Origin of the sequence: Lysinibacillus sphaericus, from assembly GCF_001629735.1 — a bacterium.
GTDB lineage: Bacteria > Bacillota > Bacilli > Bacillales_A > Planococcaceae > Lysinibacillus > Lysinibacillus pinottii.
Genome location: NZ_CP015224.1, coordinates 807,401 through 865,071, shown reverse-complemented (window position 1 = coordinate 865,071; position 57,671 = coordinate 807,401). Strand labels below are relative to the sequence as shown.

The window sequence follows — 57,671 nt, the reverse complement described above, 5'->3', positions numbered from 1 at the left end:
TTGAAGGAAATCTGAAAACAGTTCGTTTTCTTTCGTTAAAGCAATGTGCTTTTCATCATCATCTATAAGATGAGAAATCATATTTTTCTCAATTTAAAAAGCACCAATACAAGTGAAAACTACAAATGTATTGGTGCTTCTATACTGTCACTTTTACTTTTATTCCCTAAATGTCAGATTGCCTGTTGGCTAACAATGGATAGTTTCTCTGTTTTTAAGGTTTATTGAAAGCTACTTTACAGGTTTACTCGCTGGACCACTCACTTTATTTTTATCTTCCTTAATGCCTAGCGCTGCATCAAGTTGCTTCATGCCTTCTTCTTTCGTTAGTGTGCCTGCCTCTACTTGGTCAATAATAGCTTGCACTTTTTCTTTTGAGATTTCATCAAAGTTCGAAGGTTTAATTACAGCTTTTTTATCTCCTTTTATGCCTAGCGCTGCATCAAGTTGCTTCATGCCTTCTTCTTTCGTTAGTGTGCCTGCTTCTACTTGGTCAAAAATAGCCTGCACCTTTTCTTTTGAGATTTCATCAGCATTCGCTGGTTTAGTTACAGCTTTTTTATCTCCTTTTATACCTAGCGCTGCATCAAGTTGCTTCATGCCTTCTTCTTTCGTTAGTGTGCCTGCTTCTACTTGGTCAAAAATAGCCTGCACCTTTTCTTTTGAGATTTCATCAGCATTCGCTGGTTTAGTTACAGCTTTTTTATCTCCTTTTATACCTAGCGCTGCATCAAGTTGCTTCATGCCTTCTTCTTTCGTTAGTGTGCCTGCTTCTACTTGGTCAAAAATAGCCTGCACCTTTTCTTTTGAGATTTCATCAGCATTCGCTGGTTTAGTTACAGCTTTTTTATCTCCTTTTATACCTAGCGCTGCATCAAGTTGCTTCATGCCTTCTTCTTTCGTTAGTGTGCCTGCCTCTACTTGGTCAAAAATAGCCTGCACCTTTTCTTTTGAAATTTCATCAAAGTTCGCTGGTTTAGTTGCTTGCCCTACCACATATTCACTACTCACACTCACTTGAGTCGGAACTTCTGCTGCGAATGCAGACCCCAAAGTGGATAGTGCAAATACAGCACCTAAAGTAGTAGCAGCCAATCTCTTTTTCTTTTTCATGTTTTTATTCTCCTTTTAAAATGTATTTTGTCTTACAGGTTTTATAATAAAGGCATTATCTGTAGTTCATATGGGAACAGTATGGAGATTTTCTAGAGATTTTCTAGAGATTTCCTGAAGATAATCTGGAGTTCCCTTCTTTCTTATTCATACCTTCACCTTTTCTTGGTTTTATGAAGCAAAAAACGCAACCCCTTTCTAACATTAAGGGTATTGCGTTTTTTTATGGTATTTTTTATGTAAAAATCCCTTTTATTCTATAGAGGTTGCTTTACTTTCCTTACACTAAAAATGATCTCAATAGCCTAACTATTCTCACATATAAATTTTGTCAATTCATTTATTGTTAGAGGTTTCGATATGTAATAGCCTTGTATGGAATCATATTGGGCTTTCGATAAGGAATTAAGCTGTTCAACATTGTCGACGCCTTTTATGATTACTTCTAGACCCATAGCTTTGATAAATTTTGTCAGTAGCTCCATTACTTTTTTATTTGATTTCCCACTTATAAATAGCCTATCTAGTTTCACCCCATCCAGGGGGAACAAGGTCATATATTGAAAATTCGAGTTTCCAGTACCAAAATCATCAATAAATATACTATGACCTCGATCATGAATAATTTTTAGATTGGCTCTTGCTTCTATTCCCATTATAGTTTCTTCGGTTATTTCAAAAGCAATTCGATGATTGTTATTAAAACTAATTTCATCTAAATGTTGAATTAGCCAAGTAATATCCTTGATTAATGGCGCTGATAAATGAATCGAAACATAAATAATTTCATTATATCTACTCAATAATTCAACAGCCTTATTTATAATGTTCTTGGTTAATTCTATCAAATTCTCTATATGTAAAATTGGAATACATATACCCGTAGACATAGAGCCCATATCTTCCGACTGCCATCTACTTAGTGCTTCAAAGGATATTTGTCTATTATTGTGTAATATCGGTTGGAAAACTATTTCAAACTCTTCCGTTGCTAAATCTTTCTGTGACATGCACTCTTTTATCTCACTACTTTTCGTGTTTTGCGAATAGACTTGTCTAACGTAATTTAACGCTGGAAGTTTTCTATCTTGGACATAAAGATACTGTATCTTCAAAAATTCAATATTCGATAATTCTTGCATAATCAACTGTGCTTGTGACTGAGCATGGCAGATTAAAATATATTCCTTATCAAATACTCTATACCATTCCACTTCTTGTTGATACAAAGTTAGCTTCCTTTCAACCACGTCTATGTGTTTAGAAGTATTCAAGTCATGCCAACTTATAATCGTAATATATACTAATGCAAAAGTTTTTTTACGTTCAATACTTTTTAATACAGATTTACGATTTGATTTAAATATCCCCGTCTCCATCCTAATTCCTCCAATAGGGTCGTTTCAACCTCCATCTTTTATTAAAAAATTACTATTTTATTGTTTTATAAAGCATATCTGTAGTTAGTATAGATGCTGTATGAAGTTTATATGAAGCATCAACAAAAGATACCATTCCGAAGCTATAAAAAAGCTAACAAATTTATGTGTTCATCATTTTGCTAGCTCTATATTCTTCGTAGCTTCGATGAGAGTATGTTTCTATTTTATAATTCTAATCAAAACGCAATTATTCATTCGTTGGTTTTAAAGTTTGATACTAGATTTTGAAGCTCCTGCGACATCTCTGCTAAAGAACGAGAAGCAAATGTCATCTCAGTCATCGTAGCAGACTGTTCTTCCGCTGCTGAAACAACTTGTTGTGTGTACCTCGATGACTGATCGGTAACTTCTTTGGTTTTCAGTATTTCATTTACTAGAATCTCTGTATTCGTATTAATTTCTTGAATTTCAGTTGAGACAGATGAAAGTTTATGGTTAATCATGTCTACATCGGCTGCTATTTCTTCAAAAGTTTTTCCAGCGTTTGCCACATAACCTATACCCGTTTCAACGACACTTTTCCCTTCATTGACCATTTGTGCTGTATGCTGTGTATTAAGTTGAATTTCACCTATGAGTGAAGAAATATTGTTTGCTGCATTACCCGATTCCTCCGCTAGTTTTCTAACCTCATCCGCTACAACAGCAAAACCTTTACCTTGTTCTCCTGCACGCGCTGCTTCAATCGCTGCATTTAAAGCAAGTAAATTTGTTTGTGCTGCAATGTTAGTAATGACCGTAATAATCTCACCAATCTCTTGTGATTTACTTTCAAGCAATCGCATTGCTTCAGTTGTCACTATGTTTTGGTTATTAATGTGATTCATTTGTTCAACAGACTGATTAATAACTTCATTACCATAAAGAGAGACTTTAGAGGTTTCAACGGAAAGGTCATTTAATTCTTTAATATTTTTAGTAATGGCAGTAATGCTCGATGATATCTGCAAAACAGAATGATTTGCTTCTTCCATTCCAACTAGTTGCTTTTCTTGTCCTATAGAAATTTCCTGAATAGCCCTCGTAATTTCATCTGAAGCGGTGCTTGTCTGTTCACTACTCGCAGTGAGTTGTTCGGATGTAGCAGCAACATGTTCGGCTGAGTTCGAAACGGATTCAATAATACCTCGTAAATTTGTCGTCATCGTATTTATGCCTGTCGCTAAAATGCCTAACTCATCCTTATTTTTAACGTTTAAATATGTAAAGGTTAAATTTTGATTAGCAATGTTTTCAACACTTTCAGTAACCATTTGAACAGGAACGGCTAAGTGTCTGGAAAATAAAAATATAACGATTAAACCTATTAAAATACTAATGCCCAAGGTAATCATAATCGTATATTGGATTAAATGAATTCCATGATTAAATGATGTCATTAAGCTACTAGCGCTTACTACCCAACCCCAGTTCGGATCTAAAGCAGAGTAGGCTATTTTGTCTTCTTCGGAATCAGGGTCTTGAGGCATGGCTCTAGCATAATAGGTAAAATCCCCGCCATTTTGTGCTGCGGTTATCATATTTTGCACCATATAAACGCCATGGCTATCTACATTTTCCCAAGCATTTTCTCCTTCCGAGAAAGGATGAGCTACCCTATCTCCACTCGTTCCATAAATAGCAAAATAGCCATCTTCACCTAAATCAACGTGTGTCGTTATTTTACGGGTGCCATCACTTTGTAAATCCCCAATTAATTTTTGTTTTACTTTTTCTTGGGCTTCCTCCAAAGATATTTCTCCAGTTTGAACCGCATAATTCATTGAATCAATTAATTGCAGTGCCATTTCAACATTATTTTTTAACATCTTCTCTCCCAAATCATCCAAGTGCTCTTTAGCAGAGTGATAACTGCTAACCCCTATAATCAAACCTGGAATTAATAATAGGCTCAAAGAAATAATAATTAACTTTGTTCTTATCTTCATTTTCAGTCAATCTCCTATCTAATATAAGACTCAATAAATCTAAATTGATTATTGAGTCGTCTGTGTATTCGGTTGTAGCCTTCAAAAAACTCAATCTTTAAAGCATTTATTTACTTTTAGGAAATGTAACTAAAAATTGAATGCCATTCTCAACATTATTCACAGAATAATGAATAGAGAGTGATATAAATATTTGCTTAACGATATATAAGCCTAATCCACTCCCACCAGTATTTCTATTCCTTGATTTTTCGATTCTATAAAAAGGTTGGAATAATTGTTGTAGTTCCTCTGCTTTAATTTGTACACCCGTATTCATGACTTGAATTTGAATCTGATTTTCTTTTGAATCCTTCGTCAACCCTAAATATACTGTTTCTCCTTGTGGTGAATACATAATTGCATTATGGATAATATTTTTAAATGCTTTTTCTAGTAAAACATTTTCTGTAAATACGTACAGATTTGGGGGAATTTTATTAATAATCGTAATATCCTTTTGAGATGCAAAAAAAACGAGGTCTTTCGTTATAGTCTCAATTAAATCTGAGAGATTTGTTTCTTTCATTTGGATTTTGAATATATGTTGCTCTAGTTGGGACATACTCAAAATTTCACGAACAAGTTGTTCCATTCTTTCTATAATTTTATGGTTTTTTTCTAAATAGAAGTCACGATTTTCATAAGGTCCAATATTATAAATCATTCCTTCTATATACCCTTTCATTACAGTGAGTGGCGTTTTTAATTCATGAGCAACTGTAGCAAAAAATTCCCTCCGTTTTGTTTCGACTTTTCTTTCTCTTTCAATATCATCTTTTAATTGTTCATTTGCTATTCGTAAATCATTCATTGTCTTTTGCAAATTATTCGACATCTCATTTAAACTATTCGATAATTCCTCTAACTCATCATTAGAACGAACGATTATATTTTCTGAAAAATCGAGGTTAGCCATCTTTTGCGCTCGCTCATTTATATAAAGGAGTGGTTTTGTAATAAACCTTGAATATAAATAGGCACTTCCTAGGCTAATACATACAACAATGATGCTAATATAAGGAAGAAAACGTACTAAGACCTGTGAAGCTTCATCGATTGGTTGAAATGTCGCAAATACAGTAACTATTAAATGGTGTCCATTCAGAAATTGTATGGGCAAAGATTGATTAAATGCATTAACAGTGTCTTCATTTTGTGTTGGTGATGATGCTTTTCCAGTAATCGTCGGTGATTGTGTATTTCCCTGAAAATTAAAAGAAGGAGAGTATAAAATATGTCCGTTCTTTTCTTGTAGATAAATGATTGCATTATTTTCTAAGGAGTACTCATCCAAAAGCTCCTTCGCTTCTTTTAATGTTAAATTCTTAGATTTATCAATTATTTCCGTTATGCCAGATTGGAGCTGATTTGTTTTATATTGCTCGTAGAATGTTGGAAGGAAGAAGTATAAAGTTAAATAAATTAATACCGCAAACGATAGCAATATAAGAGAAGTAATCATAAAGAGCTTATAGGTTATTTTTTTCATCTTTAAGATGTTGACAATCCTATTCATCGATTTTGTATCCGATACCCTTTACTGTTTTAATATAGGGTAAATTTAATTTTTTTCGTAAGTTTTTTATATGAGTATCAATCATCCGTGTTTCTCCCGAATAATCATATCCCCAAACCTTTTCTACAATGATCTCTCTAGTAAGCACTTTTTTTTCATTATGGAGTAGTAGTTGTAGAATTTCGAATTCCTTTGTAGTTAATGGTATTTCTTCCTTATTTACATATGCTTTATATCCGTCGCAGTCGACATTCAGTTCATTAAAATTCAAATGATTTCCCCAACTTTTATGATTACTTCTTCTAAGAACCGCTTGCACTCGTCTGATCAACACATGAAATGAAAACGGCTTAGTTATATAATCATCAATACCAAGATCAAAGCCTTTCATTTGATCTTGTTCTTCTTCTAACGCAGTTAAAAAGATAATGGGTATATTAGAATGATTTCGTAGCATTTTGGCCACTTCAAATCCATTGAGATTGGGCATCATAACATCAAGGAGAATTAAATCAAATGATTGCGTGTTTAATCTCTTTATTCCCTCTACTCCATCAGATGCCACCTCTATATTATAATTTTGTGTCATCAAAAACTGCTTAATTAATTCTTGAATTTCTAAATCGTCTTCTACTACTAAAATATTATAGTTCATTAAGATATCCCCCCTAGTTAGCCATTATAACCACGCAATCTGTAGTTTATGTGAAGATACCTACATTATTCCTAAAAAATTTTATATGACCCTTACGATCAAAGTCTTACATTCATTTCATAAGAAAAGGGTAATCTTCAAGTAAAAAACCCTCAAAGATCCATAGTTAGATTTACAGATCTTTGGGGGTGTTATAGTATTTTTCACTATAGTTATGAAAGAAAATTAATATGGAGATGTAGAACCCTGAATACTTTCTTCTGAATTAGATGTGGACGAATCCCATTGCTCAGGCATTTGTCCACCAGTGAATTCCTCCCATTGTTCTGGGGTCAGCTCACCTCTCGGATTTGGAGATTCCCAATCACGCTGAGTTGGATTCCTTTCATCTAAATACGAATTATAATCCTGATACATATTGCCTTCAGTGTCACCTAAGTCTCGATTGAAATCCACTAAGTTAGTAAACATACCTATTGCTATTCCAAGAGAGACTAAACCTAATGAGGTCGCTATTTTTGTCCACATTATATACCACTCCCATTTTTTTATTCCATCACATTGCACATACATTGTCAGTTAAAATAGCCTCGTTTATTTACTCAGATTTTCACAAACTAAATGGCGTTTTTTAAGATAAACTATCTGATCAGATTGTTTGGCTACTTCTTGTGAATGCGTCACAACAATGATACATTTATTTTCTTGATGAGCTAATTCCTGAAATAGTTCAACGATTTCAGCTGAGGTTTTCTCATCTAGATTACCCGTCGGCTCATCCGCAATTAATAAATCGACATTACTAGATAATGCACGAGCAATAGCGACACGTTGTTGTTGGCCACCACTAAGCTGTAAAACCTTTCTTTTTGCTTCTATTTCTGTCAAACCTACCATTCCTAATAATTCAAGCGCTCGTTTCTTTTTATCTTTTGCTTTAACTCCTGTAATTTCCATAGCCGTTACTACATTTTGTAGGGCTGTCATATAAGTAATCAGATTATAGGATTGAAAAATAATTGAAACAAATTTATTTCTATATTTATCCAATCCAATTTTTTTTATATCTTTTCCTTTATAGAGCACATGTCCTTCTTTGGGGTTATCTAAGCCACTTGCCAAACTCAGTGCTGTTGTTTTTCCTGAACCTGAAGGACCTAAAATGCTATAGAAACAGCCTTTCTCAAAGGTAAAATTAACATTCTCTAGTAAAGTATTCTTCCTGTTATTATTTACATAATAATAATATAGGTTTTTAAATTGTAATATAGTGTCCATGTATGACTCCCCCTACTCATCTTTTAAAAGTATTTCTTTTGGATTTAAGCGAAGAATTGATAGTGCTGGAAGAAGTGTCGATAAAATGGCAATTAACAGTCCTAATCCACCTAATTTCAACACATCTTGTGAAGTTATACTTACATCAATATCATCAATAGGCTTCACGTCATGATCTTGCTTATTCATCATTCCAAATGAGAATCCTAAATTATTTGATTCTTCTTGATTTTCTTGAGAGGCTATAACTTCTTGCTGTAATAAGCTATCTCCCATTTTTTGAGACACTGTTTCACCCGTAATTGTAGAAATACCAAATGCTAGTACCGCTATACACAATACTTCTACTAATAATTGACCAATTAATTTTCTCTTTTTCTCACCGATTGCTAAGAGTATGCCTAACTCTTTACGTCGCTCTTTTATTGTTAACATAATAATAAGAGCTAAAATAATAGATCCTGTAATGGATACTAAATAGACCATCCATTTTGAAGTAGCAGCAATATTCTCAATGGGACCCACCATTTTCTGATATAAAGCATCATGTGCATCTAACTTGAACAAATCAAAATCAATATTGCTTTTCTTTGCCTCCGTTTTGAAGTTTTCAATATTTTCTGGGTCGTCTAAGTAGTATATAGCTTCATTAATGACTGAACCCTCTTCATCACTATCTTTCGTCGCGTCATAATTTGTGTATAGCTTGTTAGATGGATGCATCATAGCTGGTAAATTTCCCTCGAAGTCAGTAATACTTGAGTTTTTATATATCCCTATGATTTCTAACTCTACTTCAGATGTCCCTTCCATTGATTGAACCTTTAACATATCACCAACTTGAAGCTCGTTTTGCTCTGCTAATCGTTTTTCAACTAGCGCTACTTTCTTATTTTTATCCTCAGGTGTAATTGAACGACCTTCCATTATTTCATGCGTTCCATCGGTAAATTCCTGCAATAATTCAGAACTTCTCACGCCTTGAAGAAACGTATTAGGCATTTTCATATTTCCAGAATTACTACTGCCTACCGCACCGCTTACTCCATCATCACCTTCAGCATCGTTAATAGGTGTGTAATCATCTGCTACAACCATGTCACTTTTAAGATAGTTGTAGTCTATTACATAAGGTGATTTAGCTAACAAATCTGCATCTTCTGTAAAAAGTTCAGGGTGTTGTATTTCCCCATTTGGATTTTCTTGTCGCTGCTTTGCCACGTTTTCCATAAGCTTTTCTTCGTCCATTCGAAGACTTACGTCTACACCCAATGTTTGTCTAGCATGATCATTTGCCTTTTGTGACACATTTTGTATGGCAAATCCGGCTAATACTAGATTAGAAACTACTAAAAATACAGTAAATAATATAATCGATTTCCCTTTCCTCGCTTTCACACTTAAAAATGCACGTTTGATAAAATTCATTTCCTTACCTCCTTCGTAGTTCAAATATATTTGACCTATCTGGAGTTAATATGAAGTGAGTGAAAACTTTATCTAGAGATATAAGGGAGTTTACGTGAGTCATATTCTAAAATTTCCAACATGAGCTACCACAAACGCAGTTGAAACAAAAGAAGGTCGACATAAATTGGGATTTATGACTAGGAGGATTTTCAAAAATGTTATTCCATTTTTTTCAGCATCAAACCTGTTGGAAGTAGTGAACTGACGAACATCAAGAAATATGTAAAGTGAAGACCTAAGCCATTTTTAACAAAGCAAATGTTGAGACACTTAAAGTGAAATATAAAGGAGTACTCACCTAAGACATGAACGGCTAAAAAAGATTTGGCCAATATGTAGAGAAATATGGTACCTTCTCTTCCAATAAAGTAATTCCAGTGAATGCAAAAAGGAATGTAGCAGATGATTTATACACATATATCGGAAGCCCAACGATTGAAAAAGAGAATTAAGTTTAATTCTTGTCTATAGACAATACGATTCTAGTAGTATAAAAAAGCACCTTTACGTTGATGGGCTATGGTTCATCAACGAAAGGTGTTTTTTATGTTAACGAATGCTAAACATTGCGATAAAGCTTATGCTAAATTTTCATTTTCATTAAAGTAATTCTTCATTTTTTCGCGATCGAAACGGCCTTCCCATTTTGCCATCACTAATGACGCTAATGAGTTACCAATTACGTTAACAACTGTACGTCCCATGTCAAGGATACGGTCAATACCAGCAATAAATGCTAGTCCTTCTAATGGAATGCCAACAGTACCTAAAGTGGCTAGCAGTACGACGAAGGATACCCCCGGAACACCTGCAATCCCTTTCGAAGTAACCATCAATACAAGCATTAACGTAATTTGTTCACCAATGCTAAGGTGAATACCGTACATTTGCGCAATAAATAATGCTGCAATCGCTTGATATAGCGTTGATCCGTCTAAGTTAAAGGAGTAACCGGTAGGTATAACAAAGGATACAATATCCTTCGGAGCCCCTAATTTCTCCATTTTTAACATAATACGCGGTAATACAGCTTCAGAACTTGCGGTTGAGAATGCTAAAATAAGCTCATCTTTTAATACTTTAATTAAGAACAATATATTAACACCCGCGAATTTTGCAACAAGTGCAAGTATGACAAATATAAAAAATAGCATGGTTGCGTAAACAAGGATAGCCAATTTAGCTAATGGTATGAGAGAGGCAAAACCATATTTGGAAACGGTTACACCAATTAAACCAAATACCCCAAGTGGTGCAAATTTCATCACAAGGTTAGTTACCCAGAACATCGCATCGGCAACTCCTTGGAAGAAGTCTAAGACTGGTTTACCTCGATCACCAATAGCCGCAACACCTAAACCAAAAATAACAGCGAAGAATATGATTGCAAGCATGTCGCCTTCACCCATTGACTGAATGATATTGGTTGGTACTATGCCTACAATAATATCAAACGGTCCTTCATGCTGTACTTCTTCTGTAGTTGTCACGTATTTCGAAATATCCCCTTGAGATAATTCGTTCATGTTTATTCCAGCACCAGGCTGGAAAATATTCGCGGAAAGTAATCCAACTACGATAGCTACTGTTGTAATAATTTCAAAATAAATAATGGATTTCCCGCCTAATCGCCCAAGCTGCTTCATGTCTCCAGTACCAGCAACACCAACGATTAATGTCGAAATAATAATGGGAACAACAATCATCTTAATTAGATGCAGGAAAATATCACCTAAAGGTTGTAAATAGGTTTCAATTTTGGGGTTTCCGTAAAAAATACCCCCAACAATAATCCCTAAAATCAAACCAATTAAAATTTGACTGGCTAAACTAATTTTAAACTTCTTTTTCAATCCTTCGTACCTCCTACTATTATTTTTTGGGACTTGCCTAATAATAAGAGATACTTATAAAATCCGACAAAATCCGATGAAAAAAACTTTTTATTTTTCGAAAAGTCTGAATACAAGACCTATCCGCTTCTTACTATTAATTGCATTCTACCTAGATATATCAGCCTATCACCACCATTGAAGACACGCCAATGCGCTAATAAATCTTTTAACTAATCACATAAGGCTGCTGGTGTGATTACTTCCATATGGCCACATGATAATGGCCAAGTGTTGACAATTTGTCAACAACATTATACACTTCTGTTCAACAGTTATTTTAATGAAGAAGGGAGAATCGAATATGACGGAAAGAAAAGAAAATGTGACTCTCGGTTTATTGTTGAAAGAGCTATTGAAAGAGCGTTCGTTATCCATGCGGAAGTTTAGTGAACTGACAGGAATTGATACGGCTACGATTTCACGGATAATTAATAATAAACGAAAAGCTACACCACAACATGTAGAAAAATTTGCTGACTGCCTTGGTGTTCCATTCATTCAGCTATTTGAAGCAGCGGGATATCCAATGGAACAAAGACAGGAAGATTTACAATCTGATATTCATACCTCTGTTGATGCCATACAAACCTTTCTTAAGGCATCTAATGTGTACAACAACCAGTTTTCAGTGCAGGATGTTGAAAAGAAATTAGACGATTATGGTTTATTTTCTCAAACGGAAGAAGGCAAACATACCATTCATAAGAGTTTTAACGAAAAGATTCAAAAAGTAGGTAGTGTCGGACCATTTATCAATAAGTTAAAAGAGTTATATGAAAAATTTACTTCAGATAAAGGTACATTATTTGAATTAACAATAATTGGAAGCACATTATTATATTTTATTATTCCTGTAGATGTAATTCCGGACTATGTATTCCCTATTGGTTATTTAGATGATGCAATAGCAGTACAACTTACCGGAAAATCTTTGTTGAAAAATAACGGATAGGTGGATTTATTAATTTATGGAAAGTAGTAAAACAAGCCGTAGATGGCTAAAAAATTCATGTTTCATATTCGCATTGATGATTGTATTGGGGATTGTTTACTGGTTTTATCAGTACAATAGTGGATTGGCCATGGCAGAAGACGACAGTAACAATGAAGCTGAAGCTGTGGAAACTTTTGAGCCATTCCAAGGCGCAGACCTACAATTTGGTGAGATTAATGTCCTATTGATAGGTAGTGATACTAGAGGTGATGAAGGTAGATCGGATGCGTTAATGATTGGTCACTATAATCAAACGACGAACCAAGTAAAAATTGTTTCCATTATGAGAGATACGTATGTGGATATCCCAGATTACGGAAAGAATAAAATAAACGCTGCGTTTGCTTTTGGAGGTCCCGAACTTGTTAGAAAAACGATTAAGCAAAACTTTAATATTGATGTTAATTACTATGCGATCGTTGATTTTGAAGGATTCCCTAAAATTGTAGATCTTTTAGCTCCCAATGGAATTGATGTGGACATCCCGTATGAAATGTCCTATGGCATTGGCATGACATTATTTCCTGGAGAACAAACGTTACATGGTGACCAGTTACTAGCATATGCTCGATTCCGTCACGATCGTTTAAGCGATTTCGGACGAGTGGCACGACAGCAGGAAATTCTGACAAAGGTTAAAGAACAAATTAGTTTTCACAGCTTAATGAATTTACCAAAAATATTAGGTGTTGCAGAGGCATACATCGATACTAATGTTGACAAAAAAACAATTCTGGCGATTGGGAAAGGTTTAATGGATGGACACTCTAATGGGGTAGATACTTTACGGATTCCTGTTGCCAGTTCTTTTGAAAACAAACATGTAAATGTAGGCGCAGTTCTAGATATTGATTTGGAAAAAAATAAAAGTGAATTAGAAAAGTTTTTATCCACCGAGGATGATATACAAATGTCTAAACTAGAAGGAGTTTCCTCTTAAAGAAAACATGACAATAGACTATCAACTTTTTAAACTACTCAACCAATTTGCTGGACAATACTCTACTTTAGATCAAGTTGTCCTCTTGTTTTCAAAATATGGCCCTATCCTATTTGGATTAATATTGATATGGCTATGGTTTTCAAACGCTCAAAATCAGCATGAAAATAGAAAAATAGTCATATATGCCGTAACGATCGCTTTTCTTACACTTGGTATCGATAAAATGATAGAAATGATATATTTTCGACCACGGCCATTCGTCAATCATAGCGTCATATTATTACTTGAAAAATCAAATTTAGACCCATCTTTTCCAAGTAATCATGCGGCAGGGGCATTTGCTTTAGCATTTGCTTTGCTTTGGAAGCGAAAAAAAATCGGAGCTGTACTCCTAGTAATGGCCTGCCTCATGGCACTTTCGAGAATTTTTATCGGTGTACACTACCCTCTAGATGTGTTAGCAGGTGCTTGTATCGGATTAGGGGTAACCTACATAGTGATGTGGCTAATTCATCTTGTTGAAAACTCTAGGCATCACAGGAAAATGTATGTAAAATAATAAAGCTCTTCCAATCAAAAAAGTTCGCCATTTATGCGAACTTTTTTATGTTTCAATTGGGTATGCATGAAATCATCTACTTTATTGTTAATGTAGTTGCTGTCTAAGCGCAGCAATCTTTTTAGCAAAGTCCAAGGCATGTGGACCATCTCCATGAATACATAAGGTGTGTGCTACTATTTTTATTTTTTGAGACTGTACAGACAATACTTCTTTTACCGTTAAAATACCTTTTACATGCTTAAGCATTTCTTCTTCAGTTTGAATTAAAGCATTCGGTTCCTGTCTGCTCACTAATGTGCCATCAGAATGATAACGGCGATCTGAAAAAACCTCCTCATATACTTGAAGACCCTTATCCCTTGCGATTTCCGCCATTTGGCTTCCTGCTAAACAATATAAAATAAGCTGAGGATGGAGATCATACACCGCCTGAACAATGGCTGAAGCCTTTTCCTGATCATTCGCGCTTTGATTATAGAGTGCTCCGTGTGGCTTGACATGATGTAGGGTCCCCTTTTCGACACGGACAAATGCTTGCAGTGCCCCTACCTGATAGACCATCATATCGTAAATTTCTGCTGGACTAAACACCATATTTTTTCGTCCGAATCCTTCACGATCAGGATACCCAGGGTGTGCACCAATATGAACATGTTTACGAATCGCATTACGTACCGTTTGGTGCATAATGGAATGATCGCCCGCATGGTAGCCACACGCAATATTGATTGATGTCACATAATCTAGTATCTCTTCGTCTCTTCCCGTCAAAAAAGCTTCATAGCTTTCTCCTAGATCACAATTAATATCCATTCGTATCACATTTCCTCCAGTGTAAAATGTATTGTGTTAAACATACGCATTTGGGCTACTTTATGTAAATCATCTTCATGTACAGTTGCCATAATAGGATAGCCTCCTACTGTTTGAGCATCGGCCATTAAGATAATTGGATTCCCATTCTGAGGTACTTGAATGGAGCCAAACTGGGTTGCTTCAGATAGAATCTCCTTCATTTCTTTTAGCTGTAACACAGAGCCTTTTAAATAATAGCCCATTCGATTTCCACCGCTAAACTGGAAAGGATTTTGCATAAATTGTTGCTGACTCTCTTCCGTAAATAAATGAAAATGAGGGCCCTTGAAAATTCTAACAGTAATAGCACTGTCAAAAGTCGGACGATACGGAGCATAAAGACCTCTATTAGCTTGTAACGGAGAGGCTGTCTGTCCATATAAAATACTTCCTTTTGTCATCTCCGTACCTAGATTCCCCTGTGAGAGGTATGAGCTACTGCCCAGCTCCAATTTTGAAGTAAACCCTCCAAGCGGTGTTAAGTAAATGATAGAGCCTTGACTCACGCTCTTAATCGTCAACCTATCTCCCTTTGTTAGGTGGAATGTTTTCCACATTTCAATGGCTGCATGATTAACCATGCATACACCATGCCCCCCTGTTAAAACATAGACCCCATCAGCCAATGCCTCAAATTCAAAGCCACCCATGAACATTTCGAAAGACGTTTGATTAGGATGATTTTGTAAAATCAGTTGGGCTGCTTGAAACGATACTTGATCCATTGGTCCAGATAACGGAATACCAAATGCCCGATAGCCAAACCTGCCTTTATCTTGTAAGCTACCATAAACCCCTAGTTTTGTTATGAGCAGAAGTGGCTTCAATCGCTACACTCCTTTGCTTTTCATTTCCCAATATTGTTGCTTAGTTATTTCATAAAACTGAACTTCATCACCCAGTTCAAATAGAAAGGGCTCTTTACCATTGACATTAAATAGTTTTAATGGCGTCTTTCCAATAATATTCCAGCCACCAGGTGAATCGACAGGATAGATTCCTGTTTGTCCGCCTCCAACCCCAACAGAACTCGCAGACACAGATGCCCTCGGCTTCTCTAAACGTGGCATAAATAACTTAGAATCAAGTTCCCCAAGATAAGGAAAGCCTGGCAAAAAGCCAATTAAATAAACATAATAGCTTTTTGACATATGTAGCATTTTAATGTCCTCAAATGATAGACCCGTATAGTCCATCACTCGTTGCCTATCTAAGGCGAATTCTTCATCATAGCAAACCGGGATTTTTAATCGTCTATTTGTTCTGTCATCAACGGCTGCTGATGCTTGAATAGCAAGCCATTGCATTCTTAAAAGATCGACATCTATTCGTTGTTTCACATAGGCTGTAACTGTATGATAGCTTGCAACACTTTCGACAAGATGGTGTCGTAGCTGTTTTTTCAGAAATCGAGTAAATGTTTGTACTGCATAAAAGTTTGTGTCGGATATTTCTTCCTTAAAGGAAAAGCGAATAGTATGTTTGCTAATCCACATTGAATGAGGAAATTCAATGATTACCTGCACGTACTGTCTCCTCAATGCAAAGCTTTACAGCAGCAATTAAATCACGAATATGCCAACCTGGAATTTTGCCATGTTGAATGGCTAATTCAAAAGAAGCAGGTATATGAATAAAACCAGCACGTACCCCTTCATGTTGCTGTGCATATACAAGCCCTTCATACATAATGTTATTACACAAATAAGTACCTGCTGTGTTAGAGATTTCAGCCGGATAGCCCTCTTCTTGCAAGCGATTAATCATATGGCGAATGGGTAAATTCGTCAGATAAGCATCTGCCCCCTCCTCTTGAATGCTCTCATCAACGGGTGAGTAGCCGTTATTATCAGGCTCCCCATCTTTAATATTAATAGCAATTCGCTCAGGTGTTATTTTAAAACGCCCTCCTGCCAGTCCTAAGGAAATAATGATTTGCGGTTCTATTTCTTCTATATGTCGCTTTAGCTGCTCGGCAGATTGTTGAAAGTCGACAGATAAAATTCTTCCAATAATATGATAGTTTTCTATCTTTTCACCATCTAAATTTTCTACAATTTGCATAGTTGGATTGAGCTTGTAATCAAGAAATGGCTCAAATCCCGTTAATAAAATTTTTGTCATGTGTTCGTCACCTAATTTCTATCGGACGTTTTTTTATGTAACGTCCAGATTGTTTATATTTATTTACTGGAGTAGCTATTGCAGCTTCTAAAATTGCCCGATTAAATAATTTATGTGCTGCCATACACGAAATTAATTCTTCACCATAAACAATTTCATCTGCAACTTCGGAAATTATATCTAAAGCGATCCACTGTGGATAACGTAAAATACTAACTGATGAATACGATGGAGTTACTTCCATACTTCGATAAAAGTTAATATTCCCCATCTCCTCAATGGGGTATTTATCTGGATCCCACTTTGTTCCATATTTATAATATCGATCGCGCCAATAGTCATTTTCTTGAGCAAACGTCGATCCTTCAAACAGCCTATTAACTCTTTCGGCTACTAGCTCCAAGTTTCGGGCTTGAATTTCTTTCGTAGCATCATCATCTGCATATCGACCAATCCCATAAATCTTGGCACTCGGAAGCGTATAAGAAACTGGGAAAATCGGTGGGCAGGCGTAACCTGCGAACGGTTGAACCCATTCACGAGCAGGTATTCCATGGTCATCTACAACAATATCTGGGGCCCATTTCTTTAAGATAAGTGGTAATACATTTGCCTCACCGAACGCACTTTTCAAGAATTTCACATGCGCAAATTCTAATCCCACCGCATTAAATCGTGCCGCATGATGCTTCCACTTCGGATGTTCCTTTGTCAAATATTCCATTATTTCATAACCATCAGGGTTGGCTAAAGGGATTATAATAACATTCATTTTTTGTAATATTTCTGGATGATGACCAATAATATCCTCTATTAGCTCCAATATAGCAGGCGTGCTAGACACTTCATTTGGATGATGACCAGCTTCAAAAACAATCGTATGTTTTTCATCTGTTTTTTTTAGCCCTGAATAATATTCACTCGTAATCGGTTCAGTCACTTCAATAAAGGGAATGACATGACCCTTATAAGATATATCTCCATAATTTAATTTGACCTCTGAGTATTGTTTAAAACGCTCTAACAATGGAAAAATATTTTTCATGTTGTGCTTTAAATAGATTTTTGCCTCAGTTACCTTCAGTTCATTACCTATAGACATTTCTACAGTGTCAAACTGCCCTTCTTGATTAAACAAGATTCGCTTTGTAATGGGATCAGTCATTCGTTTGTCATTCCACTGGTAAACCTTGATGACACCTTTGATAGGCTTATACAGATCTTGTTCTATATGAATATAAGGAATAACGCCACCCGGAGCTTTGTATGGCTGATTTACTAACTGACGGCCAAGCTCATGAAAATAGTCTAATGTATTAAAATATAAATCCTCGTATAGCGCCTCAAACGATGAATTCGCTTCTTGCTGAACACCGATTTCTTCTTCAATTCCAGAAGAAGTAAAATCAATTTCTATTCGATCAAACAATGGAAATAGCTGACCTTGATTAACATTATGGGTATCTATTTTTAACAATTTCACCATTTGTGGCAAAAATTCTTTCACATAAAATTTATAGAACCGTTCACGATCTGAAAATATGATATTCTCTTGCACTCTCTCCGTCTTGTTCAATAATCGATATCCAGCGGTAGTCGGATAAGCTTTTTTCTGACCGTCCACATAATCCACTTCACTCATAAGGGGATTGAGCTCAGCAATTAGTTGATCATTAACAAATACTCTATACACATGTTGTTGCGTGCTTGAAAGCTCAAATTGCACATGCTCTTTAGGTAAGCCATATTGCATTTCGATCATCTCATCTACTGGGTATAGCTCCATAATCCAGCGATTATGTTGCTCTAAACCGTCTTCACTTACCCCATCCTTACAAACTATTTTGATATTTTCAAAGCGCCCCTCGACAGATGGGAGTACTTCCTCTAATATCCAGTATAACCCTGTTTTAAAGGCAGAGCGAACTTTAATGGTTGTTAAATTAGAAAATTTTTCATATACATCTAACCTGAATTGGTCACGAATTTTTTTATCGGCTGTCATATAAATTTCAGCCTCTAACGCTGTATCTGGTTCTTCTTCCAGTGCTTTTATGATGTAAGAAGCTTCCGATTCATCAGTCCACTTTTCTTCCATTAAAATAGCCGCTTCATTCACTTGTTTTTCGTTTAACTCCCAAACTCCAAGCAGTCCACCCTCTGACACATGCTTTGCTGTTACAATCGAATGGACAACGGCTGGTAGGCTTTCTTTCGTACCACAAATTTGAATGGTGTTTTTGGCGGTCAACTCCATATAACTTTCGAGTTCTTGCTTGAAGGAAATAGATAAATGTCGCTCTTCTGTTGTTATAGCTGGTAATGAAATAGATGTCGCATATAAACCTAAACGCAATGCAAGATAGCAAGCCTCTTTTAACAGAGCACTTGTCTTCAATTCTTCTTGTATATCCATTTTCAAACCTACATGTTGCTGGGGATGGGCCTCATCCTTTTCACCCGTGCCATAGGCTGTCCAAAGATGACTTAAATTCTCATAATACGTGAATGAGCTGACTGTTTGGGTTTCGACTATGCCATCACTGGCTATAGTACTTAACAATGTAGAAAGTGCTGATTCACTCTCATAATAAATAATCCATGTTGACTTATTTTCTGAAATAAATGTGCTAGTATGTGGTAAAAACTTCATTGTATAGGACTGATTGGCTCGCTGAAATAAATCAAAGTCTATTTCATTTGATTCAAAGCCTAAGCGTAAACAAAAATCAATTAATCCTAATGGAATTAAATCTTTAGGTAAATCGATAAATAAAGAAGGTTTTTTTTTCGTTTCGTTCTTTTGAAATAAACTAGAAAAAATTATAGAGTTCATCATATCACCTAAACTTTCATATTTGGATCTAAGCGATCTCGCAACCAATCTCCCAATAAATTAAAGCCTAAAACCGTTAACATAATGGCAACGCCTGGGAAAACAGATATCCACCAAGCAGAGGTCATATAATTTCGACTATCCGCTAACATTCCTCCCCACGAAGGTACTGTAGGCTCCACGCCTAGCCCTAAAAATGTTAAAGAGGCCTCCAATAAAATAAACTCTGCAATACACATCGTTGCTAACACTAGAATAGAGGAAGCAACATTAGGAAGTATATGCTTCATGATTATTTTGAAATGTGTCCCACCAATTGCCTTTGCTGCTTGGATATACTCTTGTTCCTTTAAAGCTAAAATCTCTCCTCGAATTAATCGCGCAAAACTAACCCAATATGTAAGTCCAAGGATAATAATAATTTTTTCAATACCTGTTCCAAAAACACTCATAATTACGATGGCTAGTAAAATAAACGGTAACCCCATTTGAACTTCGGCTAGCCGCATAATTAAATCATCCATCCATTTCCCAAAGTAACCTGAAATAATGCCTAGAAATGTACCAAGCACTAATGAAATGATGACGCCACAAATCCCGACTAATAGAGATATACGTGCTCCGTAAATAATTCTACTTAGCAAATCACGCCCAACCTGATCTCCTCCGAGAACGTATTGAGATTTACCTGTATCATCTAGCCATTTGGGTAGGTCAAGTCGATGTCCTAAGCTAGCCGCCCCCGGATCATAGGGAGCAATATAAGGCGCGAATATAGCACACAGTATCGTAGTGACAACCAATAATAAGCCTATTATGCCTGTTGGATTATTCTTCACGAATTTAAGAACGGTTACGATTTTATTGGCTTTTTTTATTTCGATTGCTTCTGTTTCCATTATTTGAGTCATTATTGCTCACCTCTTCCAGTTCTTATTTTTGGGTTAATTAATGAGTAGCATAAATCAACAATTAGATTTACTAAAATCATCATAAGTGCTAAAAGGATGATTCCTCCCTGGACTACTGGATAGTCTCGTTGATTAATAGAATCAACAATTAACCTTCCAATTCCAGGCCAAGAAAAGACTTGCTCGACAATAACTGCACCTCCTAATAGCCCTCCAAACTGTAAACCAACAAATGTTACAGTTGGCAATAAGGCATTGCGGAAAGCATGTCGAATGATAACTAGCCATTCTCTTATGCCTTTAGCCCGTGCCGTTGTGACATATTGCATTTTAAGTACTTCCAGCATAGACGTACGAATTAATCGAACTAAAATACCAGATAGGATGAGCCCTAAGGCAACGGATGGCAAAATTAATGAGCTAAACCCATCAAATCCGGATACTGGCAGCCACTTTAGTTGAACAGCAAAAATTAAAATTAGCATAAACGCCAACCAAAAATTAGGGAAAGAAATGCCTAACAAAGAAAAAATACGACTAAACACATCAATGGATTTTCCTTTATAAATAGCTGATAGAATACCTAGCGGAACAGCTATAAACAATGCCACTGCCATTCCACCTAAAGCAAGTGCAATTGTCGGCCACGCTCGTTCGAGTAACATCTCTAAAACTGGGCTATTGGAACGATAGGAAGTACCAAAATCAAGTGTTACTAAATCCTTCATAAATATGAAGTATTGCTCCCAAACAGGCTTATCCAAACCGAGTTTGGCTGTCAGTTCTTCTATTGCCTGCTGTGAAGGTTCACCAGCCCCAAACATGATACTTACGGGGTCACCTGTTAAACGAATGGAGAAAAATATAATTAATGAAACCGCAATAATCACGAGCACGGTATGCGACAAACGTCGTAGAATATAGGAAAGCATAATTCCATCCTCCTAATGTGAAATGAAAGAGATAGTATGCTAGCATACTATCTCATAATTTTTTACTTACTCGACAGTGACACCTACAAAATTAAAGCGGCCATCATGTGGTGGTTGGAAACCTTTTATTCGTTTATTCACTGCGTATATTTCAACTTCCGAATATAAGTTGACTTCAGTTGCATCTTCATATAATACTTCTGTAAGCTCTTTAAAAACCTTTTGTCTTTCGTCATTATCAATAGTGGCACGCTCTGCTGCTAATAATTGTTCCACTTTTTCATTTTTATAGGATGGGTTCCAGAATTCTCCCTCGTGATACATTAAATAAGCTGTATTATCAAAGTCCAGCGTCCATCCGCCCCAGCCATTTTTATACATATGTCCCGCTTTTCCTTGAGGGATTAACTCTGATTGGAATGTCGTATTTTCCACACTATTAATAGATACTTTTAAGCCAACTTCCTCTAAGTAAAACGCTACTGCTTGAGCAATCTCTTTAAATGTTCCGTCAGTACCTGGAATATAGAAATCTAATGTAGTACCTTCTGGAACATTCGCTTCAGCCAATAATTCTTTTGCCTTCTCAGGATCATATGGATATGGCTCTAAATCGTTGTTATAGCCAAATGATAAATCACTTTGGAATGAGCTTATAAGATTCCCATAGCCACCTAAAATTTCTTTGACAATCGTTTCTTTATCGATAGCATAGTTAATAGCTTGACGAACACGTACATCATCAACTGGCTTTTGCGCCGTATCAAAACGAATTGAATAAGCTGTAGGTGTAGATACTTCCATTAATTCAATAAAGTCAGTTGCTTCTGCTGTTGCAGCTTGGGAAACTTCCAAACGTGTCATAATATCAATATTGCCAGTTTGTAACTCTGCAAGTGCTGTTGCTGTTTCTGGGATTACTTTAAATGTAACTTTATCTAGTTTAATAGCATCTTTATTCCAATAATCTGCATAACGTTCAATCACAACTTGTTTATCTCGTTGATAATCTGTCATTTTAAACGGACCTGTACCAACAGGTTTCATATCAAAATTCTCTGCACCCTGTTCTTGAATATATTTAGGTGGCACGATTACAGCACCATACCCTGATAGTTTTGTGAGTAATACCGGATCAATAGAATTTAAGTGCATAGTTACTTCATATTCACCCGTTACTTCCACATGATCAATAGAAGTGTAATTGGAATATTGAGGACCTTTTTGACCTTCATCTCCTAGCAAACGATCAAAAGTAAATTTCACCGCTTCCGCATTAAATGGTTCACCATTATGGAAGGTAACGCCTTGGCGTAATTGAAAGACAATTGTTTTGTCATCTTTATATTCCCAAGATTCCGCTAATCCAGGTTGAATTTCTAAATCTAAAGAACGACTAACTAATCCTTCAAAGACCGATGTTGCTACCGTACTCCAAGAAAGTAAAAACGTATCAATGGGATCCCAGTTTTGAGGATCTCCTGCCACACGGATAACTAATTCATTTCCTCTTGTGAGTGCTGCGTTTTCACCAGAAGATTTGCTACTATTTTTACTGTCTTCTTTTGTTGATGTACCGCCACTACATGCTGACAAAATAATCATCATGCACACTAGTAATAGTGCTAGCCATTTTTGTTTCTTCATTATTGTTCATCCCCTTTTATATTTGTGCTATTTATACGCCATAAGGATATGGCATCGAATAACCTAGTTCAGCCGAAATTAACGCAGCAGTTTCCCACAGTCCCTCTAAAAACGTATTTATTTTTTCCTGTGGTAGTAGTGATTCTATACCAGCAATACTAATGGAGTACTCTACTTTTCGATCACTATTAAAAATCGGCACCGCTATTGATACAGTTCCTTCTTCCAATTCTGATACGCTGTAGGCATAGCCATTTTTCTTACCAAATTCAATTAATTCATCAATCTCTTTATCCGTATGAGGGGTTCCACTCGCATATTTTTTTCGAGGCTTCTGGAGGACCTCGTTAATTTTCTCTTCACATTGAAAAGATAAAAGAATACGTGAGCAGGCACCTGCGTATAGTGGTGCTCTTCTTCCAACTCTTGTATATAATAGAACCGGTTTTAGACTTTCTATTTTTTCTATATAAAGGCCATCCGTTTCATCCAATACTACTAATTGAACAGCCAAATCAAATTTCTGTTGTAACATTTTCATATACGGAATGGCTAACGAACGAATCTCTATGGAATTAGCAGCTATTGCCCCTAATTCAATTAGTTTATTCCCTAGTAAATAATGATCACTTAAAACCACCTGTCCTCCACTTTGTACATATGGTCGTTTTAATACGCCTAAATCCGTAAATGTTTTTAGAAATCTATGTAAGGTCGGTTTAGGAATATCAGTTTCTATAGCTAGTTCATCTAACCGCCAAGAAGGTTTTTCTTCTGTAAATAGCGTTAAAATATTAATTCCTTTTTCCAATGTTTTGCTCATGTTAATCGCTCCATTTGTTCTTCATAAAGTAAACAAGAAACTTCATGTTGATCACTAATTTTTTTTAATTTCGGAGGTGTCACTTTACAAATCTCCATACAGCTTGGACACCGTGTATGGAAGGTACATCCTGAAGGGGGATTTGCTGGATTTGGCACATCTCCGCTAAGGACAACTCGTTCTTTAACCTTTGAAGGATGAGACTTAGGTAATGCAGATAGCAATGCTTTCGTGTAAGGGTGTTTCGGATTGTTAAACAACTCATGTTTGTCAGCCAATTCCACTAGCTTCCCTAAGTACATCACCCCTATACGATCACAGAAATGATGCACGACACTTAAATCATGGGATATAAAAATATAGGTAAGGTTCATGTCCCATTTTAAATCTTTCATAATATTAAGCACTTGAGACTGAATGGATACATCGAGTGCAGATACAGGTTCATCTGCCACAATCAATTTCGGATTGGATACTAATGCTCTTGCAATTCCAATGCGCTGTCTTTGGCCGCCTGAAAATTCATGTGGAAAACGATCGAGCTGCTTTTCTGTAAGCCCCACCTGTTTAGCGACCTCATAAACACGTTGTTTCCGTTCTTCCTTAGTACCGATTCCAAAATTCACTAAAGGTTCTTCAATGATTTTAAAAACCTTCATACGCGGATTAAGGGACGAAAAAGGGTCCTGAAAAATGATTTGCATATCACGACGTTTTTGACGGACCTCTTTGGCGCTAAGTGTGGCTATATTTTCTCCGTTCAGCAAAATTTCGCCCTCAGTAGGTGTTAGCAGTTGAATAAGTGTTTTACCCATTGTGGATTTTCCACAACCAGATTCCCCTACAATTCCTAAAACTTCACCCTCGTTTACAAAAAATGAAACATCATCTACTGCTTTTAAATTTCCCGAACGTGATCCTTTCACTGGAAAATATTTTTTTAAGTGTTTAACTTCTAACAATGGACTGCTCATTGACATTCCCTCCTCCCACATCATCCTTTTCATATAACCAGCATCTAACCGTGCTACCAATGGACGTAGTAAATAGTTCTGGTTTACTTTTACATTTTTCAGTTGCAAATTCACATCGATCGAAAAATCTACAGCCTGCTGGCATATCGGATGGTGATGGTACCACCCCCTCAATAGACGGAAGATATTCTTGTTCTGTCTCCATATCCGGCAATGAGTTTAGTAACCCTTTCGTATAGGGATGGAGTGGATGATCAAATAATTCCAACACATTCGCTTCTTCAACTATTTCACCCGCATACATCACAATCACTTTCTCGCAGATTTCAGCCACAACGCCAAGATCATGAGTAATTAAAATAATGGACATGTCCAGTTTTTCTTGTATATCTTTCATTAACTCTAGAATTTGTGCCTGAATAGTTACATCTAATGCCGTAGTAGGCTCGTCTGCGATTAATATTTCTGGTCCACAAGCCAATGCCATGGCAATCATCACCCGTTGTCTCATCCCGCCAGATAATTGGTGTGGATATTCATTAACCACTTTATCGGGTCGAGGAATACCAACAAGGCGAAGCATATCAACCGCTCGCTCATGCGCCTCTTTTTTTGAAATATTTTCATGGCTATGAATCATTTCAATGATTTGGGAGCCTACCTTATACACTGGATTAAGGGAGCTCATTGGCTCCTGAAATATCATTGAAACTTTTTTCCCACGAATCTTTCGCCATTCCTTCTTTAATTTTTTATGAATTTGTTTTTGATCTATGTAAATCTCGCCGCTTTGCCATTCAACCCCAGATGGCAACAGCCCCATAAGAGATAATGACGTCATACTCTTTCCACAACCAGATTCTCCTACAATCCCCAATGTTTTTCCTTTTTCAAGTTGAAATGACACCCCATTCACAATGGAAATATCCTTTTTATTGTGCTGAATACCTATTTTCAAATCCTTTACTTCTAAAATATTCAATCCCATTTTCCCCCTCCGTTCCATATTATGAAACGCGATTCCATTTTTTAAAATCTTATCAGAGATTAATAGGATATTTCAATAGTTTTCAGAAAAAAATAAAAATTCTATTTACTGTAATTATTCCGAAAAAAACAATTAATTTTTATTTGTAATTCCCCAAGAAATCTTCCTATCTTTCGAGAAATACAAAAAAAGCATGGATCCGAGTGCTCGGACCATGCTTTTCTTTTTTTTCGTATAGTTTCTTATTTCAAATGTGCAGTCGCCTGTTTCATGACGTATTTTCCTACTCCAATATAGATCGCTACAGCTGTTCCAATCAATACGAATGTCATTGCTGACCGCTCCTTTTCATATAAATTAAGTGTTTTTCTATTGTTTTTCAGACCCATACATTGAATTTGAAAATCATTCTCACTAATATATTATAAATTTCCTGTTAATTCGTCAAGACATACTTTCATCTTACCCTTTTTACATGGTAAGATGTAGAAAAGTCGGAAAAAGGATGCGGTAATGATGAGTAATTCGAAGTACTTTCAAACTATTTTAAACGGGACTATTCACGCTTTAAAATCAATTCTTCCTATGGATATTGAAGTAAAGTCGCCTAGTATTATTTCTGAACCCTTTCAACAACAGCAAATGGGTGTATTGATTGGCTTAATAGGAGATTTAAAGGGTCGCGTTATCATTGACTCCACTCCCGAAGTATTCAGCGGAATCGGTAGTACCATGTTCGGTATGCCGCTTGAAGGAGAAATGCTAGAATCCTTTACAGGGGAATTTGGTAACATGATTGCAGGAAATTTATGTACGGCTGTTGGGCAAGAAAACTTAGAAATTGATATCACTCCGCCAACTGTGATGGTGGGCAATACAAAATTATATGGCTTTGAAAAGGCCTTCGCTCTCCCAGTTTCCATCCCGAGCGTCGGAGCTCTAACAGTTCTATTAACCATTGAAGAAGAAGCAGAATAGAAAGCTAGGTTTAAAGTCTATGTCCAATAAGACATTATATGCAAGAGTAAATACCATATATGTTTTAATTTTGCCTTGCTCCTAGAAAAATTGGTAGGACTTCTTTAAAATCTATTTTTTTTATTAAAAAAAAGCTAAATATAATAATGAAACAAGCTATCTCGATGACTTTTGAGATGGCTTGTTTTTTTCTCCCTTGAATTCTTCACACTTTCTTCACATATTTTCTATAGAAGTGTGATTTTTTTCACATCAAATTGCATCGGATTTATATATGATGTCTGTAAGAAACACCAACTATAAAAAGCGTAGGAGGAGCAAAAATGGCAAACAAAAAGAAGTCAGATGAGAATTTAAAAGGTTCACTCTATGCAGTTTTTGGAGTAGGTATCATCATTATTTTACTTTGGGTGTACTGCTTTGATTTGTTCATTGGAAGGTTTTAATCTACGAAGAAGGGATAGAAACATATGCACATACATAAGTATGAGAAGTATTGGCTTGTGTTCGGAGTTACTACTTTAGTCGCATTCCTCATTATTCTCGGTATCGGAGCATTTCATCAAGGCTCCCACCCGAATAATGGTAAAAAAACACTAGATTACGAGAAAGTGAAAGAGACAGCACCTTTCGATAATCCAGGAGTCCATAAGGTAGAGGGCAAAGATTGGGATTACGAGGTGGTTGTCATCGCTTCTGCATTCAATTATAATCCTCCACAAATTGAGGTTCCACTGGGTGCAAAGGTCAAATTCATCGCGACAAGCGAGGATGTCATGCACGGTTTTGAGGTTGCAGGTACGAATATTAACATGATGCTTGAGCCTGGTTATATTTCAGAATATGTAACAGAAGTCAACAAAGTAGGCGAGTTTTTAATCGTTTGTAATGAATATTGTGGTACAGGACATACGATGATGCACTCTATGCTAAAGGTGGTGGATTCAAATGAGTCACACTAATTCAATGACAAAAGTAGATCGTCGCGATGCAAAGCTAGCTATGGCGCATATATATGTAGCATTTATCGCATTGTTATTAGGTGGTCTTGCAGGTTTATTACAAGTATTTGTACGTTCTGGTCAATTTACATTACCAGCGGGCATTGGCTATTATCAAGTATTAACCGTACACGGAGTATTACTCGGTCTTATTTTAACTACTTTCTTTATTTACGGTTTCCAAATTGCTAGTGTAAGTCGTACATCAGGTACATTTACGAATGGTCAACGTAGACTTGGCTGGGTCGGCTTTTGGTTAATGACAATCGGTACAGCTGCTGCGGCAACGATGGTTTTATTAAATAAAGCAACTGTTCTTTATACGTTCTATGCACCACTAAAGGCACACTGGATTTTCTATCTAGGCCTTACATTAGTCGTAGTCGGTTCTTGGGTTGGCGGCGCAGGTCAAATTTTACGCTATGCTCAATGGCGTAAAGAAAATAAAGGTAGCGGTGAACGTAGCCCATTATTATCGTTTATGGTAGTTGTCAATAATTTAATGTGGTTCGTTGCAACACTTGGTGTAGCAGCATCAGTATTAATTCAACTATTACCATGGTCATTAGGTTTAATTGAACGTGTCGATGTTGCATTATCCCGTACCCTTTTCTGGTATTTCGGTCATGCACTTGTATACTTCTGGCTATTACCTGCTTATATGGTTTGGTATGTAATTATTCCAAAAGTAATTGGTGGAAAAATTTTCTCCGATTCTTTAGCAAGACTTTCGTTTATGCTATTCTTACTGTTCTCTATTCCTGTTGGAATTCACCATCAGTTAACAGAGCCTGGTATTGATGGTACATGGAAGTTCATTCAAGTTGTTTTAACATTTGCTGTAATCGTTCCTTCTCTAATGACAGCCTTCTCGATGTTTGCCATGTTCGAATTACGTGGTCGAGAATTAGGTGGAAAAGGACTGTTCGGATGGTTCAAAAAATTACCTTGGAAGGATTCTCGTTTCTTCGTTCCATTTATCGGTATGGTGGCATTCATTCCTGGTGGTGCTGGCGGTATTGTCAATGCCTCCTATCAAATGAACCAATTAATCCATAACACTATTTGGGTGACTGGGCATTTCCATTTAACGATTGCAACTGCTGTTGTTTTAACATACTTTGGTGCGGCCTTCTGGTTAATACCACATTTAACAGGACGGACTTTAACAAAGGCTTTAAATAATCTTAGTAATTTCGCTGGTATCTTATGGGCAGTCGGTATGACTATTATGTCTTCTGCTATGCATATTGCTGGTCTTATCGGTGCACCTCGTCGTTCAGATTACTCAGAATATGGTGGTGCTTCACAGGCATATGATTGGATTCCTTATCAAATTGCACAAGCTGTGGGCGGAACGATTCTCTTTATCGCCATCCTAATCATTATTTATATCGTCGTGAAATTAGCTTGGTTTGCTCCTAAGGGTGAAGAGGAGTTCCCTATTGGGGATGTACATGAGCTTAGTGGTCCAACACCCGCTATTTTAGAAAACTTTAAAGTATGGCTTGTCATTTTAGTAGCCTTAATCTTATTCGCTTACACCGTGCCAATTTTCGATATTATTTCGAATTCACCGGCTGGCTCCAAAGGCTATCAATTGTGGTAAACATAAAAAAAGAGATTTCTCATTTCCGAGAAATCTCTTTTTTCACGTTATAATTGATACAGTTTCGTATATTTTTCTTGTAAATAATCTGCAAGATACTTGGCATTTAAGCCTTCCCCTGTTGCTTCTTTTAGCAATTCAAATGGTTTTTTCAATGCTCCATATTGATGAACTTTCTCAGTTAGCCACTCTCGAATTGGCAGTAGCTCTCCCTTTTCTAGTAATTCATCAAAATGAGGGATATCCTTGTCCATCGCATGCTTCCATTGCGCTGCATAAATCATTCCTAATGCATAGGACGGGAAGTAACCAAACATACCACCTGACCAGTGCATGTCTTGTAATACTCCCATTGCATCTGTTTCAGGACGAATGCCTAAATATTCCTCATACTTATCATTCCATACTTGCGGAAGATCCTTCGCTTGTAAATCCCCGTTGAATAAGTCACGTTCAATTTCATAGCGAATCATGATATGTAGTGGATACGTTAGTTCATCTGCTTCAATACGAATGAAGGATGGTTCTACCATATTAATGGCACGTAAAAAATCGCCTAATGCAACATCGCCAAATTGAGCTGGTGAGAAGTGTTGAAGTCGCTCATAGTTATGCTCCCAGAACTTTTCATTTCTGCCGACAAAGTTTTCATAAAATAATGATTGTGATTCATGAATACCCATCGATGTACCAGTAGCTAGCGGCAAGCCTGCAAGCTTTGCATCAATGTTTTGCTCATACATGGCATGACCGCATTCATGAATGGTACCAAAAATAGCTGAACGGAAATCATTTTCATCATATTTTGTTGTAATACGAGCATCTCCGTAATTTAAACCAATCATAAATGGATGCACACTTTCATCCAAACGGCCAGCATCAAAGTCGTAACCAAGTTGAGCTAGCATCTCTAGTGATAGTTCACGCTGAGCTTCACGTGGAAAATGCTTAAATAACATGCTTGTATCTGGTTTATTCGATGAATCAGCAATTTTTTGTACAAGCGTTACAATAGATTCTCGTAAATCACCAAATACTTGGTCTAGTACATCTGTCGTCATGTCAGGTTCATATAAATCGAGCAATGTATTATATGGAGATCCATTTTTAATGCCCCAATATTGAATGAATTTTTTTTGCCATTGAATGATTTCCTCTAAATATGGTAGGAATAGTTCAAAATTATTGCTTTCCTTTGCTTCTTCCCAAGCCGTTTCCGCCTTCGATTGTAGAATAACAAATTCTTTATACTCTTCAGCAGGAATTTTTTTATTTTGATCGTAATTCTTTCTTACTTCTTCTACTAAACGAAGTGTCACATAATCAAGATCTGATTTTTTTGCCTCTAATGCTAATAGAAGCTCACCTAATTCTTCACTCGTTTGCATATCAAATAAGGAGGCTGATAATGTACCTATTACCTCTGAACGTTGTGCTAATCCTTTTTTAGGTGCTCCCGTTCGCATATCCCAATAAATCACATTGAGTGCTTCCTCATAATGCTGCATCTTCTTAACATAGTCAGTAAATTGTTGAATAGTCATGCTTTCATCCTCCTTGTGCTATAAGTTTATCATATTTTCGAAAATTTTGTATATTGTGGACCATTTAGTAGTTTTACTCAGATTTTTCATTTTTCACTGTATCTATTATTTTTAAATACTGAGTATCTCCAAGCCCATATTGAGGAAAGAGGCGAAATAATTGTGTTAACAATTCCTGTGGGGACTGATCAACATGTTTCTTAATATAAGAAGAAATATCATTTTCTTCTTTTAAATAGTCAAAATATAATTGAATCCCCTGATACATTACTGGTAAAAGCGTTGCCTCCGGGATACGATGGCGGATCAAAACGTCTTGATAAATCTTTAAATAGTCTCCAAGCACAATTTCCATTTCATCCACATCATAGGTCGCTTCCTGTACCATATGGAAATAAACTTTGCCTTCGTATTTTTGCTGCTCCAGAAAAGCAAGTACAGTTAGCAAGTTCATTTGACAAAACATATCATCCCCAAACCATAAAACGATACATTGGTAGTTTTTGGTCCACAATAACTTCAAAGGATTTACTGTTATATGCTCATAGTCCTGTACTGTTACTTGGTGTCCAGCGGCACGAATTTTGTTAAATTCTTCGCCCAAAATCGGGCTTGCTGTTTGATTGCTACACATGGCTTCATTGAAAGGTACATAATCACTGTTCCCCATTAATTGCTGTTTCGAAAACTCCTCGTACATCATTTGACCATTTAAAACATTCAATATCGCTTGATCATATTGCGCATGTATTTTCTCTTGCAATGCTTCAATTTTTAATTTTGAAGAAATATCCATCGTAAACCATCCTCTTTCATCCTTTAAATTCTTTTTTACAAATGTTTGCAAAGGTTGTGGGGACTTTCGGAATTCATGAGGGCTTATACCAAAGGCCTTTTTAAAGGCTCTAGAAAAGGATTCCTGTGTTGAAAAACCATAATGTAAGGCAATATCGATTATTTTTTCTTCCGACTTTTTTAACGCTTCAGAGGCCAAATATATCTTTCGTAATGAAACATATTTTTTAATGGTGATTCCCGTTATTTGGTGGAATTTAAACGAACAATAATACGGGGAATAGCCCATATGCTTCCCTAAATGTTCTAATGAAAAGCCTTCTAAGAGATGATCTTCAATCCAATCAATCATCTCCTGTATGATGTTATTCATCCTCATCCCTCCTCCTTTGATTATAGTAGAGGTGATATGGTTTGTTATGATATAGGTTGTGTTATTATCGCATTAATGTTGGAATAATATGTTCTTTGATAAACAGCCCTCTATCTGGTGCATTGACCATAAAGAGTGATGAGATAGCAACTGCTGTGTTCAGCGTTGGAATACAACAAATCACATTGCCGCCATCGCCAACTGCAGCATAAGGAACTAAATCTTCCTCCTCTTCGTTGATACACCACAATTGATCTCACACCAGTCCTTCTCCCTTTTATCTATGGCTTATATCCGTTATACACTTTCCCTTTTGGGCAAAGTCAACTTCCTTTAGCTTATTTAGTACTTTTTAGGAAATAAAAAAACTGTAGCAAACCATGCGCTTGCTACAGTTCGTCCTCTCTTACTCAAAGTGAGGTATATATTTAGGAGAATTTTCACTAGCTTTCGAGTAATGTTCGGTTTCCAATCAAACATTTGTAGGAGCTGCCATTCATTTTCAATTTAAAGAAAGATGGGGATTCTTTCTATTCATCGTAAGTAGAGTCTGATCACTCTATGTTTTGGCAAATGGCAATTACTTGTTTAACAGCCTCGGCAGAATGCTGAAGCGCTGCTTGTTCTTCATTTGTTAGGTGCAATTCGATGACAGATTCAATGCCATTGCCTCCTAAAATTGTTGGTACCCCTAGATACAGGTTTTGGTACCCATATTCACCTTCTAATAGGGCAATAGAAGGGACTATTTTCCGTTGATCTTTGATAATGATTTCAACCATTTGCGCGCATGCAGCAGCTGGTGCATAATACGCACTACCATTTCCTAATAAACCGACAATTTCACCGCCACCTTTGCGTGTACGTTCGACGATTTGCTGGAGTCTATCCTGGGGGATGAGTTTTTCTAGCGGAATACCTCCTGCATAGGAATAACGGATTAATGGTACCATTTCATCACCATGTCCACCTAGCACAAAGCCAGAGACATCTTCAGGTGCAATTTGTAGCTCCTGTGCAACAAACGTGTTGAAGCGAGCTGTATCTAACACACCAGACTGACCAATAATACGATTTTTAGCAAAGCCTGTTTCCTTGTGACAGACATACGTCATAGCATCAACCGGATTACTTAAAACTAAGACAATACTATTTGGAGCATAGTGTTTAATTTGTCTTGAAACCTGTTGAATAATCTTCGCATTCGTTGTCACTAAATCATCACGGCTCATGCCTGGCTTACGAGGGATTCCTGCTGTTATGACTACGATGTCTGCACCAGCAATATCCTCATAATTGCTTGTTCCTTTAATAGATACATTAAACTTTTCTATTGGGCCTGTTTGTAGTAAATCCAATGCCTTCCCTTTTGTTGGGTTCTCTGCTTCGGGAATATCGACAAGAACGACATCGCCTAGTTCCTTTTGTGCTAAAAATAAACTCAATGTAGAACCGGTATGACCTGCACCAATCACAGCGATTTTATTTTTACGAAATGCCATTATGCTTCACCTCGATTATCTGTCGCTGGTGTGGCTTCGGTTGTTTTTTTAGCACGTGTTGATGTAGATGTAGAAACCGGCTTTTTCTTCGGTGCCTCTGGTCCTTTAATCATTTGGAATACCTCTTCATCAGGTCTTGGAATTACGTGAGCGCCTAATAATTCTCCAACACGCATAGCAGCCGCTTTTCCGGCTTCTACTGCTGCTTGTACAGAACCTACGTCACCTTTCACGACCACTGTCACAATGCCACCATCTACGAATTCCTGCTTGACGATTGTAACATCAGATGCTTTAATCATCGCATCAGCCGCTTCATAAGAACCTACCAATCCTTTTGTTTCAATCATGCCAATTGCACTACTCATTGTCCTCACCTCTCATCACTTCAGTAGAATCAATAATACCAATAACAACTGCATCGATTGGTAACGGATTTTCTTTCATAATATAGCGTGATGAACCACCGCTTGTTATTAGGACATCATCACCAATCCCTGCGCCGATACGATCAGCTGCTACAATTTCAGTGCGAATCGGCTGTTGATTGGAGTCAATTGGTTGAATGATTAGTAGTTTTAAACCATTCAGCCCTTCCTCTTTGCGTGTTGCCCATACACTACCTATCACTCTTCCCATTTGCATGAACTTCACCCTCTTTATGCTACACAGATTAATTTGCTACTCAGAACAGATCGTTAAAGTTTTATTTAACTCTCGCAGCTTATCATAAGCTAACGCCGTTACAATGGTTTTCTTTGGCACGACAATTTCTTGCGCATCTATTTCTAACACTTCCAATTGTGAAAGTAGCTTTTTGTCATAATGATAGATAGCTGGTTTTTCTACCTTTGCTACGACTGGAGACTGCTCTTTCACTGGGATCGGTTGCTCATTCACTTGATGCTGAACGATTTCTGCTAATGTTCCTTGCTGAATTAAACCTGCATTGGCTTCATCTGTATCAATATGCATCTCTAAACGATAACGCTCTGATACACGGATCACCACATTCGATAAAATAATTGGGCGAATACCATCTACCCTGATTTGTACAGACTGTCCATCTACTACATTGAATTTCGCACTGTCTTCAGGGGACATATGAATGTGTGCTTGTGCAATAATGAGTCCTTCATTTAGCACGACACTCCCCTTTGGACCAATCAATGTAACAGGGCTAGAGCCTTGTATATCACCTGAAATTCTTAATGGTGGTTTTATCCCTAGTTTCATGGCATCTGTCCAACTGACTTCCACTTGAGACAATGAACGAGCTGGACCCAGTATACGTACACGCTCAATCGATCCTTTTGGACCAGCAATGACCACGGTTTCCTCCGCAGCAAATTGCCCAGGTTGTGAAAGCTCAAACTTTGGTGTAAGCTGATAATTCTCACCAAAGAGCTGTTCCACTTCTGCTTGTGCAAGGTGGACATGGCGGGCAGATACACCAATTGGAATTTTACCGTCATGTGGAGGGGAAGATTGATTTTTTAAAACTTGCTGCAGAACTTCTTCTACAATTTTTTGCACTAAATTTTCTTGCATCTTGCCTCCTCCTTACGATGTTACTTTTACTATTGTTCCTTGTGCTTGTTGTTCAATAAAACCAGCGTTTGCTTCATCCGTATCTATATGCATTTCCAAACTAAATTCATTGGAAACTCGTACCACTACACCGCGAAATGTAACTGGACGGTCACTGATTACTTCTACAGAAACCAATTCATTGTTTTGAACTTCTAATGCTTTCGCATCTTCCTCAGTCATATGAATATGTGCTTGTGCAATAATGACCCCTTGCTCGATGGCCAATTCATGATCTTGGTTAATAATTTTAATGCCTGCTGAGTTGTCAATATCTCCTGACTGTCTCAGCGGAGGAGTTACCCCAAGTTTCATCGCATCTGTTCGACTGACTTCCACTTGAGTAGCTGCTCTTACTGGACCAAGTATTCGGACATTATGAATAATGCCTTTCGGTCCCTCAATGGAGACACGCTCCTTTGCAGCAAATTGTCCTGGCTGCGATAAGTCAAAATCCTTTGTTAACGTTGCATGTGGGCCAAAAAGCGCTTGTAAATCCGCTTCACTTAGATGGATATGACGAGCCGAAATGGCCACTGGAAATGTTTTTGTCGCTGTTGTCACGTTAGCCACCTCTATATTAAATGGATTGTTGTTTCTTGATGACAAGATGAGAGCTGTCCTTTAGTTGGATCAGCTCTCATTGCTGATTTATTAAGCTTCTGCTTTTGGTAAAATCATTTCTAATTCATGGTGTGGACGTGGAATTACATGAACAGATAAAAGTTCTCCTACACGTTGTGCTGCTGCTGCGCCTGCATCTGTTGCTGCTTTTACGGCACCTACATCTCCACGAACAAGAACTGTTACGATACCGCCACCAACATGTACTTTACCTACTAAATTAACGCTTGCCGCTTTTACCATTGCATCTCCTGCTTCAATTGCTCCTACTAAACCTTTTGTTTCTACCATTCCTAATGCTGTACTCATTTGTCATTCCTCCAAATTATTTATTTTGTAATGTGATTTGTTTTAATACTTGATCAACGATTTGTTGAACCATTGTTGTGTCTAAAGAAGGCTCTTGTGATACAACCGACTCAACAACAGACTGTACTTCAAACTCTGGCTTTGGCACCTCTACATCTTTAATGCCATAAGCCATACGTTTAATGTTTAAAAGATGTCTTGCTGTAATGTTATCCGACGTGATATTGCCGCCAAATGTACCACAGCCTAATGTAAAGGATGGTGCTAATCCAGTTGTGCCACCTACTGCCCCAATTGAGGATAGTGTATTTACTACAATACGAGATACTGGTAATTCAACGGAGAATTGCTCTGCTAAAGCTGCATTTTCAGTATGAATCGAGCATGTATGTCCGCGTCCGCCAATATTTAAAAGGTCAATCATCACTTGCTTAGCTTCTGTACTGTTTTCGACAATATAGAGAGCAAAAATAGGTGATAACTTTTCCAGAGAAAACGGAATATTTTTACCAATCATCGTTTCCAAGCCAACAAGTACTTTGGTTTCATCTGGGACAGTGATGCCAACAGAATCTGCTAAGCAGGATGCTGATTTGCCGACGATTTGTGGATTCACCTTTCCAGGAACTGGTGAAATTAATTTCTCCATTTTAGCTTTTTCTTCAGCATTTAATAGATAAGCACCGTTTTTCTTTAATTCTGTTTGTACCTGGTCTGCAATGGCTTTATCTACAATAATAGCCTGCTCAGTAGCACAAATTGTCCCATTATCAAACGATTTACTGTGCACCAATTGACGTACAGACTTTTGAATATTTGCTGATTTTTCGATGTAGGCTGGGACATTTCCTGGTCCTACCCCATAAGCAGGCTTTCCTGAGCTATACGCCGCCTTCACTAATGCGCCGCCACCTGTTGCTAAAATCAAATGAATATCAGGATGCTTCATTAGCTGCTGTGTTGCCTCCATTGAAGACATTGTTAAACATTGCAGTAAACCTTCTGGTGCACCTGCTTGTTCTGCAGCTACTCGGCAAACGTCTAACGCCTCTTTTGTACACTTCACAGCATATGGGTGAGGACTTAGCACTAGGGCATTCCTTGTTTTTAAAGAAATTAATGTTTTAAAAATGGCGGTAGATGTTGGATTCGTCGTTGGCACAATTCCTGCAATGACCCCAAAAGGACTTGCAATTTCCGCCACTTTTTTCATTCGATCATAGCCTACGATACCGACCGTTTTTAATTCTTTAATATCTTCATAGACATCTCGTGAAGCAACTTCATTTTTCATTTTTTTATGATTAGGGATACCCATCCCTGTTTCTTGCACAGCCATTTTTGCTAAGCGATCAGCTTCCTTAAAGGCAGCATCCGCAACAGCTTTCACGATGCTGTCTACTTGTTGCTGTGAAAATTGCATATAGGCAGCTTGTGCTGTATTAGCATGTCTAACGGCATCTCTCATTTCTTGAATAGCTAATAAGTCTTTGTCTAATGTGGCCATAAAGCCGCCTCCTTTCTAAATCACTGGGTTTCTTGCTAAATTTTCGATGGCTTCTCTAAAAGCTTGTGCCGCAGCCTCGCAGGATGATTGGCTGCCACTTAATAAAGCGCCACCAAAATTGGTTTCCGAGGGAGGGCCAAAGAAAACCTTTAGCTCTACATCTGCTGCCTTTAATGCTGCGTCTAAACCAACAACAGCCTCCAATGGCGGTGCGATTAAATACGCAAGGGGTGTGCCCACCTTTACATCTGCCAGCTCAGCAAGATACGTCCCACAGCTTGCCACGGTATGGGCAAATAAGGCATGGTTGTCATTGTTATTAATAGCTTCAAAGTACGTGTCAAACTCTATTTTTTGCTGAATGGCATCTAGAGCACTACGGATTTCATCAGGCGAGGTCCCAGCAATAATGCCAATGACCTCCCCTGACAAGGGACCAGATGCATGTGCCGCCCCCGCATAGAAACTTTTCGCATAGACAACTTCAACATCTGCCTTCTTTGTTGCTTCATCTAGTGCAACATATCCTACATCATCAATTGTGAGGGTCACGAGCCCAATACTATGATGATGCGGCTTCAAATCTAGCTGCTCTGCTAATTCACTGTTGACTCTAGGAATAGTTTGCATCGCTAAAATTTGGGCCATTATTTTTTGAGGATTCATATTACAGCCTCCTAACCTTCTTTTGCGACAAGCTCTACCCCACTTGCCTGATAATGCAAGATTTTTTGTACGATGGTTCCAAGGTACGCACCCGCCTCTAATGGAGGGATGCCGCCTTTATGGATATTAGAGATGACCATGCGCTCTGCTTCTACTGTGCCGATTCTAGGTTTATAGCATAAATAAGCACTCATCGATTCAGCCGATACTAGTCCAGGTCGCTCACCAATTAAATAAACAATAACCTCTGCCTGTAACAACTCCCCGATTTCATCCATGAGAGCCACTCGGCCTTTATCAATATAGAAGGTTGTGCCTAAATCAATATTTAAATTGCTAAGACTTTGCTGAAGCGCTAAATAAACATCTTGTACATTTTCCTCAATCGCACTCGCACTTAAGCCATTGGAAATAATGACCTGTACTTTCGGCTGTTGCTTGCACTTTTGTTGAATTAATGACTTGGCTTCATCTGATAAACGACGACCTAAGTCCGGTCTTGTAATGTATTCCTCTTTATCTGTTACTTTCGTTGTCACTTGAAAGACATCAAGTTTTTGTAAAAGGTCTTCTGTCACTTCACCATACACAGCGTCCACTGCAGCCGCATGATCGAGACGGAACTTTAACCATGTTTTTGTTTTTGGTCTTGTTCCCGCTCTACCTACGCCAATCCGAGCTGGTGTATGTTTTTTAGCCGCCTGTATACTTTCTGTTAATGTGTCAGCCTCAAACTGAAAAGGCTTAATCGGGACAGCTACATTTAACGGTTGTTCAACAGCTACAGGAGCTATATGTGCCTGCTGAGGCGTTCCGTGCTGATACAGTTGAATTAATGGTTCACTTTTTGTAGACGTAGACATAGGTTCTGCTATTTCTGTAGCTCCACTAGTAGCTGTTGTATCATAGAACTTAATAAGCGGCTCTGTTGGTGTTGTGGTTACCTCAGAAGCTTGCCCCTCCGTAGTTTTCTCCATCTTTTCCATGACAAGTTGTGTAATCATAGAGACTAATTGATCATTCACTCGACTCACCTACCTTTCAAAAATGGATAAATCGCCAGCCCTAGCTGAAAGTCGACCATTTTCATAAATGCCCATTTTCTCAAGCCACGCTAAATATTCTGGTGCTGGTTTTTTTCCAAATGTTTGTAGTAATGTAGCTACATCATGGAAGCTCATTGATTGATAATTGAGCATGACATCATCACCCATTGGCGCCGCAATAATAAAATTAACGCCAGCCGCTGTCAGTAACACACTTAAATCTTCCACATCATTTTGATCTGCCTTAATATGGTTGGTATAACAAATATCTACCCCCATAGGGATACCATGCATTTTGCCCATGAAGTGATCCTCAAGACCTGCACGTATTACTTGTTTATTGTTATATAAATACTCAGGGCCGATAAAACCAACTACCGTGTTCACGATATAAGGATTGAAATGTCTAGCAAATCCATAATTGCGAGATTCAAGTGTTACTTGGTCGATGCCCATATGAGCTTCTGCTGATAGTTCCGAGCCTTGCCCTGTTTCAAAGTAGAATAGGTTCGGACCCGTACCCGTCCCCTGCTTTTTAATGAGCTCTTCTGCTTCTCGTATTAAATCTGCTGAAATCCCAAATGAACGGTTGGCAATTTCAGTGCCAGCAATACTTTGGAAAATCATATCAGCGGGTGCGCCCTGTTTAATGGCCTTCATCTGTGTCGTAATATGGGCTAATACACAATTCTGCGTAGGAATTGACCAATCATTAATAAATTCTTTTGTGGCAGTTAATACCTTTTTGACACTTTCAACTGAATCATCCACAGGATTAATGCCAATGACAGCATCACCAATACCATAGGACAAACCTTCCTTTAGGGAAGCAATAATACCGTCTATATTGTCTGTGGGATGATTTGGCTGTAGTCGTGAAGACAGCGTACCTTTTTGACCGATAGTAATATTACATGTGGATAAAATCTCTACTTTATTGGCTGCATGAACCAAATCTAGATTTGACATTAGCTTCGTGACAGCCGCAATCACTTCAGAATTCATCCCTTTGCTTAAACGCTTTAGCTCGCGATCACCAGTATCATTCGACAAAATGTACTCGCGTAGCTGCTCAATGCTCCAGTTTTTGATTTCTCCATATATTTGCTCATTAATGTCGCCCTCAATAATGCGTGAAACCTCATCATTTTCTTGCGGCACTAATGGATTTTCTCGAATATCTTTGACTAGAAGCTCACTTAGTACAGCCTTTGCTGCTATACGCTGTTGAACGGTTTCAGCTGCAATTCCCGCTAGCTGATCACCTGATTTTTCTTCATTGGCCTTAGCCATGACATCTTTTAATGATTTAAAGTTATATTTCTCTCCACCAAATATCACCGATAAATTCACATTCATCCTCCTTACTTTGAGTGGAAGGCAAGAGTTTTCACAACAACTGGAACAACGCCTGATGGCAGAACCTCTCCAATGTCGATGTAATCCCCCGTCTCCACTTTAATTTGATCGATGCAAATAATTGGGACTGCCGGATTGATTGCTTGTATGGTTTGTCCAATAATCTTTGCATAATCTGATTGAATGACTATGATAATTGGTATGTCCTTGGAGCATCTAGTTGCCAAGTGTCGCAATACAGCCTCACACAATGCATGTACATCCTGAAAGCTTAAATACGGCAATTCACTAAAATAGAGTGCAAATGGTGCACGATTTTCCTGTATCGCAAATAAATCATCTGCTCGCTGCACCGCTGTTTTCACCGTACTATTAAAGTCGATTGCTGTTGCATCCATATGGCAGTTAAAAACAGGAACATTTTTAAGCGGTAACACCTCGGCATCCACCTGGATGGTTGCCCCACTAATTTCAGTAGTTTGTGTCCCTGCCCCAGTGACTGTCGCACGAGCAGTTTCTTTAGGTTGTAGCCATAAAAATGATTGCAGTTGCTCGTGCTGTACTAGCATTTTCGCTAATCGCTCACCAATATCATCATATTGACGAAGTGTACATTCATTTTCATAAATACAGGAGGCTACCCCTCCAGAAAAGACGATGGCATCTACTGGTTTATGCCAGTTTGGCAAGTGCCCAAGTAATAATGGATGCCTGTCATCCGTAAATTGCCCCTGCAAGATTAAAGCAAGTGTGGCGACCATTTCTTCTATACATAGCGTTACTCGAGGATCTTCTGCCGCATCACCTACGGATAATGGATTAGTCCATTTTTTCATTAGTTCCATGAGTGGCGGAGAAATTGATTGAATCCTCCCATTGTTAAATTCAATCAATCTACCACCAACATGTAAGGTACATGTACCAATGACCTCTCCAAATTGCATAACAGCAATATTGGCAGTTCCTCCACCAATATCAATATTGGCGATCACTTTAGAAGAATTTTTAGATTGCTGTAATGTACCTGACCCTTTAGCCGCAATAATGCCCTCTAAATCAGGACCCGCAGTAGCAACTAAAAAATGACCAGCGCCGTCTGCAATGGTATGGACAACCTCTCTTGCATTTTCCTTCGTGGCAGATTCACCAGTAATAATAATGGCGCCTGTTGAAATATCAGTTGGTGCGATTTGAGCCAATTGATACTGCTGAAAAATGAATTCTTCAATTTTTTTCATATCGATGATGTCTTTATTGATAAAAGGTGTCTTGATGATGGGACTTTGATGTAACACCGTCTTCTCAATAATTTCAATCCTTGGCACATGGGTTACGCCAGCCACATTCTTTAACAAAAAGCTACTAACTACCATTTTTGTCGTGCTTGTCCCAATATCAATACCAGCACTATAAATTTTTTCAGTCTTCACCCTACACCACCCTCTCGCTACTGTGAGCAATACATGAGATATGGACTATCGCAATCCTTCACGAATTGTTGAATTTCTTCGTTTGTATGAAGCTGAATAAGTGGAGCAATCCATTCAACGCCAAGCTTTTTCCACGAAGAAGTTTTCACGATAGGGCCCTGTGTCATCACATTTTTTAATAAACCTGTAGCTCTTTCAACATCTGCATCAGGTGCATCAATTTTTGTAATGACACCGATTTGTATTTTCGGAATCCCTAGACTAAATTGCGGAGGAAACACACTTCTTGAAGATGTGGCATCCTGCAAATAAATGACATGTGTTACTTCCAACGAAGTGGCCATAATGTTTCTGTAATACATGGGATTTTCAATATATTCACCAGGTGTATCGACAATCCAGTCTTCATAAACGAGTGCTTGTGTTTTATTAGCACTGCTTTCTCTGCCCAACAAAGTATTCATCAATGTTGACTTTCCTGCTTGCACACCGCCTATTATCATTACTCGATTTTTCATACGACACATCCTATGATTTTGTTATTCTTGATGGTGTATAGCCTAGTACTTCGGATAAAAAACGATTAATTTCTAACATCGCCATTTCCACCTCTGATACACTACCGACAATAACAAGACTGCCTGTAAAACGGTCTAAAAATCCTAATTTTACATTCGCAGCCTTGGTCGCTAAATCCCCTGCGATGATGACCGTTTCACTTGGAGTACACGTCATAATACCTAGCGCACCCGATTCTTGAATACCCAGCTTTTGAAACATCTCTGGGTCAGGGTTCGCAATAAGGTGACTCAATGTTAGCTGTTTACCCGGCACAAACTCCTGAATAAATCGTTTCTTTTCTTCACTCACACATCATCACCTCACTTTTTAATCCATTAAGATTTTTGATCTAAATATTCGCCTTCTTTTATAATGCCAGCCTTGCGGTCTTCTATTTCTAGCCTTAATGCCGTCGGTACAGAAAGCTTATACGCTAAAATAATCGCAATCACACCCGCTAAAAACTTACCAGCAATAACAGGTAAAATAATAGTTGGCTGGAAATTAGCTGTGAATGATAAGTGATCGCCTAATAAAAATGCTGAACAAACACCAAATGCAATATTAATCACTTTATCTTTTGGTGGCATATGACGAACAAGCGTGAACATCGCCAAGATATTAGCAATTGTTGCTAAAATTCCCGCACTACCAACAGATGATAGTCCTAATTTTTTACCAGCCGCTTCAAGTGGTTTCGAAGCATATTTTCGAATTAAATAAACCATTGGGAATGCACCAGCTAGCATAATACCTATATAACCAGCCGTTTCTAATGCTCGGAATTGATCGATCTCATCAGCCATAATCGGATCGAAGCCCCATGCACCAAATATTTTTGTAAAAATACCTGTAAAAATTTCAACAATCGAGAACACCAATACCAATTTGATTCCTGCATCCATCACACGGCCGAATAGCATGAAGCCTGCAATCATGCCGTTTGGAATAAGCTTTAAGCCTAACGCAATTAACACAACAAAGATGAACAAAGGCAGTAAATTGATTAAAATTTGTAAAACAGAAATGGCAAATACATATGTAGGCGCCTCTGTTGTACTAATCACTTCACGCACTTCTGTGTTAAATAGTACAATCATAATCGATGAAATAAATGCACCAATCGGAATTGTTAATACGCCAGCCATAATACCAAGCGCCATATATTTATGGTCACGTTTATCTAACATCGCAAGACCCATTGGAATCGAGAATACAATAGTAGCACCTGACATAAATCCAACGACTAGAGCCATTACCCATCCCTCATAAGACTCTTTTAACGCATTGGCTAATTGGTAGCCACCCATGTCCGAAGCTAAAATAGTGGTCGCTGCAATCGCAGGATCTGCACCAATTAACTCAAAAATCGGACTAATAAAATGACTAATAAACCATGTTAAGTAAGGTATAGCTGCCATGATCCCTGCTGCTGGGACGAAAATATGACCAACTGTATGGATACCATTCATAAATTCTTTACCAATTCCATACTCAGCATCTCGAATTGCTCCGATTGCCCCTAAAACAGCACAAATCATAATAATATAAACGATAATCGTTCCTATCATTGCCATCTTACTCATCACCCCTTTATGATTAATAAATTTTTATATAAAAAAAGGCACTTTAAAGAAGAAATCTCTTTAAAGCGCCTTTGCTTCAACTATTGACTTGTAAGTTTATAATAATTTGCTCCGCAATATGCACCATTTCTTGTTGTGTTTGCATGCTTTCATTGCGAATTTTGCGATAAGCCTCGTCCTCGCTTATATTTTCAGCCTGCATCAGCAATCCTTTAGCTCGTTCAATGATTTTTCGCTTATCCAATTGTGTTTGCTTATGTAAAATCTCCCCATTGAGACGATTGAACTTATCAATTTGATGAAAAGCAACCTCTAACACAGGCAACACATTCTTTTCGGAAAACGGTTTCATAACATATCCTAATATATTATCCTGCTTCATGTATAGTAATAATTCTTTTTCACTATATGCCGAGATGAAGAGAACAGGTATGCCAAGCTGTTGTTCAATAATCTTACTTGCCTTTAAACCATCTAGTTTAGGCATTTTAATATCCATTAAAATTAATTGTGGTTTATGCAAAAAGGCTAGCTCAATGGCGGTCTCTCCATTATTAGCTTGAGCTACGACTTCGTAACCATTATCCTCTAGCATAAACTTCAAATCAATCGCAATCAATGATTCATCTTCGACAATCATAACTTTCCTAGTCATTTACGATAAATACCTCCTCACTTACAGGAAACTGAATTTGAGTATGTGTACCTTCTTCACTAGGGATAATTGAAAATGAGCCAGCTAAATCATATTCCACAAGCCTTGTGATAATTTCCATGCCAAATGATGCCTTCACCTCTTGCATTCCAACGCCGTTGTCAGAAATATGAAGTGAAATACTTGAAGCCTCCTGCATGAAATGAATATCAATGGCTCCTTCATCGCGACCAACAAAAGCATACTTTAATGCATTTTGTAGTAGCTCACAAATAATGAGTGCAAGGGATACTGCCTTTTTCGAATGGCAAAATAATTGCAAATGATCGTGATGAAATGCTAGTTGAATAGTTGCTGTATTGGACGTGCCAATCATTTTATGTCCAATTTTTTTAGCCAATGCAATAACGTCTACTTTTTCTTCAGCGTTATCCTCATTTTCTAAAATAAGCTCATATACAGATGAAATGCTATATATTCGATTTAACGCCTCTTGAAAAGCACTTGCATTGACAGCAGACAATTCATTGCGCATTTGCAAACGCAACAGACTTGTCACTGTTTGAAGATTATTTTTCACACGGTGGTGAATTTCTCGTATCGCAAATGTTTTCATCATAAGTTCATTTTCTTTCAGCTTTAACTCTGTTAGATCATGAATAATGAGAAGTGTGACCTTGTCACTATGACTGCGAATTGGAATTTTCTTCACGATAAAGGATTTACGTTCAATTGTAATTTCTAGGAAAAAGACATCATCGCCTTTATCATAGACCTCCTGTAAAAACGGTAAGATTTTATCCAATGCAACATTGTCAAAGTTTTCTAATCCCGAAAGTTCCGAAATAAAATGATAGCCAGCGGGATTACTGTAGATTACTTTGTTCTCGTGATTGGTAAGAATAATTGACTCTACAAGTAAATCAGAAACAACTGGTATCGGTTGAGAATTAGGTTCTACAATATGTTCAATTAATGCAAAAGGCATATTTTGAAAGTCATCTTTTGGTGTCGTTTGCATCTTCACCATCTTTTCCTGAATCAATACAGCAATTACTCGCTGTTGTTCATTGAAGATCGGAATCACATTTTGTTCGACTGTAATGCCTTCTTGTGTAACGGCTCTGGAAATGGATGATTTTTCTTTTTGCTTAAACGCAGTGAATACAGCTGGTTCAAAACTTTCAAAAACAAATTTTCCAATTACCGATTTTTCATATAAACCTTTTTCCTTTTTAGGGAACGCTTCTGCCACGACAATTGCATGTGATAAATTATCCATCATACAATCTATGAACATATAACAATCAGTAAGCTCTGCATAATACTTTAGCGTCGCTTCTATTTCTATTAACTTGTCAATATCCGTTGCCGATAGATTGGTATAGTTTCTACACAATGATTGAATGTTCGACAGGTTAAAGCCCCCTATCACTGAATAATCAACAATCAGTTTGACTATTCTTAAAAATTCTTGTCATTATTATAAACCTTTTGTGAAATTATTTTCAATACAAAAAATATTTTCTTTCATCAAAATTCGTTGCATTACAAAGAACTATATAGCTTAAAAGAGAAATATTCAACAGTTTTTTATTATTACATTATACAGCAACAGAAAAATAATTATTTTAATATATCAAAAAAGAGAGCTTGCTGATTCAGCAAACTCTCTTTTTTCTACTTTATTTCAGGTGCAACAGCTAATATATTTTCAAAGGCTGCGCGTTGTTTTTGTTCTTCCTCATTCAACAAAATATGAATATCACCATGATCGTTTGACGTCCTAATTAAACGACCCATTCCTTGCTGCAAGCGTAATTGCATAAACGGTAACTCCACTTCTTCAAATGGATTTTCAGCAAACGTGCGCTTCGCATCAAATAACGGATCCTTTGGAGGAAACGGTAAATCATAAATAATAACACGTGTTAATGCTTCTTCAGGTAAATCTAAGCCTTCCCATAAATGATATGAGCATAATGTTTTAACGGTTCCCTGCTGGAAATCTCGAACAATGGCTGATAGCTCTCGATCACCTTCGAATGCGACATGCATACGCTCCATTAATGGCAACTCTGCTTTAAATTTTAACATGGCTTGCTTGGATTTAAATAGAATTAATGTTTGCTCACCATCTCGCAGTAATTGCTGTACACGTGCGGTTTTATCGTGTTGATGAAGCTCATGTAAATAGATTTTCATTACTTCCTCATAATCAAATGGCGAAGGGACTGAAAATGATTGGGACTCTCGAATACCTAAACTATACGCGATATAAGAAAAGTCTTTATTGACGGATAAAGTGGCAGACGAAAAAACGATTGGAAGCTTTTTAGAGAATAGTTTTTCTGCTAAAACTTCTGTTATCAATCGAGGCATTATCACCAACGTTTCCTCACCGTCTGTTTCCTCAAGCCAATCCACTGCATCTCCTTGTGCTATGAAAATACGTAAAGAAGCCTCATATTGTTCTAAATATTCTTCTGCCATATTTAACTCATATTCAGGAATCATATACATTTCAGATTCAAAAACAAATTCCTCCATCAATACTTCCACATCATTTATTAATTGTTTGCCATAAGCAAGCAATGTTTTGGATTTATTGATACGTTTACGATCCTCATCAGAAGCAACGATATCATCACGAAGTTGATCAAAAAATAGCTCGTGATCATCTTGTAATTTTTCCATGGCATACAATGTCCGTTCTCGTACACCATCCACCATTAATCGCTCTAAAAGTTGGACAATTGTTGTTGCCTGTACTTTATAAGTCATAGCCTTTTGCGCAGCGTATTCTAACAGATGTCCTTCATCTAAAACCATCATAGATACTTCTGGCAGTAAGGCAAGCTGTCCTTCACGCTCACGAGATTCCTTGGTAGCTAAATGTTCCATTAAAAAGTCTTGGGAACAAATAACTAGATCCGTTGATTTGCGGTAATGGGAACGATGCAAAGTTTGCCCACAACGATTACGGAGATCACAAACAGAACATTGCATAATCGAGTTGTAATTAACTTTTTGCCAATCCTCATCACTGACAGTTGGATAATTACTACGTTCTCCATATGGATGAATAGCAATCATGGAACCTTGGGCATACACACCATCCGGAATGGAGAACGAAATATCATCGATCCATTCATCTGATTCAACTTTTTCAGCTTCCTCAAAGCGTTTTAAGCATAAATATTGGTCCCGTGATTTGGCTAAGCGAACATCAATTTCCAGACCAAGCGTTTTTTGTAGCTTATAGATGTCTCCGCCCTCTTTAACGAGCTGATCGATTAATGTTTCATCAGCACATGCAATAAGTGCCGGTTTCCCTGTATAGCGTGCATAAGAAATAGCCGGAAGTAAATAGGCTATTGTTTTCCCAGTTCCAACACCCGCTTCTGCAAAGAGTACGTTTTTTTCTTTTAGCGCCTGTTCTATTTGATAAGCCATAAAGATTTGCTCATCACGACATTCAAAGCCTTTTTCAGGCAATTCATCATAAAGGACGTCACCCATCCAGTCACCTAGTGAATCGAAAAATGATCGGTCCTTTGATAATGCAAATGGTAAAGATTTACGCAATTGATGTTCCCCCTCTTACTATCTGGTGCTATTATACGCGACGAAACGGAAGATAAGAAAAAATCTTATCTTCCGTTACTATTCGTTAATCTCTTTTAGACTTTTGTCCCCAGAACTGATAATAATTTGTTTCGATAAACCCATTAAATAATTTCCGTTTTTTCGTCGCTTGGCGTCCATATAATTCTTCAAAATTTTTCATGGAGGATAGCATATATACAGACCAGGTTGGATAGTTTTTCATAACTTTTCCTAAATCACGGATAACCTGTTCTACAACGTCCACATCACCAATACGTTCTCCGTATGGTGGGTTACCGATCATGACACCATCTGTTAACTGAGTCGTGAAATCACGTGCTTGCATTTGCTTAAATGTAATCAGCTCTCCAAATCCTGCTTCTGTAGCATTTTCTTGTGCAATGCTTACCATGCGATGGTCAATATCAGAACCTACTATTTCTAACGGTTGGTCATAATTGGCCAAACTTTCTGCCTCATCTCGGACTGCATCCCAGATTTGCGCTTTCATCCATGGCCAGTCTTCAGAAATAAACTCACGATTATAGCCTGGTGCTATATTTTGTCCAAACATGGCTGCCTCTAAAGCAATTGTCCCCGAACCACAGAATGGATCAACAAACGGACGATTTGGATTCCACTTTGAAATTTGTATAAGTGCAGCCGCTAATGTTTCTTTTAACGGCGCCTCCCCTTGTGCTTGACGATAGCCACGTTTATGAAGACCAGCGCCTGATGTATCAATCGTTAGTGTCGCCACATCTTTTAAAATCGAAACCTCAATTTTGTAAGTGGCACCTGATTCATCTAAAAAGCCAAGTCGCTTATAATGCTGCTTCATTCGTTCAACAATCGCTTTTTTAGTAATAGCTTGGCAATCCGGCACACTAAATAATTTCGATTTAACCGATTTCCCTGAAACAGGAAAGGCAGCATCCACAGGTAAATATTTTTCCCAAGGTAAAGCTTTTACACTTTCAAATAATTGTTCAAATGATTTTGCAGGGAATTGTCCAACGACAATTTTGACACGATCGGCTACTCGTAGCCACAGATTAGCACGCGCAATCGCTGTTTCATCACCCTGAAAATATACTTTACCATTGTCAACTGTTGTTTCATAACCAAGTGCTTTTACTTCTTGGGCTACAATTGCCTCTAAACCCATTGCTGAAGTTGCTACTAATTGATAATTTGCCATAGATTATTTCCTTCCTTGATGCTCAATTTCCCAATATTCCATAAACTCCATGAGGTCGTTTAATGGTAATGGTTTGCTGTAATAATAGCCCTGAATAATATCACAGTTCATTTTACGTAGTATATCCACTTGTTGTGCCTGTTCTACACCTTCTGCCACAACTTTCATTTTTAGGCGATGGGACATTTGAATAATAGCATCTACAACTGCCTGTTTTTCATCGAGCGAGCCAATATGTTGAATAAAGCTTCGATCAATTTTTAAACAATCGAGTGGAAAGCGCACTAAATAGCTCAAGGACGAATAACCTGTCCCAAAATCATCTATGGAGATTTTAAAGCCTAATTGTTTCAAACGAACTAACTTACTAACAGTTTCGTTAGCACTATTCATCACTGTTCGTTCCGTCACTTCTATTTCAAAATTGTTTGCTGGCATATTATAGCGTTCTAATATTGTTTGTATCGAATCTAAAAAATTATGCTGTTTAAAGTGAATGCTTGATATGTTAATGGCCACTGGTATTTTCCACCCATATTTTTGCATTTGAATAACTGCCTCGCACGCCTTTTCCAGAATGACTTCACTTAAAGGTATTATTAACCCTGTTTCCTCTGCATAAGGAATAAACTCTCCAGGTGAGACAAAGCCAAGTCTTTCATTATTCCAGCGGACCAATGCCTCTAACCCCTGAATTTGTTCATTGTCCATACAAATTTTCGGTTGGAAATGCAGTTCAAACTCACGATTATCAATGGCTCTTCTTAACTCTGAATCTAGCAATAAGACACGCTGTGCATCTGTTTGCAGCTCATCAAAATAAAAAGAATAGCCGTTCAATCCATTCTTCTTAGAGTAAGTCATGGCTCTATCAGCACAATTAATCAGTTCTTCTGTATTTCTTCCATCTACTGGATAGACACTAACGCCAATACTTGTAGAAATAAAAACTTCCTGACCGTTTATCATCATTGGCTTTTCTATATTACTTATTATTTGTTCAGCAAATTTTGCAGCTTCTTTTACATTTTTTACATTCGTTAATGTAATGACGAATTCATCTCCGCCATATCTTGCAATAATATCTTTGTTTTTCAGTAACTGTTTTAGTCGTTTGGCAACTTCTATTAAAATTGAATCTCCAACAGCATGACCCAATGTATCATTAATTTGCTTAAATCTATCCAAATCTAAAAAATAGACCGCATGCTGTACTGAATGAGAAATAGCAGAAGTTGATTCTAAAAGATTATCCATTCTCTCGATATAAGCAAAACGATTAGATACTTCTGTTAAGGAATCAGTCAGTAAACGTTTTTCTAATTCGTTTTCTACTATTTTTCTTTCAGACAAATCTGTGAAAATACCACAATAATTTGTAACCTTCCCCTCATCGTTGGTTACACAAACAATTGTTAACCATTCAGGATATACGTCTCCAGTTTTACGACGATTCCATATTTCTCCTTGCCAAATTCCTTCTTGTCGTATCTGTTCCCACATTTCTAAATAGAACGGTAATTCATGTACACCTGATTGTAAAACGGCAGGTGTTTTTCCAACCACATCATCACGTTTATAACCCGTGACAAATTCAAAGGCAGGATTAACCATCACTATTTTTTTGTATTCATCAGTAATCATGATACCTTCAGATACATTTTCGAAGATTTTAAGTATTAAGGCAGTAGGATATTGAGAAATCAACTTCAATTTATCCATACCTTCCCAATTATTTACTCCGTTCATGTTCCGCCCCATCCTATCTCTCTATACTCCCCTTTAAAGGGCACTTACGCCAGGCCAACTCGTATGTAAATCAATGACACCCCAAAAAGATGGTGTACAGTTTTTCGAGTAACTCGTAAACTCGTCTTAAAAACCTGTGACATCCTTAGAGGTTTGAACTTGATTCAGCAGTCGTCCTATCACCACCTGAATGGAAAAGAAAATGTGCAAACTCTCGCTACTATAGAGTAGAGTCAAGTGTATCTAACATTTTGCTAGGTACCAAAACTTTTGCTGAATCAAGATAAATACACATTGATGCAATCACCGTTTTCAGATATTGTGACTTAGAAGCGGTAGCGATAGAGGCTAGGCTAGCAAGTAGCCATTCTCAAACGTATCGCGCATACCAAGACTTGATTAACTAGGTTACTTTTTCCTCATAAACTCAAAAGAAAAGCTCTCCACCGAGTTGGAGAGCGCTTGTTATTTCATAAATAAGCATCAAAAAAATTCCATAAGCCATGTTTTGTTCCTGAGTACTCAAACAGCTTGCGCCTCGTACAACCAGGTAGTAATCATCTATCTACAGAGCTAGCTCTGTCCCTCTATCTGTTCAATTCCTTCTAGAGAGTGCCCCTACCATAATTTGGGTTTCTCACTCGTGGGGTTTACCTCGTTCCACCTTGCAAGTTTCCAAGCAAGCTTCGTCACTGTGGCACTTTCAGGAAGTGTCAACCATATCCAAGAACTTAGGTTTTCCTTCCGCCGTCAGCTTTAACAGCTGCCTTACCTTATTTTTTCAGTAAGCACGAACACTACGGACATCTCAGTACCGTGTGAGCATGGACTTTCCTCTACGACGTCTAGCGCCGCAGCGATTACCAGAATTTCATGATGATACGAAAGATTATACTAGAGTTTTATGTTAAATACAATATAATTGACTAAAATTATTCGTATAGCTTGCTACCAAATACATGTTTTTCTAAATTTGAAAGACGTTTTAAAATATCAAAATTTGTTGTACCAGCTGCTGCAGAAGCAACCGGTTGTCTCTTTGGTGTACTATCAATTTCTTCTTTTAACTGTCTATTTTCTTCACGTAGTTGGGCCATCACTTTTTCAAACGTTTCATAGTCTTGAATTATTTCATCAAGGAATGAATCTACTTCTTCCACATTATAGCCTTTAAAGTTCTTTTTAAATTCCTTTTCAAGGATCATTTTTGACGTTAATTTAATGTCCATTCACATCGCCCTTCCTCACACTACATACACGAATACATTATAGCATACTTCATCACATTATATCGTCTGAAAACTCCAATTGTAAGCTAAACTTGTCGTTTTATGCGATTACCTGGGAAATTATTTCTTATTTCCTAATCTGAGCAACCTCTTTTCCCAAGAAATTACCCATTTTTGTTTTTGTTCTGCTCTCCATTGCTCATTCCTTTGAATGAGATGTATGCCTTGTTGCGTATAATAAAGGGCCTGCTTATAATCTTTCATTTGGTGCTCATAAAGTATGGCTAGCTGCTCAAGGACATGCAACTTTGTTCTTGCTTCAACAAAATGGAGAGAGGCTACAAACGCATCTATAGCTTCACTGTAGCGTTTACTCTTTTTGTGCTGTAGTGCTAAATAATAGTGCGCATTACCCGCTTCCAGCGCATCAAATTGCGTAGTCACCCTTTCTAACACCTTAACACTTTGTGTGCTTTCTTTTAAATCACCATACCATTTCCCAATGTTGGTAAAGGTTTTTGCAGATTCTTCATGCCCCTCTTCAAACAAGAGCTGAGTGGAGTGACTATAAAGCGTGATAAGCGACAGTAAATCCCACTCATTGTGAAGCAAAACCTTCATAAGAGCATCTGGTCCGCCACTTTTCACAGCATCTAAATAAATAATTGGCGCAAGATGACCAGGAATATCTCCCTTCCGAGAGAAACCAAGCTTCTCTTCCTCCACAGATTTTAATTTTAAGCGCTCCATATCATTTTTCCATAAACGCTTCGAACTATGCAATAAATCAATTTGTCGTTGTGATCGTAATTTTGGTAATGTTTTTTGATGCAGTGTCCAGCGAGTTTCAAGCTGCGGCCAATCAAAACTTTTACCATTATATGTGATGACTGTTGCAGATTTTTGCCACAGTTTCGATTCAAACAAAAATGCCGCCTCATGTGCAGGGTCTGCTAGAATATATTGTGTCAAACTAAAACATTCTTCGTCTACCTCTAAAAAACCAAGTAAAAAAATATGTGTGCCCACACCTTTTAAGCCTGTCGTTTCCGTATCAAAAAATAATACAGGCTCATGTAAGTCCAGTGCATATGGATGATCAAATGAAGCATCCTGCCATTTTTTCAAAGCATCAAAAAATGACTGTAGCCGATAATGACCATGCTGAAAAGAAAATGGATACTGTACATGGCGCTTAAATACAATACCAAAGTCATTTTCCACAACCTTAAGCCCAGCCTCTTCCCATCGCTTGGTATAGCTTGGTTTGACTGGTTTCTGAAAAGCTGGTTCCTCTACCTTTTGTTGAGCTACCGCTGGTTTTTTACTAAGCATTTTTTTCATTTGTAGTATTTTATTCTCGTAAGACATGTAGTTCACTCATTTTCTGCTTATAATATAAGACTCTCTTGCAAGATTACCACGATTGCTTGACTCATTCAAAATTTTCTTCACAGGAAATTCTTACTTAATATTTCTTTAATGGCATCTGAACAAATTCAATACGCTGTGCAGTAATTATTATAATGTCTTACCAATAGTTTCTCTCTTCTATCTGAAATTAAGGGTGATGACGAGTTCCAGTTTGTCCGTGCAATTTTTCATATACAAAAAAACAGACCAAGGCTCTCTCTCCCTAGTCTGCTTTTGCTATTTGTTATTTTGAAAGTTTTTCATTACCATCTTGATCGATAACATACGTATGAGTTTTGGCCGCTTCTTCAATTTCTTCAAACGCCCAGTGTGTTTCTTTAACATCCTGGAAACTTGGTGATGTTACACCTTGTAGTGGACCACGCTCTAACATGCGATTCATCATCACTATTGCTTGAGCACGGGTTACAGGTTCGTTTGGCGCAAAACTACCGTCTGATTGACCATTGATGATACCTGCTGTACGTATCGCCTCTATAATCCACTGTGCCCAATGACCTTTTGTATCCTTGAATGTAATATTTTGATTCTCTTCAATGTGAAGTTGCTTAAAGTTTGCCACTACAGTTGCCATTTCCGCACGTGTAATGTTATCACTTGCACGGAAATTACCATAGATATCCCCATTCATAATGCCCCGCTCTTTGATAAAGGCAATGGGACCCGCTGCATAATAATCACTTGGAATATCCCGGAATAATGGTGTTGTGTCCACTGTACCATCTGTATAGCCTAGTATACGGGCAATCATCGTTGCCACTTGCCCCCGCGTTACATTTTTTTCAGGACCAAATGTACCATCAAGGAATCCATTAATATAGGCTTCATGTTTATTTACTTCTAAAGGTGGTTTTGTCCTATTCACCTGAATGATGGTAAACGTACTGAACTTCTCAACGGTAAAACGAAGACCTAGCTCCCCCTTCACCATTGTTACAACTTCAGGAAGAACCACTTTTTTCTCTCCATCAGAGTGTTCAATAAACATAGCTAATTGCTTAAGAAACGCCTTACGCTCTACTATATTTACTGGGATTTTCACGCCTTTTAATGGCAAAGTTACGTGCACAGGACGATTTGGCATATTAGTCTCAATGGTCATTGGACGCGCCACTACATGCACATTATTGCTTTCAAGAGCTTCATGTACTACGCGCTCTACACGGGCACGTTCTTCAATGGCTTGACGCTCACTATTCTTTTTAACTGGTACTAAGCGGAAATAGAAATTATCTTCTATCCCCTTCATTGAGCTATGTGGAATTGTAACAAGTCCATTCTCTGTAGCAATTTCCAGCGATAATCCGTTTTCACGTAGTAATTGTAGAGATTGCTTTGGAACTTCTACTGTTACTTTATCTATTTCATCATTAACATCAGGGAGAACAATACGAACAATGTTATTGTCAATTTGCTTCGCTTTTTCAATGGCTGCCTTGGCACTCGATTCAGTTAAAGCTACGAAATCTGTAATTTCACCATTGGCATGTTTTGTGCGTTCAATCTCAATCGTAGTTTTTTCCAGTGGGTTATCACCATCTATTTCTAGACCAACTTGAATTTTCGTTGATGTTGTTGGTGAACTTGGTGAGCTTGGTGTTGGCACCGGTATGGTTGGCTGACCTGGGGCAGTAGGAGCTACTGGTGTCACCACATTTGATGCCATAGATTCTCCACTATTTCCAGCAATGTTAGTTGCTAACACTTTAAATGTATAGGCTGTCCCGTTGGTTAATCCCGTTACTATGATTGGACTTAACGTCCCTATTTTCGCTAACATCGGCTGCTCCACTCCGCCTACATAAACTTTAACTGTATATCCAGTAATCGTACTACCTCCATTATTGGTCGGGACATCAAAGCTTACCCTTACATAACTATCACCTGGCGTTGCCAATACATTCGTTGGCACATCTGGAGCTGTTACTGAATTTGCTTGGACTTCTTGCGTAACTGTAAACGTCACTGGTGTTAGGTTTGTCGCGCTTACCGTTACCGTTGCTGTATAGGTTCCTACCGCCAAGCCATCCTTTGCCCTCACGGTAAATATTGTATTACCCGCACTTGGTAAGCTCGTCGCTGATGGTTGCGTAATATCAAAATCATCCGCATTAGCACCACTTATCGCTACCGATACATTCGCTAAACTACCTGTTCCTGTATTTGCGATTGTTAACGTTTTTGTTTCTTGAGTGCCGCTTGTGTATCCAGCTGTTAGTGCTGGGAACATTTGATTACTGATTGTATCAATTGTATATGTTGGTGCTGCTTGGACCACTTGCGTAACTGTAAACGTCACTGGTGTTAGGTTTGTCGCCCTTACCGTTACCGTTGCTGTATAGGTTCCTACCGCCAAGCCATCCTTTGCCCTCACGGTAAATATTGTATTACCCGCACTTGGTAAGCTCGTCGCTGATGGTTGCGTAATATCAAAATCATCCGCATTAGCACCACTTATCGCTACCGATACATTCGCTAAACTACCTGTTCCTGTATTTGCGATTGTTAACGTTTTTGTTTCTTGAGTGCCGCTTGTGTATCCAGCTGTTAGTGCTGGGAACATTTGATTACTGATTGTATCAATTGTATATGTTGGTGCTGCTTGGACCACTTGCGTAACTGTAAACGTCACTGGTGTTAGGTTTGTCGCGCTTACCGTTACCGTTGCTGTATAGGTTCCTACCGCCAAATCATCCTTTGCCCTCACGGTAAATATTGTATTACCCGCACTTGGTAAGCTCGTCGCTGATGGTTGCGTAATATCAAAATCATCCGCATTAGCACCACTTATCGCTACCGATACATTCGCTAAACTGCCTGTTCCTGTATTTGCGATTGTTAACGTTTTTGTTTCTTGAGTGCCGTTTGTGTATCCAGCTGTTAGTGCTGGGAACATTTGATTACTGATTGTATCAATTGTATATGTTGGTGCTGCTTGGACCACTTGCATAACTGTGAACGTCACTGGTGTTAGGTTTGTCGCGCTTACCGTTACCGTTGCTGTATAGGTTCCTACCGCCAAGCCATCCTTTGCCCTCACAGTAAATATTGTATTACCCGCACTTGGTAAGCTCGTCGCTGATGGTTGCGTAATATCAAAATCATCCGCATTAGCACCACTTATCGCTACCGATACATTCGCTAAACTACCTGTTCCTGTATTTGCGATTGTTAACGTTTTTGTTTCTTGAGTGCCGCTTGTGTATCCAGCTGTTAGTGCTGGGAACATTTGATTACTGATTGTATCAATTGTATATGTTGGTGCTGCTCTAGTAACTGTAATCGTATAAATTTTTGTTGTTTGATTTTGTGCAGTTACAATAATAGTAATGGTGTTTAATCCGACATTTAAGGCAATATCCTTACCAATTCCACTTGTGACAGCT

The 57,671-nt window shown here is 37.7% G+C and carries 52 protein-coding genes and 1 other RNA gene (1 of these 53 cut by a window edge); 7 read left to right on the top strand and 46 right to left on the bottom strand.

Annotation, left to right across the window (positions count from 1 at the left end; genetic code table 11):
- Positions 1-231: 231 nt before the first annotated feature.
- The 9 genes from A2J09_RS04090 to A2J09_RS04050 all read right to left on the bottom strand — a co-directional run bounded on the left by A2J09_RS04090 (position 232) and on the right by A2J09_RS04050 (position 11,297).
- Entirely contained in the window at positions 232-1,113 is an 882-nt protein-coding gene (locus A2J09_RS04090) for a hypothetical protein (protein WP_012293802.1), read from the bottom strand.
- A gap of 305 nt (positions 1,114-1,418) precedes the next feature.
- A complete protein-coding gene (locus A2J09_RS04085; RefSeq protein WP_012293801.1) occupies positions 1,419-2,492 on the bottom strand; it encodes an EAL domain-containing protein in 1,074 nt (357 codons plus the stop codon).
- 254 nt (positions 2,493-2,746) lie between these two features.
- Positions 2,747-4,483 (bottom strand): methyl-accepting chemotaxis protein, encoded by a 1,737-nt coding sequence (locus tag A2J09_RS04080; RefSeq protein WP_012293800.1) that lies wholly within the window; start codon positions 4,481-4,483, stop codon positions 2,747-2,749.
- 106 nt (positions 4,484-4,589) lie between these two features.
- On the bottom strand, positions 4,590-6,041 hold the full coding sequence (locus A2J09_RS04075; RefSeq protein WP_036161251.1) for a HAMP domain-containing sensor histidine kinase: 1,452 nt from the start codon (positions 6,039-6,041) through the stop codon (positions 4,590-4,592).
- Positions 6,034-6,696, bottom strand: coding sequence for a response regulator transcription factor (locus A2J09_RS04070; protein ID WP_012293798.1), 663 nt, complete (start codon positions 6,694-6,696; stop codon positions 6,034-6,036). The genes A2J09_RS04075 and A2J09_RS04070 overlap by 8 nt, the downstream gene beginning before the upstream one ends.
- A gap of 225 nt (positions 6,697-6,921) precedes the next feature.
- Positions 6,922-7,224 carry a hypothetical protein gene (locus tag A2J09_RS04065; protein ID WP_012293797.1) on the bottom strand — a complete coding sequence of 101 codons (303 nt, stop codon included), beginning with the start codon at positions 7,222-7,224 and terminating at the stop codon, positions 6,922-6,924.
- 66 nt (positions 7,225-7,290) lie between these two features.
- Complete coding sequence (locus A2J09_RS04060) at positions 7,291-7,974, bottom strand: ABC transporter ATP-binding protein (RefSeq protein WP_012293796.1); 684 nt, start codon at positions 7,972-7,974, stop codon at positions 7,291-7,293.
- A 12-nt stretch (positions 7,975-7,986) separates the two neighbouring features.
- Positions 7,987-9,402, bottom strand: coding sequence for an ABC transporter permease (locus A2J09_RS04055; RefSeq protein WP_012293795.1), 1,416 nt, complete (start codon positions 9,400-9,402; stop codon positions 7,987-7,989).
- Positions 9,403-10,022: 620 nt separating this feature from the next.
- On the bottom strand, positions 10,023-11,297 hold the full coding sequence (locus A2J09_RS04050; protein WP_012293794.1) for a cation:dicarboxylate symporter family transporter: 1,275 nt from the start codon (positions 11,295-11,297) through the stop codon (positions 10,023-10,025).
- Positions 11,298-11,640: 343 nt separating this feature from the next.
- Here A2J09_RS04050 and A2J09_RS04045 point away from each other — a divergent pair, with 343 nt between their 5' ends.
- From A2J09_RS04045 to A2J09_RS04035, 3 genes are read left to right on the top strand one after another with little or no spacing between them, the layout of a single operon-like run.
- Positions 11,641-12,291 carry a helix-turn-helix domain-containing protein gene (locus A2J09_RS04045; protein ID WP_031419446.1) on the top strand — a complete coding sequence of 217 codons (651 nt, stop codon included), beginning with the start codon at positions 11,641-11,643 and terminating at the stop codon, positions 12,289-12,291.
- Positions 12,292-12,307: 16 nt separating this feature from the next.
- Positions 12,308-13,273, top strand: a complete 966-nt coding sequence (locus A2J09_RS04040) for an LCP family protein (protein WP_036161249.1) — start codon at positions 12,308-12,310, stop codon at positions 13,271-13,273.
- Between the two features lie 7 nt (positions 13,274-13,280).
- A complete protein-coding gene (locus A2J09_RS04035) occupies positions 13,281-13,835 on the top strand; it encodes a phosphatase PAP2 family protein (protein ID WP_012293791.1) in 555 nt (184 codons plus the stop codon).
- 87 nt (positions 13,836-13,922) lie between these two features.
- On the opposite strand, the gene A2J09_RS04030 is transcribed toward A2J09_RS04035, so the two are convergent.
- From A2J09_RS04030 to A2J09_RS03980, 11 genes are all read right to left on the bottom strand, one after another.
- Entirely contained in the window at positions 13,923-14,651 is a 729-nt protein-coding gene (locus A2J09_RS04030) for a 5-oxoprolinase subunit PxpA (RefSeq protein ID WP_012293790.1), read from the bottom strand.
- Between the two features lie 5 nt (positions 14,652-14,656).
- A complete protein-coding gene (locus A2J09_RS04025) occupies positions 14,657-15,520 on the bottom strand; it encodes a 5-oxoprolinase subunit C family protein (protein WP_012293789.1) in 864 nt (287 codons plus the stop codon).
- 3 nt (positions 15,521-15,523) lie between these two features.
- Positions 15,524-16,219: a 5-oxoprolinase subunit PxpB gene (pxpB, locus tag A2J09_RS04020; RefSeq protein ID WP_036161247.1), complete on the bottom strand. Its 696-nt coding sequence runs from the start codon at positions 16,217-16,219 to the stop codon at positions 15,524-15,526.
- The gene (gene pcp, locus A2J09_RS04015) at positions 16,203-16,817 is read right to left on the bottom strand and encodes a pyroglutamyl-peptidase I (protein ID WP_012293787.1); all 615 of its coding nucleotides are present in this window, start codon (positions 16,815-16,817) and stop codon (positions 16,203-16,205) included. Before pcp ends, pxpB begins: the two co-directional genes overlap by 17 nt.
- A 7-nt stretch (positions 16,818-16,824) precedes the next feature.
- Entirely contained in the window at positions 16,825-19,656 is a 2,832-nt protein-coding gene (locus A2J09_RS04010; RefSeq protein WP_012293786.1) for a M14 family metallopeptidase, read from the bottom strand.
- A gap of 5 nt (positions 19,657-19,661) precedes the next feature.
- Positions 19,662-20,564 (bottom strand): ABC transporter permease, encoded by a 903-nt coding sequence (locus A2J09_RS04005; protein WP_080695180.1) that lies wholly within the window; start codon positions 20,562-20,564, stop codon positions 19,662-19,664.
- Positions 20,564-21,496 (bottom strand): nickel ABC transporter permease, encoded by a 933-nt coding sequence (nikB, locus tag A2J09_RS04000; RefSeq protein ID WP_031419433.1) that lies wholly within the window; start codon positions 21,494-21,496, stop codon positions 20,564-20,566. Before nikB ends, A2J09_RS04005 begins: the two co-directional genes overlap by 1 nt.
- A gap of 66 nt (positions 21,497-21,562) precedes the next feature.
- Positions 21,563-23,143, bottom strand: a complete 1,581-nt coding sequence (locus A2J09_RS03995) for an ABC transporter substrate-binding protein (RefSeq protein WP_012293783.1) — start codon at positions 23,141-23,143, stop codon at positions 21,563-21,565.
- Positions 23,144-23,174: 31 nt separating this feature from the next.
- Positions 23,175-23,966 (bottom strand): IclR family transcriptional regulator, encoded by a 792-nt coding sequence (locus tag A2J09_RS03990; protein ID WP_012293782.1) that lies wholly within the window; start codon positions 23,964-23,966, stop codon positions 23,175-23,177.
- Positions 23,963-24,940, bottom strand: a complete 978-nt coding sequence (locus A2J09_RS03985; RefSeq protein WP_036161245.1) for an ABC transporter ATP-binding protein — start codon at positions 24,938-24,940, stop codon at positions 23,963-23,965. Before A2J09_RS03985 ends, A2J09_RS03990 begins: the two co-directional genes overlap by 4 nt.
- Positions 24,915-25,928: an ABC transporter ATP-binding protein gene (locus A2J09_RS03980; protein WP_031419429.1), complete on the bottom strand. Its 1,014-nt coding sequence runs from the start codon at positions 25,926-25,928 to the stop codon at positions 24,915-24,917. Before A2J09_RS03980 ends, A2J09_RS03985 begins: the two co-directional genes overlap by 26 nt.
- Positions 25,929-26,444: 516 nt before the next feature.
- Here A2J09_RS03980 and A2J09_RS03975 point away from each other — a divergent pair.
- From A2J09_RS03975 to A2J09_RS03965, 4 genes are all read left to right on the top strand, one after another.
- A complete protein-coding gene (locus A2J09_RS03975) occupies positions 26,445-26,906 on the top strand; it encodes a chemotaxis protein CheX (RefSeq protein ID WP_036161243.1) in 462 nt (153 codons plus the stop codon).
- Between the two features lie 323 nt (positions 26,907-27,229).
- Positions 27,230-27,352, top strand: a complete 123-nt coding sequence (locus A2J09_RS24385; protein WP_009370491.1) for a hypothetical protein — start codon at positions 27,230-27,232, stop codon at positions 27,350-27,352.
- A gap of 24 nt (positions 27,353-27,376) precedes the next feature.
- Positions 27,377-27,868, top strand: a complete 492-nt coding sequence (locus A2J09_RS03970; RefSeq protein ID WP_016991924.1) for a cupredoxin domain-containing protein — start codon at positions 27,377-27,379, stop codon at positions 27,866-27,868.
- A complete protein-coding gene (locus tag A2J09_RS03965) occupies positions 27,855-29,516 on the top strand; it encodes a b(o/a)3-type cytochrome-c oxidase subunit 1 (protein WP_031419427.1) in 1,662 nt (553 codons plus the stop codon). Before A2J09_RS03970 ends, A2J09_RS03965 begins: the two co-directional genes overlap by 14 nt.
- 47 nt (positions 29,517-29,563) lie before the next feature.
- Here A2J09_RS03965 and A2J09_RS03960 read toward each other — a convergent pair whose 3' ends face one another.
- The 26 genes from A2J09_RS03960 to A2J09_RS03835 form a co-directional block, all read right to left on the bottom strand.
- A complete protein-coding gene (locus tag A2J09_RS03960; RefSeq protein ID WP_012293776.1) occupies positions 29,564-31,060 on the bottom strand; it encodes a carboxypeptidase M32 in 1,497 nt (498 codons plus the stop codon).
- Between the two features lie 73 nt (positions 31,061-31,133).
- Positions 31,134-32,228 (bottom strand): helix-turn-helix transcriptional regulator, encoded by a 1,095-nt coding sequence (locus A2J09_RS03955; RefSeq protein ID WP_036161240.1) that lies wholly within the window; start codon positions 32,226-32,228, stop codon positions 31,134-31,136.
- Positions 32,229-32,292: 64 nt separating this feature from the next.
- Entirely contained in the window at positions 32,293-32,478 is a 186-nt protein-coding gene (locus A2J09_RS03950; RefSeq protein ID WP_012293775.1) for a hypothetical protein, read from the bottom strand.
- A gap of 304 nt (positions 32,479-32,782) precedes the next feature.
- Positions 32,783-33,730, bottom strand: a complete 948-nt coding sequence (gene mdh, locus A2J09_RS03945) for a malate dehydrogenase (protein ID WP_012293774.1) — start codon at positions 33,728-33,730, stop codon at positions 32,783-32,785.
- Positions 33,730-34,098 carry a BMC domain-containing protein gene (locus A2J09_RS03940; protein WP_012293773.1) on the bottom strand — a complete coding sequence of 123 codons (369 nt, stop codon included), beginning with the start codon at positions 34,096-34,098 and terminating at the stop codon, positions 33,730-33,732. Before A2J09_RS03940 ends, mdh begins: the two co-directional genes overlap by 1 nt.
- Positions 34,091-34,375 (bottom strand): EutN/CcmL family microcompartment protein, encoded by a 285-nt coding sequence (locus A2J09_RS03935; protein ID WP_008176433.1) that lies wholly within the window; start codon positions 34,373-34,375, stop codon positions 34,091-34,093. Before A2J09_RS03935 ends, A2J09_RS03940 begins: the two co-directional genes overlap by 8 nt.
- A 36-nt stretch (positions 34,376-34,411) precedes the next feature.
- Positions 34,412-35,281, bottom strand: coding sequence for a phosphate propanoyltransferase (locus A2J09_RS03930; protein WP_012293771.1), 870 nt, complete (start codon positions 35,279-35,281; stop codon positions 34,412-34,414).
- Positions 35,282-35,293: 12 nt separating this feature from the next.
- On the bottom strand, positions 35,294-35,884 hold the full coding sequence (locus A2J09_RS03925) for a phosphate propanoyltransferase (protein WP_012293770.1): 591 nt from the start codon (positions 35,882-35,884) through the stop codon (positions 35,294-35,296).
- 90 nt (positions 35,885-35,974) lie between these two features.
- Positions 35,975-36,253 (bottom strand): BMC domain-containing protein, encoded by a 279-nt coding sequence (locus tag A2J09_RS03920; RefSeq protein ID WP_008176438.1) that lies wholly within the window; start codon positions 36,251-36,253, stop codon positions 35,975-35,977.
- Positions 36,254-36,269: 16 nt separating this feature from the next.
- The gene (locus A2J09_RS03915; RefSeq protein ID WP_012293769.1) at positions 36,270-37,760 is read right to left on the bottom strand and encodes an aldehyde dehydrogenase family protein; all 1,491 of its coding nucleotides are present in this window, start codon (positions 37,758-37,760) and stop codon (positions 36,270-36,272) included.
- Between the two features lie 15 nt (positions 37,761-37,775).
- Positions 37,776-38,426 (bottom strand): ethanolamine utilization microcompartment protein EutL, encoded by a 651-nt coding sequence (gene eutL / locus A2J09_RS03910; RefSeq protein WP_012293768.1) that lies wholly within the window; start codon positions 38,424-38,426, stop codon positions 37,776-37,778.
- A gap of 11 nt (positions 38,427-38,437) precedes the next feature.
- Positions 38,438-39,451 carry an ethanolamine ammonia-lyase subunit EutC gene (gene eutC / locus A2J09_RS03905; protein ID WP_036161239.1) on the bottom strand — a complete coding sequence of 338 codons (1,014 nt, stop codon included), beginning with the start codon at positions 39,449-39,451 and terminating at the stop codon, positions 38,438-38,440.
- Positions 39,452-39,460: 9 nt separating this feature from the next.
- Positions 39,461-40,831, bottom strand: a complete 1,371-nt coding sequence (locus tag A2J09_RS03900) for an ethanolamine ammonia-lyase subunit EutB (RefSeq protein ID WP_012293766.1) — start codon at positions 40,829-40,831, stop codon at positions 39,461-39,463.
- Between the two features lie 5 nt (positions 40,832-40,836).
- Positions 40,837-42,261, bottom strand: a complete 1,425-nt coding sequence (locus tag A2J09_RS03895) for an ethanolamine ammonia-lyase reactivating factor EutA (RefSeq protein WP_012293765.1) — start codon at positions 42,259-42,261, stop codon at positions 40,837-40,839.
- Positions 42,262-42,278: 17 nt separating this feature from the next.
- Positions 42,279-42,779 carry a EutP/PduV family microcompartment system protein gene (locus tag A2J09_RS03890; protein WP_012293764.1) on the bottom strand — a complete coding sequence of 167 codons (501 nt, stop codon included), beginning with the start codon at positions 42,777-42,779 and terminating at the stop codon, positions 42,279-42,281.
- A gap of 10 nt (positions 42,780-42,789) precedes the next feature.
- Entirely contained in the window at positions 42,790-43,131 is a 342-nt protein-coding gene (gene eutS, locus A2J09_RS03885; protein WP_012293763.1) for an ethanolamine utilization microcompartment protein EutS, read from the bottom strand.
- 26 nt (positions 43,132-43,157) lie between these two features.
- Positions 43,158-44,399, bottom strand: coding sequence for an ethanolamine utilization protein EutH (gene eutH / locus A2J09_RS03880; protein ID WP_012293762.1), 1,242 nt, complete (start codon positions 44,397-44,399; stop codon positions 43,158-43,160).
- Between the two features lie 85 nt (positions 44,400-44,484).
- The gene (locus A2J09_RS03875) at positions 44,485-45,063 is read right to left on the bottom strand and encodes an ANTAR domain-containing response regulator (RefSeq protein WP_031419416.1); all 579 of its coding nucleotides are present in this window, start codon (positions 45,061-45,063) and stop codon (positions 44,485-44,487) included.
- Positions 45,056-46,462 (bottom strand): sensor histidine kinase, encoded by a 1,407-nt coding sequence (locus tag A2J09_RS03870; RefSeq protein WP_230584368.1) that lies wholly within the window; start codon positions 46,460-46,462, stop codon positions 45,056-45,058. The genes A2J09_RS03875 and A2J09_RS03870 overlap by 8 nt, the downstream gene beginning before the upstream one ends.
- 281 nt (positions 46,463-46,743) lie before the next feature.
- Positions 46,744-48,651: an ATP-dependent DNA helicase gene (locus tag A2J09_RS03865; RefSeq protein WP_012293759.1), complete on the bottom strand. Its 1,908-nt coding sequence runs from the start codon at positions 48,649-48,651 to the stop codon at positions 46,744-46,746.
- An 85-nt stretch (positions 48,652-48,736) separates the two neighbouring features.
- Positions 48,737-49,873, bottom strand: a complete 1,137-nt coding sequence (locus A2J09_RS03860) for a THUMP domain-containing class I SAM-dependent RNA methyltransferase (protein ID WP_012293758.1) — start codon at positions 49,871-49,873, stop codon at positions 48,737-48,739.
- Between the two features lie 3 nt (positions 49,874-49,876).
- Positions 49,877-51,622, bottom strand: a complete 1,746-nt coding sequence (locus A2J09_RS03855; RefSeq protein WP_012293757.1) for a putative bifunctional diguanylate cyclase/phosphodiesterase — start codon at positions 51,620-51,622, stop codon at positions 49,877-49,879.
- Positions 51,623-52,114: 492 nt separating this feature from the next.
- An RNA gene (gene rnpB, locus A2J09_RS03850) (RNase P RNA component class B) lies at positions 52,115-52,494 on the bottom strand.
- A gap of 60 nt (positions 52,495-52,554) precedes the next feature.
- A complete protein-coding gene (gene gpsB, locus A2J09_RS03845) occupies positions 52,555-52,851 on the bottom strand; it encodes a cell division regulator GpsB (RefSeq protein WP_031419413.1) in 297 nt (98 codons plus the stop codon).
- Positions 52,852-52,971: 120 nt separating this feature from the next.
- Complete coding sequence (locus A2J09_RS03840) at positions 52,972-54,222, bottom strand: ribonuclease H-like domain-containing protein (RefSeq protein WP_031419411.1); 1,251 nt, start codon at positions 54,220-54,222, stop codon at positions 52,972-52,974.
- A 286-nt stretch (positions 54,223-54,508) separates the two neighbouring features.
- Positions 54,509-57,671: the 3' portion of an S-layer homology domain-containing protein gene (locus A2J09_RS03835; RefSeq protein WP_012293754.1), read on the bottom strand. It continues 1,487 nt past the right edge of the window; only the last 3,163 of its 4,650 coding nucleotides appear in the window; its start codon lies off the right edge, out of view; the stop codon is at positions 54,509-54,511.

Bases quoted from the DNA above. Each gene is read 5' to 3' on its own strand.
- A2J09_RS04090 (WP_012293802.1), bottom strand. From the start codon at position 1,113: ATGAAAAAGAAAAAGAGATTGGCTGCTACTACTTTAGGTGCTGTATTT.
- A2J09_RS04085 (WP_012293801.1), bottom strand. From the start codon at position 2,492: ATGGAGACGGGGATATTTAAATCAAATCGTAAATCTGTATTAAAAAGT.
- A2J09_RS04080 (WP_012293800.1), bottom strand. From the start codon at position 4,483: ATGAAGATAAGAACAAAGTTAATTATTATTTCTTTGAGCCTATTATTA.
- A2J09_RS04075 (WP_036161251.1), bottom strand. From the start codon at position 6,041: ATGAATAGGATTGTCAACATCTTAAAGATGAAAAAAATAACCTATAAG.
- A2J09_RS04070 (WP_012293798.1), bottom strand. From the start codon at position 6,696: ATGAACTATAATATTTTAGTAGTAGAAGACGATTTAGAAATTCAAGAA.
- A2J09_RS04065 (WP_012293797.1), bottom strand. From the start codon at position 7,224: ATGTGGACAAAAATAGCGACCTCATTAGGTTTAGTCTCTCTTGGAATA.
- A2J09_RS04060 (WP_012293796.1), bottom strand. From the start codon at position 7,974: ATGGACACTATATTACAATTTAAAAACCTATATTATTATTATGTAAAT.
- A2J09_RS04055 (WP_012293795.1), bottom strand. From the start codon at position 9,402: ATGAATTTTATCAAACGTGCATTTTTAAGTGTGAAAGCGAGGAAAGGG.
- A2J09_RS04045 (WP_031419446.1), top strand. From the start codon at position 11,641: ATGACGGAAAGAAAAGAAAATGTGACTCTCGGTTTATTGTTGAAAGAG.
- A2J09_RS04040 (WP_036161249.1), top strand. From the start codon at position 12,308: ATGGAAAGTAGTAAAACAAGCCGTAGATGGCTAAAAAATTCATGTTTC.
- A2J09_RS04035 (WP_012293791.1), top strand. From the start codon at position 13,281: ATGACAATAGACTATCAACTTTTTAAACTACTCAACCAATTTGCTGGA.
- A2J09_RS04030 (WP_012293790.1), bottom strand. From the start codon at position 14,651: ATGGATATTAATTGTGATCTAGGAGAAAGCTATGAAGCTTTTTTGACG.
- pcp (WP_012293787.1), bottom strand. From the start codon at position 16,817: ATGACAAAAATTTTATTAACGGGATTTGAGCCATTTCTTGATTACAAG.
- A2J09_RS04010 (WP_012293786.1), bottom strand. From the start codon at position 19,656: ATGATGAACTCTATAATTTTTTCTAGTTTATTTCAAAAGAACGAAACG.
- A2J09_RS04005 (WP_080695180.1), bottom strand. From the start codon at position 20,564: ATGACTCAAATAATGGAAACAGAAGCAATCGAAATAAAAAAAGCCAAT.
- nikB (WP_031419433.1), bottom strand. From the start codon at position 21,496: ATGCTTTCCTATATTCTACGACGTTTGTCGCATACCGTGCTCGTGATT.
- A2J09_RS03995 (WP_012293783.1), bottom strand. From the start codon at position 23,143: ATGAAGAAACAAAAATGGCTAGCACTATTACTAGTGTGCATGATGATT.
- A2J09_RS03990 (WP_012293782.1), bottom strand. From the start codon at position 23,966: ATGAGCAAAACATTGGAAAAAGGAATTAATATTTTAACGCTATTTACA.
- A2J09_RS03985 (WP_036161245.1), bottom strand. From the start codon at position 24,940: ATGAGCAGTCCATTGTTAGAAGTTAAACACTTAAAAAAATATTTTCCA.
- A2J09_RS03980 (WP_031419429.1), bottom strand. From the start codon at position 25,928: ATGGGATTGAATATTTTAGAAGTAAAGGATTTGAAAATAGGTATTCAG.
- A2J09_RS03975 (WP_036161243.1), top strand. From the start codon at position 26,445: ATGAGTAATTCGAAGTACTTTCAAACTATTTTAAACGGGACTATTCAC.
- A2J09_RS24385 (WP_009370491.1), top strand. From the start codon at position 27,230: ATGGCAAACAAAAAGAAGTCAGATGAGAATTTAAAAGGTTCACTCTAT.
- A2J09_RS03970 (WP_016991924.1), top strand. From the start codon at position 27,377: ATGCACATACATAAGTATGAGAAGTATTGGCTTGTGTTCGGAGTTACT.
- A2J09_RS03965 (WP_031419427.1), top strand. From the start codon at position 27,855: ATGAGTCACACTAATTCAATGACAAAAGTAGATCGTCGCGATGCAAAG.
- A2J09_RS03960 (WP_012293776.1), bottom strand. From the start codon at position 31,060: ATGACTATTCAACAATTTACTGACTATGTTAAGAAGATGCAGCATTAT.
- A2J09_RS03955 (WP_036161240.1), bottom strand. From the start codon at position 32,228: ATGAATAACATCATACAGGAGATGATTGATTGGATTGAAGATCATCTC.
- mdh (WP_012293774.1), bottom strand. From the start codon at position 33,730: ATGGCATTTCGTAAAAATAAAATCGCTGTGATTGGTGCAGGTCATACC.
- A2J09_RS03940 (WP_012293773.1), bottom strand. From the start codon at position 34,098: ATGAGTAGTGCAATTGGCATGATTGAAACAAAAGGATTGGTAGGTTCT.
- A2J09_RS03935 (WP_008176433.1), bottom strand. From the start codon at position 34,375: ATGCAAATGGGAAGAGTGATAGGTAGTGTATGGGCAACACGCAAAGAG.
- A2J09_RS03930 (WP_012293771.1), bottom strand. From the start codon at position 35,281: ATGCAAGAAAATTTAGTGCAAAAAATTGTAGAAGAAGTTCTGCAGCAA.
- A2J09_RS03920 (WP_008176438.1), bottom strand. From the start codon at position 36,253: ATGAGTACAGCATTAGGAATGGTAGAAACAAAAGGTTTAGTAGGAGCA.
- A2J09_RS03915 (WP_012293769.1), bottom strand. From the start codon at position 37,760: ATGGCCACATTAGACAAAGACTTATTAGCTATTCAAGAAATGAGAGAT.
- eutL (WP_012293768.1), bottom strand. From the start codon at position 38,426: ATGAATCCTCAAAAAATAATGGCCCAAATTTTAGCGATGCAAACTATT.
- A2J09_RS03900 (WP_012293766.1), bottom strand. From the start codon at position 40,831: ATGAATGTGAATTTATCGGTGATATTTGGTGGAGAGAAATATAACTTT.
- A2J09_RS03890 (WP_012293764.1), bottom strand. From the start codon at position 42,779: ATGAAAAATCGAGTAATGATAATAGGCGGTGTGCAAGCAGGAAAGTCA.
- eutH (WP_012293762.1), bottom strand. From the start codon at position 44,399: ATGGCAATGATAGGAACGATTATCGTTTATATTATTATGATTTGTGCT.
- A2J09_RS03875 (WP_031419416.1), bottom strand. From the start codon at position 45,063: ATGACTAGGAAAGTTATGATTGTCGAAGATGAATCATTGATTGCGATT.
- A2J09_RS03860 (WP_012293758.1), bottom strand. From the start codon at position 49,873: ATGGCAAATTATCAATTAGTAGCAACTTCAGCAATGGGTTTAGAGGCA.
- A2J09_RS03855 (WP_012293757.1), bottom strand. From the start codon at position 51,622: ATGAACGGAGTAAATAATTGGGAAGGTATGGATAAATTGAAGTTGATT.
- gpsB (WP_031419413.1), bottom strand. From the start codon at position 52,851: ATGGACATTAAATTAACGTCAAAAATGATCCTTGAAAAGGAATTTAAA.
- A2J09_RS03840 (WP_031419411.1), bottom strand. From the start codon at position 54,222: ATGTCTTACGAGAATAAAATACTACAAATGAAAAAAATGCTTAGTAAA.